Below are 56152 nucleotides of genomic sequence, written 5' to 3'. Positions count from 1 at the left end.
CGTCGGCAATGAAGGCCCGCACTTCGGTGCCGAGCCCGGTGGTGTTGAACGCCTGTTCCAGATCGGCGATCAGCGTGTCGATGTCGCGCGTGCCGTCACAGCGTTTGAGAATTTCCCCCGCACTTTGATTGAGCTTCACCATCCCCTCGGGGTAGAGCAGCACATGCGCGTTCTGCGCGGTTTCCCACTGCAGGCGAAATGGCCTCGCGATCGTCAACGGAGAGGCGGCTTGCGCGGCGCCGCCGGCGCGTGTCACGTCGTTCATTGAGGGAAGGCCTTTTCGATCGAGTCCAGCATGGTCCACAGAATGTCGAGCTTGAACTGCAGGATCTCCAGCGCCCGTTCCTGCTGGTCGCGTCGCGTGAAATGCGCGAGCGTGACTTCGAGCCCGTGCTGCACGTCGCGTTGGGCGAGCAAAATGCGCGAGCGGAAATACGCGAGGCCCGCGGGTTCGATCCACGGATAATGTTCCGGCCAGCTCGCGAGCCGGTCGCGATGAACCTGAGGCGCGAACATCTCCGTAAGCGACGAGCACACCGATTCCTGCCACGGCGCGCGACGCGCGAAATTCACATATGCATCCACGGCGAAACGCACGCCCGGCGTCACCTGTTCGAGCGACCAGAGCTCGTCGCGCGACAGTCCGACTGCGTCCGCGAGACGCGCCCATGTTTCGATGCCGCCTTCCGCGCCGTCGTAACCGTCATGATCCAGAATGCGCAGCACCCAGCGGCGGCGCGTCTCGCGGTCCGGACAGTTCGAGAGGATCGCCGCGTCCTTCAGCGGAATGTTGATCTGGTAATAGAAACGGTTCGCGACCCAGCCGCGAATCTGCTCGCGCGAGCAGCCGCCGCTATTCATCTTCACGTTGAACGGGTGATGAATGTGATAGGCGGTGCCTTTCGCGCGCAACTGTGCTTCGAATTCGTCGCGGCTCCAGGCGGGCTCATCGGCGCCTGTAGTCCGGTTCGCACTCGCGCCGCGCATCGGCGTCGTCTCATGGCTATCTTTCGCGTTCATGCCGTCTCCGTTTTGATGTCGTTCACTGCCGCGCCTCGTCACTGCTCCCATGCAGTTCTGCGCTTCAAAGTTCGATGGTCATGCCGTCGTACGCCACCTCGATCCCGTGTTCAGCGAGCACGCGCCGCTCGGGGCCGTCCTCGATCAGGATCGGGTTGGTGTTGTTGATATGAATGAGCACCTTGCGGATAGCGCCTGCTGTGCCGCTGCGATCCGCGTCGAGCGAATCCAACGTTTCGATCATGCCGCCCGAACCTGTTTGCGGCAGATGTCCCATGTCGGCAGCCGTCTTCTTCGACAGGCCGAGGCGGATCATTTCATCGCCGGTCCACAGCGTGCCGTCCACCAGCAGCAGGTCGGCCTCGCGCATGGCCGCCAGCACATGTTCTTCGATCGCGCCGAGTCCCGGTGCGTAGAACACACGCTTGCCCGATTGCTGGTTCGTGAAGACGAGTCCGATGTTATCGCCCCGCTCGGGCGCATTGCGGTGCGGCGAGTAGGGCGGCGCCTTGCTCGACAGCGGCAGCGCGTCGATTCGCACGCCGTTCAACGCAGCCACGGCGAGCGGCGCGCCGTCGAGCGCAATGCGGTGATGCTCGACGCCGCAGTAGTGAGAAAGAATCGGCGCTACCGGAAAACCGGAGCCGAGGTCTTGCCATACCGCATCGGTGGCGTAGAGCGGCAGGGGCGTGTCACGCTCGCGCAGCATCAGCAGGCCGGTGACATGGTCGATCTGCGCGTCGATCACGAGCACGGCGGCAATGCCGCTATCGCGTGCGCGGCGCGCGGGTTGAAGCTCGGGATTCGCCGCGATCTGCGTGAGCAGATCCGGCGACGCATTGACGAGCAGCCAGTCCTCGCCGTTCGCGCTCACCGCAATCGACGACTGCGTGCGGCGCGTCGCCTTCAGCGTGCCGCGGCGCACGCCGTCGCAATTGCGGCAGTTGCAGTTCCACTGCGGAAAGCCGCCGCCAGCCGATGAACCGAGTACCTTGATCTTCATGCCGCGCGGCGCATGCTGCGCCCCTCGTGAATGGTCGGGACGAACATCGCGGCGAGCACGTGCGCGACGCGTTCATGAAGCGCCGGGTCGCTCGGCAGATGACCCGCGCTTACTAGCTGGACCTGCGCAGCGGGAACCGCGCGGGCGAAGCGCCGCAGATTGCCGGACGGACAAACCGGGTCGCGTGAACCATGCACCGCGGCAAGCGGGACGCCGGCCGCCGCCGCGCGGCGCGCCAGCGACAGTAGACGGGTTTCGCCGAGCCAGCAGCGATGTGCGAGGTAGTGGGCCTGGATGCGGTATTTGCCGGTCAGCTTGCGGGCGAGCCGTTGCGACTGCCTTGCGCGAGGCGGCGCCGCGCGGCGCGTGGCGGCGCTCGCCAGCACCGCGTCCTCGTAGCCGCGCCATGCGAGCGCGAGCGCGCGTTGCCGCGTTTCGTTCGCGCCGTATTGCAGGCCGGCGGCGCAGCGAGCCGCCAATCCGGCAGACCGCTCGCACCGAGCAGCGGCGCGCAGCTTTGCCCACGCACGCGGCGCGCGTCGCCGGGACGTGACGAACAGGCCGCGAACTTCCCGCGCGGATGTGAGGAACAGCCCGCGCATCACGACGCCCGTGACCGACTGCGGGCACTGCCCGGCATACGCCAGCGCCAGCGCCGCGCCCCACGATCCGCCGAGCACGCCCCAGCGGGCGAAGCCGAGCCGCGCGCGGATCGCTTCGAGATCGGCGATCAGATAGTCGGTGCGGTTGTGGCGCACGCTGCCGTGCGGCGTCGATGCGCCGGTGCCGCGCTGATCGATCAGCACGACGCGGAAGCGGCTCAGATCGAAGAGCCGCAGCGCACCTGGCTGACTGCCGCTGCCGGGGCCACCGTGCAGGACCGCCACCGGCACTCCGTCGGCTGCGCCGGCCACCGCGAACGACACGCGATGACCATCGCGCGTGCGCAGCGTGCCGGCTTCGAGCGGCGGCGATGCGTGCCGCGAACCGCGCTCCCGATCGCGCATCGTCATGGCAGCATCCTCGCGAGCAGGTTGTCGCGATCGAGCCATTGATGCTTGAGCGCGCCGGCCACGTGCAGCACGATCAGTGCGATCACCACGAATGCCACGGCCTCGTGAATGCCGAAGAAAAGCTCGCGCAAATGCGCGTCGTCCCAACCCCACTGCGGCAGCGGGATGCCCCAGAAACGCGTGCCATAGCGGTTGAACGAAGAACCGAGATAACCGGCAAGCGGCATCACGACCATGCCGACATATAAAAGACCCTGCGTAGTGCGCGCGGCGGCGCGTTGCCACGGTGGCATCGGCGGCAGGGGTGGCCGATGAAGGGCCGCCCGCGCCACGATGCGCAGAAGCACCAGCAGGAAAACCGTCAGCCCGAGCGACTTGTGCAGGTTGATCAACGTCGCTTTGACAGGCAAGCCCTTCGGCAATCCGACCATATAGAACCCGACCGCGAGCAGGCCGATGATGCCAAGCGCGATCAGCCAATGCAGCGCGATCAATGAACCGGCATAACGTGGCGCGCGAGCGCCGAGAGCTCGCTTCGCGTTCGGAGAATGCGCTGTCGTCATGCCTGTCTCCTTTCGTGGCTGGTGTCTCTTGTCGAACACCCTTTCCATCAGATTTCATCTGACCGACGGGCCGCGCGCCTTTAGCCGGCGACCAGTATTTCGCCTCTCCCGTCCACCGCGAGATCGCCCGTGTAGCGGGCCGGCAAGCGGTCCGCGCGCCACTGCGAAAAGGGGGCGATTTCATCCGCGAGACTGCGCACGAGCAGCGACCAGAATACGTCGAATCCATGGCCGCCGCCGGTGAAGGTCACCGGCACATGGGCGGGCCGCCGCGCGAGCAGCAGCGTGCCGCGCCTCATCCCATACGCATAATGCGGGCCAAGCTGGCCCGCGACGCCCACGGTACCGGCCACCAGCCGCGAGGCCGCAAATTCGCCTGCGTCGCCGCCGACCAGCACCAGCCCGCGGCGCATCCGGTCGGCCAGCCGCGCGCCCGCGTTGCGATGGATCGTCAGGGTGCCGCCAGTCATGCCTTCCATGTCGCCAGTCAGCGCGCCGGCGGCGAAATCGCCGCTGTCGCCGGTCACCGTCAGCCGGCCACCGCGCATTTCGCAACCGGTGAAATGCCCGGCATTGCCGTCGACGTGCAGCACGCCGCCCGTCATCCTGAAGCCGCTGTAGTCGCCGACCGAACCCTGCACGGCGAGGTGGCCGCCGTCCATCCGCGCGCCGACGCGGTCGAGCCACGGCGCGGCGCCGTCGATGACCAGCGTCGCGGTATCCTCATCGGTGTACCGCTGTGACACAGCTGTTCCATTGTGCGACACCTGGAACACATCGCCGACAGCGCAACTTTCGTTGCCGGACGGCAGAACGATGCGCTCGATCTCAGCCACGCTCATGCTCGCGAGCGATGCCGGTCGCAGCACGGCGGCATCGACGCGAAAACCCGGTGGCGCTTTCACGCGCAAGGTCGTCGTGCTCATGCGCGGCTCCCGTCGAGACCCGCCGCAAGCGCATGCAGATGGAAGTGGTACGGCCCGAGCTTGCCGCCGTAGTTGCCCGCGGAAATCCGCAGCACGCCGGCCGCGCGGCCAAGCCCGGCGGCTGCGCCGATACCGGCCGTCATCGCCGCGCCGACATCGGCATCGGTGAGGCCGTCGATCACGATCTCCAGCACACAGCCGACTTCCGCGCTGAGCTCGCTGCGCGCGGCGAGGCCGATGAGGCTCGGACAGAATGCGTCGTTGGTGGAGGCGCTCGCGCCTTGGTATCTGGAGCCGATCTTCGAGCCCGAGCGCACGATGCCGCCGGGGAACGGCATGATCACGTTCGGCAGCCGGCGCATCGCCGCAACGGCGGCTTCGGCGGCGGCGAGCGCGGCACCGAGGTCATGCGCGAGAAGCAGCAGGTTGCCGCCGCCGACGGCCTTGACCGTCACCGCCGTGTCTTCGCAGACGAACTCGCCGTCCATCACCGGCACGCGCCAGTAGCGAGTACTACCGATCATCTTCGAGATCTGCCAGCCGTCGCCAAAAAAACGCAACCCGCTGCCGAGCGCTGCCTTATCCGAGAGCGGCGCGCGGCTGGTTGCGGGATCGATGCCGTTGAACACGGCGGTGCTGGGGCAGGTGAGCACGCATTGTCCGACGCGCCGCCCGATCTGCTTCGCCAGTTCCTTCGACGACACCGCGAACAGCAGCACCGCGACGCCCGGACGGCCGTCCGGCGTTTCCGCGGGCGCGAGCGTGCGCTCGACCCCGGCCTCGCAGCCGCAGCCGATCACCGAGGTGGCGAACCCCGTCAGCGAGTTGGCCGCGTTCATTGCCCAGGTGGGCGTATGCGCGGTGATGACGAGCCGCGTCGCCTTCATCGGGAAGGCTTCCGCGAAGGTGGCGTCGATCGCGGTGCCGTTGATCTCGAGCGTGGACGGGGCGTTCATCGTGGGCGGTTCACCTGGCATCGGTCAGCGGTGATCCGTTAGCCAGACATTCGACGGGCAACAGGCGCCCGCCGCGGCAGCAGTCGCAGACCTCGTCGTCGCTGATCGCGGCGTGCGCGAAGTTGCTCGCGAGCTTGGCGTCGCTGTAGGCCCGCAGCGTCTTCTCGATGCCGCGATCGAATTCCGGCGACACGAAATGGATGCCGCCCGTCGGCGTGGCGACGAGGGTGCCGTCGCGCGCGACCAGCTCGCCGTCCTTGAACACGTAGGCGGGCGACGTGAACATCCGCTCGCGGTCCGGCGCGTCGCGATAGACGGCGATGTCCGCCGCCGCGCCTGCGCCGAGATGGCCACGGTCGCGCAGACCGAGCAGCCGCGCGGGACCGGCGCGCGTGATGATGGCGATCTCATACAGCGAGAACTCGCGCGTCAAGCCCGGCAATGCGCTGGCGACCTGGGCCTCGGGATTGAGCCTGGCGAGCTGCTCGTCGCGGAACGGCTTGTCCATCAGCAGGCGGATCAGATGCGGATAGCTGGTGAACGGGCCGCCGTTCGGATGATCCGTGGTCATCGCGACGCGCCACGGATCGTCGACCAGCAGGAAGATTTCCAGGCCGATGATCCATTGCAGCGCGTTCACATAGCTTTGCTCGCGATAGCGGAACGGCACCACGCCGCAGCCCGCATCGCATTCGATGTCGCCGGCCACCCACTTGTGCGGCCGGGCGAGCGGCGTGTTGCGGAACTGCATCATCGTGTCACCCGAGGCCGTGACGGTCTGTCCAAAGATGATCTGGCCGACGTCGATCGAGACGTTCGGCCGCGCGTTCGTCGCGTCGGCGATATGCCGCGCGCCCGACGAAAACTTTTGCGGACCTTCGACCCCATAGCTGTGAAACTGGATGTGCGTCAGATGGATCGGCAGGCCGTCGGCGGCGTCCATGGTCGCGATCGTCGAATCGATGTTGCCGGGCACGCCGAGATTGCTAGCGTGCACATGCAACGGATGCGGCACGCGCAGTTCGGTCAACGCGCGCGACAATGTGTGCAGCACTTCGCGCGGCGTGATGCCGTAGTGCACGTGCGGTTCGTCGACATTGAGCGAACGCTGGTTGAACTTGAATGCGGAGATGCCGCCCGGGTTGACCACTTTCACGCCGAGCGCCTTGCTCGCATGAATCGTCCAGCCGACGTAATCGCGCAGGCGCGCGAAGTCGTCGCGCGCCGCCAGCATTTGCAGGAACAGTTCGTCGTTGCCGAGCATCACGTAGGCGCCGTGATCGATGATCGGCGTGTCGCCCATTTCGAGGTGCGTGTGGCGTGCGTTGGACGGCATCATGGCCGGTTCGAAAGCGGCGGTGTAGCCAATCTCGGCGTAGCGGTAGCCGGTCGCGAGCGTCCCCGGCGTGCAGACGCCGCATGACGGCAGACGCAGATAGCGGCCCGCGCCGTCCTGCGCCGATTCGTACGCAGGCTCGCGCAGCGGATCGGCGCGATGGTCTTCGGGCAGCAGCAGGCGCGACAGATTGGTCTTGCCGCCGCCGATATGCGAATGCATGTCGATGCCGCCCGCCATCACGATCATGCCGGTGGCGTCGTACTCGCGATCCACCGGTGTATCGGGCGCAACGTCGACGATGCGGCCGTCGCGGAAGCTCAGATCGCGGCGCTCGCCGTTCACGCCGTGGGTCGGGTCGAAGAGCGTGCCGCCTTTGAGTCGGACGAGGCTCATCGCTGCACCTCGCCGCGGCGCGGCTCATGCAGGCGCGCAGTCAATCGCGCGGTCAACTGTGTGGCGAGCGAGGCCACCGACGCAAGCGCGGCGCCGCGCGCGGCGGCAAGCGGCATCACGACCGAGCTGTCGACGCGAAACAGATGCCCGCCCGTGTCGATGCCGGGTGTCGCGACGGGAATGAACACGGTGTGCGCGCCGCGCGCTTTCGCCGCGTCCGCGAGCGCCGGATGGCCGAGCACGATCAAAGGCAGCGCGGGATCGAGCGCCTCGGGCCACGCATGCGGCGCGAAGCTCGCGATCCACAGCAGCGCGTCCACCTCGCCGCCGGCGAGCAGCCTGCCGGTGCGATAGCGGTACGGATCGTGATCGAGCGGCGCTGTGCCGGCGCTCCGTGCAGGCGTCGACAAGCGCGTACGCAGCGGCATGCCGGAGAGCCAGGTGACCGTCTGATTCACCGTCAATGCGCCGTCGTCGCCGCCGAGCGCGAGACACGCGGCTCGGGTGGTGCGGTTCGCCGCCTTGACGATCCGGTTCAGCGCTTCGATCAGCAGCGCCGCATGCGGGCTGGGCAGCGCGCCCGGCTCGTAGACGAGCACCGTGTAGCGCGCCGAGGCGATGCGCGCCTGCAATGATGCGAGCGTTGTCGCCACGCTGGCGTCAGTGTCGTTGCCGTTGCTGTCGTGGTGCCACGCGGCGGCTTCGCGCCCTTCGCCAAGCGCGGACCATAGCGCGAGCGTGTCGTAGGGATCGGCGTGCGGCAGCAGCGTTTCCGTTCGCGTCTGCGCGTAGCCGGATGCCGCCGGGTCCACTGCGCAGCCGACGAATATCAGCTCACGCGCGATATCGGTGCCCGCCAGCACGCGTGTGAAAAAGCGCGGATAACGCCGTGACGGCTGACAGCCGAAGAACACCAGCAAGTCAGCGCGGGATCGCACTTCGGAGAGCGTCGTGAAGAACGAACCGCGGTCCTGCAAGGCGAGGGTCGCCGGCGTCAGCGCGTCGCCGTGCAGATGATCGAGAATCGCGCCGCAACCGGCCGCGAGCACGTACAGCGCACGGGCGCCTGCGACGTCCGTGGCAAGCCCGCCAAACAATGGACGGCGCGAGTCCGTGAGGACTTGCGCGGCCCGCGCCAACGCCGCATCGAGTTCCACTTCGTTGCCATCGATGACGCTGCGGCATTGCGCGTCCGCCGCGCCGTACGGCGCGAGCGCCGCGGCAAGCCGCGAACATTCGGTGTCCGCAACGCTGAGTGTGCCGTCGCCGTGCGACTCGACGACGAGGTCGTCACACAGCAATGGGCAGAACGGGCAAGTCCAGTCGCGTGTGACCGCCGGCACGCGCGCGCCGGTTGCGCCCGATGCGTTCGTGCCGGGGTTCGATGGATCGGTAGGCGAAAGGTGCATGGCGCACTTTTAGCAAGCTCCATGCCGATTGACGTGATGACGTGATGGCGTTGCCACAACCAGCGTCACGTGCGCGGTCGTGCTGCTTCGCGTTCAGAGGAATCGGCACGGCGGATGCGCGTTGAGCACCGCCTTTCGATCGTGAGGCCGCGCATGGCTCACACGCGATTGCGCCGTACAGGTTGTGTTCCGCACTGGAGCAGAGTGTCACGCGCAGCCTGCCTGGCTTGCCGTTCGCTTACATTCGCAGGTTGCTTATGCCGTGGCATGGAAATTGTATGGCAAGCCTACAAGGATTCGGATTGCGCGAGGCCGATCTGTCGATCGTGCAGAGCCGAGGCGACCAGCCACGCGGTCGCGCCGGTGCTGGCCGCAGCCTTCATATCGGCACGATTGCGGATGCCGCCCGCGCCGATCACCGTGGTGTGCGCCGCCGCGCTGGCGCGGATGCGCTCGAAGGTGGGCAGGTCAGGTCCGGCGTAACTGCCTACCTGATCGAGGGTCATCGCAATCACACGTGAGGGCCACCATGTCGAGGAGCGTTCGAGTTCGGTGGCCGCCAGTAACTGGCCGGCCCGGTGATCGAGCGAGAGGATCGGCGAGAGGCCGGCAGTCTGTGCCGCGTGCAGTGCATGGATATCGCGCAACGACTCCGTGCCGAACACCGGTACGAGGGTCGCGAGGTTGTGGTGAGCGTCATGGCCAGCGTGTTGGCCGATGGTATCGATGTGGTCGAACAGCGCGCGCATCGATGCATAGTCCGCGTAGCCCGCATCGAGCCAGAGTTCGATGCCGGGCAGCGCGGCGCGCAACGCAGCGAGCATCGACGCATGCTCGCCGCGCTGCAGGATGGCGCCGAGGTCGGCGATATAGAGCGTGCGCGCGCCGCTGGCGGCGAGCAGCGCGCGGGCGATGGGAAGCGGCTCGCTGGCGGCGGCGAGGCGGGACTGGATGGGCCGATAGGCGGTCCGCTCGCCGCGCACTGCGCGTACGACGTGGCCGTCGAGCAGATCGAGAACCGGTATCACCTGCATGGGGGCGCGTTCCTTTGACCAAGATCTTTGTCTACGAGTATCTCACCGGCGGCGGCATCGATCCCGCGCTGGCCGGCGCAGGCAGTCTCGCCGACCTGAGCGCGCTGATCGTCGAAGGACGTGTGATGCGCGACGCGCTGGTCGCCGATCTGCGCGAACTCGACGGCGTGCACGTCACGTTCGCGACCTCGCGCTTCGAAACGGTCGACACGGCGCAATCGCATTGTATGGCCGCGCACGGCGAATCGATGACGGCCTTCGTCGCCCGCGCGGCGCGTGAACACGATTACGCGTGGGTCATCGCGCCGGAGTGCGACGGCCTGCTGCTGCACCTCTACGATGCCGTCGGCGCCGCCCGCTGGCTCGGCTGCGGCAAAGAGGCGATCCGCGTGGCGTCGAGCAAGAGCGCGACGGCGGCGTGTCTGACCGCGCACGGGATTGCCACGACGCCAGCCATCGAACCAGGGCAAGCGGGCGAACCTCGGGACGGCCGGTGGGTCGTGAAACCGGACGATGGCGCGGGTGGCCTCGATACCTTCGTGTTCGACCGTTTCGCCGATGCCTGCGCCGAATACGAGGTGCGCGCGGCCGCGGCGCGCAACCCGGTGCTGCAGGCATGGGTCGACGGCGAACCGTTGAGCCTGTCACTGATCTGCCGCGACGAGGGTGCCGAGCTGGTCAGCATCAACCGTCAGCAGATCGGTTTGAGCGGCGGCGACGCGCCGGGCGGGCAGGCGCGCATCGTCGAATTCGACGGCGTGCTGGTCGACCAGATCGATCGTCACAGCGACGCGGGCCACACGCTCGACACGCTCGCGCAACGCGTTGCGATGGCGATACCGGGCTTGCGCGGCTTTGTCGGCATCGACGTGGTGTGGCATCCGCAGTGCGGGCCGGTCGTGATCGAGGTGAATCCGCGTCTGACGGTTGCCTATGCGGGACTGTCCGCGGCACTCGGCAGCAATCTGGCGGCGGCCTTGCTGGCCGCGCATGGGGCGCGCGTCGAGCGGTCCGAGGCGGTGCGCACCAGCCCATCGCAGTCAACTGTCGGGGTGCAGCCTTGAGCGCGATGCATACGGAAGATACGGCAGCGGACGCGGTGGTGTTCGGCTGGGACGTCGGCGGCGCGCACGTGAAGGTGTCGATGGCCGATGGCAGCGCAGCCGTGCTCGATGTGGCGCAATGGCCCTGTCCGCTGTGGCAGGGACTCGATCATCTGGAGCGCACCATCGGCCTTGTTTTCGAGCGCTGGCCGCAGGCACGCACGGCCGGCGCGCGGCACGCGGTGACAATGACCGGCGAGATGGTCGATCTGTTCGGGGACCGCGCCGAAGGCGTACGGGTGATCGTCGCCACACTCGCGCAGCGGCTCGGCGCGCGGCTGCGCTTTTACGCGGGCGACGCCGGCTGGCTCGCCGCCGACGCCTGCGCGGCCGGCTGGCGCCACGTCGCGTCGGCGAACTGGCTCGCCACCGCGCGGTGGGTGTCCAGCCGCGTGGCGGACGCCGTGCTCATCGATATCGGCAGCACGACCACCGACATCATTCCGATCGTCGGCGGCCGCGTGGTCGCGCGCGCCGCGAGGGATGCCGGCCGGCTCGCCACCGGCGAGCTCGTGTATCAGGGTGCCGTGCGCACGCCGTTGTGCGGGGTCGCGCACCGTATCGAATTCGCCGGCGTCACGGTCAACGTGATGAACGAATGGTTTGCGACCACCGCCGACGTCTACCGGCTGACCGGCGAACTGGACCCGCTGCACGACGTGCATCCGAGCGCCGACCAGGGGCCGAAGACCGAAGCGGCGAGCCGTGCGCGGCTCGCGCGCATGATCGGGCGCGACGCGCACGAAGCGGGTCTGCTCGAATGGCGCGGCTTTGCGCAACGCTGGCGAGCGCTCCAGTTGCGCGAGATCGGTGTGAATCTGGCGCGGGTGGTCGCGGCGCATCCGGAGCTGGCCGCCGCGCCGCTGCTCGGTGCCGGGTGCGGCCGGTTCCTTGCCGCCGCATTGGCGCGTGAAGAAGCGCGTGGCTATATCGACTTCGGCGCGCTGGCGGGCGTGCCGGGCAGTTGCGCCGCGTGGGCGGCGACTTGCGCGCCGAGTGTGGCGGTCGCGTTGCTCGCGGTTGGCGATCACCATGCCCGCGAACAAGGCGTGAATCGTGAGGCGTCGCGCGCGGCGTGATGTGAAAACGGCGCCGCCGTCCGATGAAGCGGCGTGCCAGCCGGACAGTGCTGCGATGAATCTGATTTGAAACATGACGGAACCCGGACGGGCACTCAACTGGAAGCGAGGACAACAGTCATGTGGGTGGTCAAGATCGGAGGCAGTCTGAGTCACGACCCGACGCTGCGCCACTGGCTCACCGAGCTATGCGAAGTGGGCGGCGGACGCGTCGTCATCGTGCCCGGTGGCGGCGATTTCGCAGACAAGGTGCGGCAATACCAGAGCGAATGGAGTTTCGACGATCTCGCCGCGCACAACATGTGTCTGCTCGCGATGACGCAATACGCGCTTCTGATGCAAGGGGTGTTGCCCGAACTCGTGCTCGCGTCGAGCGAGGCCAAGATTCGCCGCACGTTGCGCGACGGTCATGTCGCTGTGTGGGTGCCGACTGCGCTGATGCGCGATACGCCCGATGCGATGAGCAACTGGGACACGACCTCGGACAGCCTGGCGGCCTGGCTGTCGACGATGCTCAACGCGGAGCGGCTCGTCGTGGTGAAATCCTGTCCGATCGCCGCCGACGACCAGCTCGATACGCTGGCCGCAGCGGGTGTGGTGGACCGCCGTTTCGTCGAATACGTGCATGACGCGAACTACGTGGTCGAACTGTTCGACAAGAACAACGTTGCGTTGATGCGCGACCGGTTGCTCAACATCCCGGTCACCCGATTCGCGTCGTGAACGGAGAAGGGGGACGCGCCGCTTGCGTCCCGCCGCGCTACAGGCGCGCCGCGTTCGCGGCGCCTGGCGCCGACGCGGCACTGTTCGCGCCCACGTCGCCAGCCGGCCGGTGCAACGCGCTGGCCCACTGCGCGACGCGTTGCGGATCGAGCCTCGAACGGCGTCCGTCGGCGCACAATGCGGTGCGAAAGCCCGCGACATCGGGTGCGAGCGCGCGGATCTGTTCCAGTTGCGCCCAGCCGAGCGCGCCGGCGATGCCGCCCATCGCGCCACGCTCGCGCGTCAGCCGCAGCCAGCGGGCGAGCGTACCGACATCCACATGATCGAACAGCGTGCTGCCGTCCTTGCCGGCGGTATCGAACATCACGCCGGCAAATCCGAGCGCGGCGGTGTGGGTGACCAGTTCGTCGTCCATGCCGCTATCGCATAGGAGCACGGGCACCACCGTCGCCGGCAGATCAGCCAGTTGTTCGAGACAGCGCCGCGCTGACGGTCCGCGCGCCACGCCCACCTTCACGTAGTCGATGCCCGCGTCGCTGACCTCGATGACACGCGCGGCGATCTCGTCGAACGCGTCGGCCGGCACGTCGCCGATCGTCGCACTGATCGGCTTGACCGGGTAGCGCGCGCGCAACTGGCGCGCGATGTTCGTAATCTCGCCGATCGACAGGCCGCCGAGCGCACCGGCGTTCGGCTCCTTCAGGTCGATCAGTTCGGCGCCGGCGCGAGCGGCGTCGAATGCTTCGTCATTCGAGCGGACGCTCGCGAGCAATGCGGTCATCGGTGTTCTCCGGGAAGACTACGGGTGTGCGGCAGCGGCGGTCCGACTACCGGATGATTCGGGGCTCGCGCGATGCCGCGCGACGGCGTCGAGGAGCCAAGCCCATGCCGTGCGCTCGTTGTCGCCGGCTGTCTTGTCGATTGCGATCTGCAGGTAAGCCATCTCGCGATCGACCTTGTCGGCCGGCAGCATGAAGAGCCGGCTCACGAGAATCGCGCCTTCGACCACAGCCGCCTGCGCGCGGTTGAAGCCCGCGAATGGTGCGTGGTTTTCGCGGTGCACGCATTTCATCACCAGCACGGGACGCTGCGCATCGTCACGCAATTCGTCGAGTTCGAGTTCGGTGTGCGCCAGCGATTCGGCGAGACGCACGCTGGCGACGCGGCTTGCGGCAACGGTCGGCCAATCGGTTGCGCAGTGCGTGACACAGCCCGCGAAGATGCGCACGTCGGTGGTGAAGTTCAGAACTGCCGCACGCGACGCAACGATATTGTCGAGCGTCGTGGACGGACGAAACGGGGAGAGGATGACACGGTCACCCTCGTACCGCGCGCCCATCGGGGCGACGTGAGGGCGGCCATCGCACGCTGCCGTGGTGACGATCGTTTCGTGGATCATGGATGAGAACGCGTGTCCTGACAGCGCCGAAAGGCCGTTAGCTGATGCCAAACATGGTTCGCAAAGGGGCCGCGGCGTGCGGCCCTATTGCGGGCTTAACGCGTAGCGACATACATCACGATTTCAAAACCGAGACGCACATCGGTGTAGCTCGGAGTGGTCCACTGCATACGTGCTTCCTCCATGGGTTGATCCAGCGTTGCCGTCGGCCCGGCGTCATGCCGGACTTCATGGGCATCCGGCATCACGCAAGCTTTATGCCCATGCGTGATGCCCAAGTGATGCGCCGGCGCGCGTCCGACCGGCTATACAGCGCCTGCCGAATTACGGCGGCATGACAGTCACACAGCGCAGCCGTACAGCCTGCATTCAGGGTCTCCGCGGTGTGGCGAAAACGAAGCAAAGTGTTCCATCGCACTCGCATGGATTGGCAGTGCGCTGTCACGCCATCCTCTGTTTCGTCACGACACATTCTGCACCGATTCTTCGCACCGATCCTGAAAAACGACACCGCGATATGGGTTCGATAACGGATCGGTTAAGTCTGCCAAATAAAATCGTGAATTCCCCTTGGCTGCGTCCGTACCTACAGTGCAACTCAAGCGCTTCGTTCTTCCGGCAGCGCGCTGGCCACATTCAAGGACACGTCATGAACGATTTCAGCCAACCGGTGATCGAACCGGAACGCAATCCGCGCAATCCGCGCGAGCGGTACGCAGCGGGCGTGATGAAATACCGCGAGATGGGTTACTGGCAACCGGATTACGAGCCGAAAGAAACCGACGTCATCGCGCTGTTTCGCATCACGCCGCAACCCGGCGTCGAGCCGGAGGAAGCGGCGGCGGCCGTGGCCGGCGAATCGTCGACGGCGACCTGGACGGTTGTGTGGACCGACCGGCTGACCGCCTGCGACATGTATCGCGCCAAAGCCTATCGCGTGCAGCCGGTGCCGGCTTCGCGCGCCGACGAGCCGCAGTTCTTCGCGTACATCGCGTATGAACTCGATCTGTTCGAAGAAGGCTCGGTGGCGAACCTGACCGCATCGATCATCGGCAACGTGTTCGGCTTCAAGCCGCTCAAGGCGTTGCGTCTCGAAGACATGCGCATACCGGTCGCCTATCTGAAGACTTTCCAGGGGCCGCCCACCGGGATCGTCGTCGAGCGCGAGCGGCTCGACAAGTATGGACGGCCGCTGCTCGGCGCAACGGTCAAGCCGAAGCTGGGCTTGTCGGGCAAGAACTATGGGCGGGTGGTGTACGAAGGCCTGCGCGGCGGACTGGATTTCCTGAAGGACGACGAGAACATCAACTCGCAGGCGTTCATGCATTGGCGCGACCGTTTTCTGTTTTCGATGGATGCGGTGAACCGCGCGCAAGCGGAAACCGGCGAGGTCAAGGGGCACTATCTGAACGTGACGGCCGGCACCATGGAGCACATGTACGAGCGCGCCGAATTCGCCAGGGAACTCGGCTCGTGCATCGTGATGATCGACCTCGTGATCGGCTGGACCGCGATTCAGTCGATGTCGCATTGGGCCCGCAAGAACGACATGATCCTGCATCTGCATCGTGCCGGACACAGCACTTACACGCGCCAGCGCAACCACGGCATCTCGTTTCGCGTAATCGCGAAGTGGCTGCGCATGGCGGGCGTCGATCATGCGCATGCGGGCACGGCAGTCGGCAAACTCGAAGGCGATCCGCTGTCGGTGCAGGGCTACTACAACGTCTGCCGCGACGCCCACAACGCGTTCGATCTGTCGCGCGGCCTCTTCTTCGATCAGCCGTGGGCCGGCTTGCGCAAGGTGATGCCGGTAGCGTCGGGCGGGATTCATGCGGGGCAGATGCATCAACTGCTCGACCTGTTCGGCGACGACGCGATTCTGCAGTTCGGCGGCGGCACGATCGGGCATCCGGCCGGCATTCAGGCCGGCGCGGTGGCGAACCGCGTGGCGCTCGAAGCGATGGTGAAGGCGCGCAACGAGGGCCGCGACATTCTCAACGAGGGTCCGGACATTCTCGAAGCCGCCGCTCGCTGGTGCACGCCGCTCAAGCAGGCGCTCGACACGTGGCGCGACGTGACCTTCAACTACGCGTCGACCGATACGCCCGATTTCGCGGCCACGCCGACCGCGGCATAGAGGGCGTAAGCGGCGCAAGCAGCGTGTCATCGCCGCTTGCCGATTTAGTCGATCAGCAACCCAATCCCGACGACGGTGCCATTGCACCGCGCGAGGGGGACAGCTGACGCCGTTCTGAACGAGACATCAATCAACGAGGTTCGTCATGCGCATTACACAGGGAACGTTCTCCTTCCTGCCTGAGCTGAGCGACGAGGAAATCAGCTTGCAGATCGACTACGCGCTGCGCCAGGGCTGGGCATGTTCGGTCGAATTCACCGATGACCCGCATCCGCGCAACACCTATTGGGAAATGTGGGGCTTGCCGATGTTCGACCTGCACGACGCGGCCGGCGTGTTGCAGGAGGTGAACGCGTGCCGCGCGGCGCGGCCGCAGCACTACATCAAGGTCAACGCGTTCGATTCGGTGCGCAGCTTCGAGACCATGCGGCTGTCGTTCATCGTCAACCGTCCGGACGAGGAACCGGGCTTCCGTCTGTCGCGTCAGGATGCGCAAGGGCGGGTGCAGCGCTACAGCATGGCGGGCTATGCGGGCGACCGGCCGTCGGGCGAGCGCTACGTCCCGGCACGCTGACGGCCGCGAACGACGCAACGTGCCGCGAGTCACGACGAATCGACCGACGCCTCGCCCGACGAATTGCCGCAAGGAGGAGCAATGAGAGATGACGCTGCCATAGCGGATACGATCCTGTCGTCCGTGGCGCGAACCGACGACGCGCGCAATCCGCGACACGCGCCACTACACGATTCGCAACACGAGCCGCCGCAAGTCGATCTCGCGGCGTTGTATCGCGACTCCGGCATCGGCGACGTGCTCGGCGAACTCGATCGCGATCTGGTCGGGCTCGCGCCGGTGAAGACCCGCATCCGCGAAGTGGCCGCTCATCTGCTGGTCGAGCGCGCGCGCGATTCGCTCGGTCTCGCGGGCGGTGCGCCGACCCTGCACATGTGCTTCTCCGGCAACCCCGGCACCGGCAAGACGACCGTCGCGCTGCGCATGGCCGAGGTGCTGCACCGGCTCGGCTACATTCGCCGCAATCATCTGGTCTCGGTGACACGCGACGATCTGGTCGGGCAATACATCGGCCATACCGCGCCGAAAACGCGCGATGTGCTCAAGCGCGCGATGGGTGGCGTGCTGTTCATCGACGAAGCGTACTACCTGTATCGCCCGGAAAACGAGCGCGATTATGGACAGGAGGCGATCGAGATCCTGCTGCAGACCATGGAGAATCAGCGCGGCGATCTGGTGGTGATTCTGGCCGGCTACGCGTCGCGGATGGAAGTCTTCTTCGAGAGCAATCCGGGTTTCCGTTCGCGCATCGCGCATCACATCACGTTTCCCGACTACGCCGAAACGGAACTGCTCGACATCGCCGAGCGGATGCTCGGGACGATGCATTACCGCTTCGACGCCGCCTCGCGGCACGCGTTCGCCGACTATCTGGCGCGGCGCATCCGTCAGCCGAATTTCGCCAATGCCCGCTCGGTGCGCAATGCGCTCGACCGCGCGCGGCTGCGCCAGGCCAACCGGCTGTTCGCGAGCGCGCTACAAGGCGGCGCGCCAATCGACGCCGCCGCGCTCACGCTGATCGAGGCCGCCGACGTCCGCGCGAGCCGCGTGTTCGACGAGCCGCTGCCCACCCCGACATCGCGCGCGCTCACGGCGCCGCCAGGCTGAGTCACGACATCCTCCAGGGAGAACGCCATGCAAGACGGACGTACGACACTTTCGAAGTTCCTGATCGACACCCTCGACCGCCAGCCGTCTTCCATGAGCACGGTGGAGACGGCGGGACTCCCGGCGCTGCTGATCGATGTGGCGGCCGCGATCAAATCGATCTCGGCGATGCTCACGAAAGGCTCGCTCGGCGGCCACTACGGGTCGGCGCAGACCGTCAACACGCACGGCGAGGAACAGAAGAAGCTCGACGTCGCAACCAACGAGATCTTCGTGCAGCAATGCGAGTGGGACGGCCTGCTGGCGGCGATGGTGTCCGAGGAAATGGAGGACGTGTACGCGATTCCGGCGGCCTATCCGCGTGGCGACTATCTGCTGGCGTTCGACCCGCTCGACGGCTCGTCGAATATCGATATCAACGGCGTGGTGGGCTCGATTTTCTCGGTGCTGCGCACGAGCGGCGACCAGCAGGGCGCAGTGGGTGAGGCCGCGTTCCTGCGGCCGGGCTGCGAGCAGGTCGCGGCGGGCTACGCGGTCTATGGACCGTCGACGATGCTCGTGCTGTCGATCGGCAACGGCACGCATGGCTTCACGCTCGAACGCGACATCGGCAATTTCGTGCTCACGCATTCGAATATCCGGATTCCCGAAGACACGGTCGAATTCGCGATCAATGCGTCCAACGAGCGCTTCTGGGAGCCGCCCGTGCGCCGCTACGTTCAGGAGTGCAAGGACGGGCGCAGCGGCTGCCGCGCGCGCGACTTCAATATGCGCTGGATCGCATCGATGGTCGCGGAGGTGCATCGCATCCTGATGCGCGGCGGCGTCTTCATGTATCCGCGCGACTCGAAAACGCCGGCGATGGAAGGGCGCCTGCGCCTGCTGTACGAAGCGAACCCGATGAGCTTTCTGGTCGAACAGGCGGGCGGTCTGTCGATCACCGGGCGCGAGCGAATTCTCGACGTGCGTCCGCGCGCGCTGCATGGACGCGTGCCGGTGATTCTCGGCTCGAAGAACGAAGTCGAACGCATCGCGCGCTATCACGGCGAATACGATCGCGGCGAGGACAAGCCTTTTACGTCGCCGCTGTTCAGCCCACGCTCGCTATTCCTGCCGGACTTCACGGCTTGACGCGCGGCTGACAGACCCGCCACACCGCCCGTCGGGAACGCGGCCAGAACATTGCCATCCGGAGACAAACGCATGTCAGTCAAACACCCGATCATCGCGGTGACCGGTTCGAGCGGCGCCGGCACCACCACCGTCATGAAGAGCTTCACCCATATCTTCCGACGCGAGCGCATCAACGCACAGATTGTCGAAGGCGATGCGTTTCATCGATACGACCGCAACGGCATGCGCGCGGCCATGAAGGAGCATGAACGCGACGGCGCGCCCAATTTCAGTCACTTCGGTCCGCAGGCGAACCTGCTCGAAGAGCTCGAGGCGCTCTTCACGCGCTACGGCGAAAGCGGCACCGGCCAGTTGCGTCACTACGTGCACGACGCAGCCGAAGCGCAGCTCTACAAACAGGATGGCGGCACCTTCACGCCGTGGGAGGACGTCGCGCCCGGCACCGATCTGATGTTCTACGAGGGCCTGCATGGCGCGGCCGTGACCGACAAGGTCGACATCGCGCGGCACGCAGACCTGCTGATCGGCGTGGTGCCGATCATCAACCTGGAGTGGATTCAGAAGCTGCACCGGGACCAGACGATGCGCGGCTACTCGCATGAAGCGGTGGTCGACACGATCTTGCGGCGCATGCCCGACTACGTGAACTACATCTGCCCACAGTTCTCGCGCACGCATGTGAACTTTCAGCGCGTGCCGACCGTGGACACCTCGAATCCGTTCACCGCCCGCGAGATTCCGCAGCCGGACGAGAGCTTCGTGGTGATCCGCTTCGCGCGGCCCAAGGGGATCGACTTCCAGTATCTGTTGACGATGCTGCACGACTCGTTCATGTCGCGCCCGAACGTGATCGTCGTGCCGGGCGGCAAGATGGGACTCGCGATGCAGCTGATCTTCACGCCGATGATTCTTCAACTGATCGACCGGCGCTCGCGCGCCTGATGCGCGCCGCGCACGCACAGGACGAAGCGCGTGTTCATATCGCAAGGAGAGATTCGATGAGTGCTGTCGCAGAATCGGTTGCCGTACCCGCCACCCGGCTGATGGCCGACGCGCTGCGCATGCTCGCGATCGATGCCGTGGAAGCAGCGAAGTCCGGGCATCCCGGCATGCCGCTCGGCATGGCCGAGATTGCCGTCGCGTTGTGGGACCGGCATCTGAAACACAACCCGCACAATCCGGCTTGGCCCGACCGCGACCGTTTCATCCTGTCCAACGGACACGGCTCGATGCTGCTCTACGGACTGCTGCATCTGAGCGGCTACGACCTGCCCATCGACGAGCTGAAGCGCTTTCGCCAGTTGCATGGCAAAACGCCGGGGCATCCCGAAGTGGGCGTCACGCCGGGCGTCGAAACGACCACCGGGCCGCTTGGACAAGGGCTCGCGAACGGCGTGGGCATGGCGCTCGCCGAGGCGCTGCTCGCGCGTGAATTCAACCGGCCCGGCCATCGGATCGTCGATCATCGCACGTACGTGTTCGTCGGCGACGGCTGTCTGATGGAAGGCATCTCGCACGAGGCGGCTTCGCTCGCGGGCACGCTGAAGCTCGACAAGCTGACGGTGCTCTACGACGACAACGGCATTTCGATCGACGGTCATGTCCAGCAATGGTTCGCCGATGACAGCCCGGCACGCTTCGCGGCGTATGGCTGGCACGTGGTGCGCGAGGTGGATGGACACAACGTCGACGCGGTCGATCACGCGTTGCAGGGCGCGCGCGCCGCGGGCCGGCCGACGCTGATCTGCTGCCGAACGGTGATCGGCCAGGGTTCGCCGTCGAAGGCCGGGACCCACGACGTGCACGGCGCACCGCTCGGCGCTGACGAGGTCGCACGGACCCGTCGCGCGCTCGGCTGGCCGCATCCGCCGTTCGAGATTCCGGACGAAATCCGCATGCTTTGGGATGCGAGCGCGCGTGGCCTTGCCGCCGAAGCTGACTGGGCTGGGCGTTTCGAAGCGTACCGCAAGCACTATCCGACTGAGGCCGCCGAGTTCGAACGGCGCGTGCAGGGCACGCTGCCCGCGCATTGGCGCGACGCGGTCCGCACGCTGCTGCGCGACGCCGATTGCGCGGCCGAATCGATTGCAACACGCAAAGCCTCGCAGCAGGCGATCACCGCGCTCGCGTGCAGCTTGCCGGAACTGCTCGGCGGCTCAGCCGATCTGACCGGCTCGAACCTAACGGACTGGCAGGGCGCGGTCGATGTCCACAGCGACGACGGCGGCTTGCAGGGCGGCAACTATCTGCACTACGGCGTGCGCGAATTCGGCATGAGCGCGGTGATGAACGGCATCGCGCTGCATCGCGGCTACCTGCCGTTCGGCGGCACGTTCCTGACGTTCTCCGACTATTCGCGCAACGCGCTGCGCATGGCCGCGCTGATGAGGACGCGCTCGATCTTCGTCTTCACGCACGATTCGATCGGGCTCGGCGAAGACGGGCCGACCCACCAGGCGGTGGAACATGCGGCGAGCCTCAGGCTGATTCCGCGACTGGACGTGTGGCGTCCGTGCGATACGGTCGAGACCGCCCAGGCGTGGGTCTGCGCGGTCGAACGGCAAGGGCCATCCTGTCTGCTGCTGAGCCGGCAGAACCTGCCGTTCGTCACGCGCTCGCCTGAGCAGATCGCCGCGATCGCGCGGGGCGCTTATGTGCTGCGCGACTGGCCGGCCGATTCGGCGCACGCGCAAGCTTCACGCGTCGTGCTCATCGCAACCGGCTCGGAAGTCGCACTCGCGCTCGAAGCCGTCGCGCCGCTCGTAGCCGCCGGGATCGCCGCGCGTGTCGTTTCGATGCCGTCCACCACGGCGTTCGATCGTCAATCTCCCGCGTGGCGCGAGGCGGTGCTGCCGCCGGGCGTCCCGCGCGTCGCGATCGAGGCGGGCGTCACGGCGTACTGGCGGCAATACGTGGGGCTCGACGGTGGCGTCGTGGGGATTGATTCGTTCGGTGAATCGGCCCCTGCCGCAGCGTTGTTCGCGCACTTCCACCTGACCGTGCAGGCGTTGCTGGACGAAGCACGCCGCGTCGCGCACGCCACGCATTGATCCGCTTCGATCCTGATCCGATTTCATCTCCTGGAGTGTGCAATGGCCTTCATAACCCTGCGGCAACTGCTGGATCACGCGGCCGAACACGACTACGGCGTGCCCGCGTTCAACGTCAACAACATGGAGCAGATCCACGCGATCATGCAGGCCGCCGAGGCCACCGACAGCCCGGTGATCCTGCAGGCGTCGGCGGGTGCGCGCAAATATGCGGGCGAGCCGTATCTGCGTCATCTGGTGCTCGCCGCACTGGAGGCGCACCCGGATATTCCGCTGGTGCTGCATCAGGATCACGGCGCGAGCCCCGCGGTGTGTCAGCAGGCGATCCGCTCGGGCTTCACGTCGGTGATGATGGACGGCTCGCTGCTGCCGGATCAGAAGACGCCCGCGGCCTACGACTACAACGTCGACGTGAGCCGCCGCGTCGTGGACGCCGCGCATGCGGTCGGCGTGTCGGTCGAAGGCGAACTGGGCTGCCTCGGTTCGCTCGAAACCGGCACGGCGGGCGAGGAGGACGGCGTCGGCGCGCAAGGCCAGCTCTCGCGCAAAGACCTGCTCACCGATCCTGACGAAGCGCGGCGTTTCGTCGAAGCGACCGGCGTCGACGCGCTCGCGATTGCGATCGGCACCTCACATGGCGCGTACAAGTTCAGCCGCCAGCCGAGCGGCGACATTCTTGCAATCGACCGGATCGCCGACATTCACGAACGGATTCCGAACGCGCATCTCGTCATGCATGGTTCGTCGTCGGTGCCGCAGGAATGGCTCGCGGTGATCCGCGAATATGGCGGCGAGATCCCGACGACGTACGGCGTGCCGGTCGAAGAGATCCGGCGCGGCATCGCGCATGGCGTGCGCAAGGTCAATATCGACACCGACATCCGCCTCGCGATGAGCGGTGCGATGCGCAGATCGCTGGCGAACGCGCGTTCCGAGTTCGATCCGCGCGCGGCCCTGAAGGCCGCGACGGCGGCGGCGAGCGCGATCTGCGTCGAGCGCTTCGAGGCGTTTGGCTGCGCGGGCCAGGCGGCACGTATCAAACCGCTCCCGCTCGACACGATGGCGCGCCGCTATCACTGAGCACCGAGCACCTGGCACTTGCAAGGAGAAGATGATGCGCGAATTCCTGATTGCTCCGTCGCTGCTGTCGGCGGATTTCGCCCGTCTTGCCGACGAGATTCGCGACGTCACGGCGGCCGGCGCGGACTGGATTCATCTCGATGTGATGGACCACCACTACGTGCCGAACCTCACCGTCGGGCCGCTGGTATGTTCCGCGATCCGGCCGTATACAACGGTGCCGTTCGACGTGCATCTGATGACCATGCCGGTCGATCCGCTCGTCGGCGCGTTTGCCGAGGCGGGTGCGAATCTGATCAGCTTTCATCCCGAGGCGTCGCTGCATGTGCATCGGACCATCGAACTGATCCGTTCTCACGGTGCGCGCGCGGGGCTTGCGCTCAATCCGGGTACGTCGCTCGCGGTGCTCGATCACGTGATGGAAATGCTCGATGTCGTGCTCGTGATGTCGGTCGATCCGGGGTTCGGCGGCCAGGCATTCATTCCGGAAACGCTCGACAAGCTGCATCTTCTGCGCGAGCGGGTCGACACGACGATGCAGCGTACCGGGCGGCCGTTGCTGATCGAAGTCGATGGCGGCGTAAAGGCGTCGAACATCGCGCGGATCGCGGAGGCGGGTGCCGATGTGCTGGTGGCCGGTTCGGCCGTTTTCGGTGCCGCCGATCGCGCTCAGGCGATCGGGCGGCTGCGCGACGAACTGGGTACCGTGAAAGAAGGCACCGGCGTGGCGGCAATCGAAGGGTGACGGGGCGGCTCCCGAGCGCCCGTCAGCCTTTCTTCATCGTCTCGCCGGGCGCGCGCCAGACGAGAAGGTCTTCTTCGGGCCGGTCGAGCGCGCAGCCCCAGTCGAGCGGCTGGTCCTGATCGAAACGCTTGCCGAGCCGCCAGGCGATCTCAGCGCGTGCGAGTTGCACGCCCATATAGAACGCGTGGCCGCCATCGCTGTCGAGATTCAGATGCGGATAGAGTGCGAACGGATCGTCGCCGCGCCGGTGTCCGTCACGGTTGTAGACATGCATGCCTTCCGCGCTGACCTGCACGCGGAAATTCGGATCGCGCACGCCACGGGCAAGCTCATCGATCTCGTCGGCACTGTACGGAAACGGACGTTTCGCGTGCACGGTCGCGAGATCGCTGCTGATCCCTTTCGGCAGCACCTGCGCGTCGCGCGCGGCATGCATCACGCGGCGCGCGACGTCGGCTTCGCGCAGCGCGCGCCGCGCATGCAGGCTCACCGACGTGGTGAGCACCGCGCCGATCCGCAGTTCGGCGGCCATGCCGAGCAGCACCGCGTTGATTCCGCTCGTATCGGCTTCGGTCAACTCCGTCACGTTGCCGATGCCCATCATGATCGCGATGTCCGGATAACGCTCGCGCAAGCGGACGTAGCGCGCAATCGACGCGGCGAGCCCGAACGGAATCGGGTCGAGAATCGGATCGGCAAGGAACGCGCGGCCGCTTGCGCTTAGCTGATCGATCGCCGCGTCGAGCGAGGCCGGGTCGCCTGGTTCGCGTGCGACGAGGATCGGTGTCGACGGCACCTCGTCGGCGATCCACAGCGTATCGACGTTCAGGCTCATCAGGTAGTCGGCGCCCGCGCGGCCGCCGCGCAACAGTTCGTCGGTGCGCATCGAATCGACGCTCACGCGATAGCCGTCGGCCTTGAGCCGCCGGACCGCGTCGTCGAGATGGGGAAACGGCGTTTCAGGCAGGCAGCCTATGTCGATGACGTCGGCGCCCTGGGCGGCATACTCGCGCGCCCGTGCGGCGATGCCGTCCAGGTCGAGGCGCGGTGCGTCGACGATCTCAGCGAAAATTTCCGTCTCGTAACGGCTCAGGTCGAACGGCTTCGCCTTGCGGCCGAAAAACTGCGGGAGATCCTTGACCTCTTCGGGACCGCGTTCGAACGGCACGCCGTAGTGACCGGCCAGCATGTCGAGATCGCCGCGGCAGCGCCCCGGCACGATCACCCGCTGCGCGTTCAGCGGTGCGGGCACGCGGCGCACGATCAGGTCGGCCGTCATCAACGCGGCGACTTGCAGACCGATTTCGCGGACCTCCCAACTGAACGGCGTCGGCGCCATGCTGTCGAGCACGCGCAGCAGGCTCGGTTCCGCCAGCCGGCCAGTCAGGAAGAGGATGTGGTCCATGCGAGATCGAGGGTCGACAGGCGTTCATCGAGCGCCGCTTTGAGTTCGTCGAGCGAGCGGACGAGCGTCGTGTATTCGAAGCGCGACAGGCGCTCAACATTGTCGAGTTCGATCGTCCGTGGACGCAGTTCGACCCATTCATCCGGGCTGTGCGTGACTACGGTCGGTTCGGTGTCGCATGCAAAGACAATGCCCGGGATGCATTGCTTGCCGGCCTGCGCGTACATATTGGTCGGCAGCGTATCCGAGATGCCGTACGCGCATTTGGCCACCGTGTTGCTGGTGGCGGGCGCGATCACCACCGTATGATAGATGCCGTGATAGAGCATTCCGACCGGCACGCCGCTCGCGCTGTTGTCGCGCAGCACGCGAAAGTTTTCGCGCAACTTGTCGAGCGACCAGCCATAAAGCGGCAGCACTTCCTCGGCGGCCGCGGACAGGAAGAGATCCACGCGCGGCAATTGCAGCGCGAGCGCGATGGATTCTTCGAGTAGATGGCCCGAACCGGTCACGCACCACGCGAAGCGCGCGTCCGGCTTGAAGTCGGCGAGATCGCGTGCGGGCGTGTGGGTCATGCGTCGAGATCGAGCGGCATTCCGTCGGACGCCGAGCCTTCATGCGACAGTCGGATGTGCAGCCGGCGCATCTTGCGGTACAGCGTGTTGCGGCTGATGCCGAGCGCCTTCGCGACGTTGCTGACGTTCCAGCGGTGCTCGTCGAGCAGCGACAGCACGGTTTCGCGCTCGTTCAACTGGATCGCGTTGAGTGCGGAGATGTCCGCGTCGTCGGCAAGATGCGCGTCCATGTCCGCAGTGGCGAGGTGCAGGGCGGTCGGCATATCCATCGCCGGGGTGCGTTGCGTGACCTCGGGCGGCAAGTGCTCACAGCAGATCGGCTGGCCGTCGGAAAGTGCGATCGCCATTTGCAACACGTGGCGCAGTTGACGGATGTTGCCGGGCCAGTCGTAAGTCAACAATGCGTGTTCGGCTTCCGGGCTCAGTTCGGGCGGATCGTCGGTCTCGTTCGCGAGCAAGTGGTGGATCAGCGGCAGCTTGTCGAGCCGGTCGCGAAGCGCCGGCAGATTCAACTCGACACCCTTGAGCCGGTAATACAGATCCTCGCGGAATAGCCCGCTACGCACGAGTTCGAGCAGGTTGCGGTGGCTCGCGCTGATCAGCTGGAAATTGACCTTGACGGTGGTTTCGGCGCCGAGCGGCGTGACCTCGTGTTCCTCGATGACTCGCAGCAAACGCGCCTGTAAGACGAGCGGCATGTCGCCGATTTCATCGAGAAACAGGGTGCCGCCGTTGGCCTGCACGATCTTGCCGCGCCGTCCCTCGCGCTGTGCGCCGGTGAACGCGCCGGCGCGATAACCGAACAGTTCACTTTCGATCAGGTTCTCGGGCAGCGACGCGCAGTTGACCGGGACAAAGGGACCATCGGCGTGCGGGCTGATGCTATGCAGCGCCTGCGCAAAGACTTCCTTGCCGCTGCCGGTTTGCCCTCGCAGCACGATCGGAATCTTGCGTTGGATCACGCGCGCGGCCAACTGGATTTGCGAAGCCATGCGCGGGTCGCCGAACTCCAGGTGCGCGATCTCGTCGAGCTTGGGCGACGGTGCGCGTTTGTCGGGCGCACTGCCGCGCGCGGCGGAATCGCTCACGAGCACCCGCGTGACGCGCCCGGCGCTGTTCTGCGGGGTCTGTGCGACGAGGAAGAAGCGGTTCGTCGCGTTCGCGCTATAGACAGTGACCGGATGGAACGAGCCGCGGATGCTGCGCGCGATCATGTCTTCGAGCGAAGCATTGAAGGCCTCCTCGATGCGCCGGCCCCGCAGTTCGCTGAGCGAGCGGAAGCCGAGCTGGAACAGCGCGCTGCGATTCGCGGCGAGCACCGTGCTGTCGTCCGCGACCGCGAGCTTGCCGCCGTGGAGGGTGCCGACGAATTCCGGGCGGCTGTGGAAATGAATCATGTTCGCGTGGCGGTAACGCGCATCCAGCAAACGGTTTTCGATCATCTGCCTGGACATGCCGACGAGTACCAGCGAGTGCTGTTGTAGCAGCTTCGAGCGGCTCGTGACGTCGAGCACGCCGGCAATCTCGCCGCTGTCGTCGAAGATCGGCGCGGCGGAGCAGGTGAGCGACGTGTAGCGCGGATAAAAATGCTCATGCTGGCAGACCGCGATGCAGTCGCGCTCGGCAAGACAGGTGCCCATGCCGTTGGTGCCGGCCTCGCGCTCGCTCCACAGCGCGCCGACCCGAAAGCCGTCGTCGGCGACCGCCTCGGCAAACGGCACGGACGACACCTGATGAACGATCACGCCGCCTGAGTCGACCAGCACGACCGCCAGTTCGGGGTCGGCCAGCTGCTGATAGAGCGTCGTCATCTCCAGCTTCGAACAGGCGATCAGATCGCCGAGCGCTTCGCGGCGTGCGCTTAGTTCGTACTGCGTGAGGACTGGCGGGGTGACGAAACGGGAGGGGTCAAGCTGGTATTCGTTGATGCAGCGCGCCCACGATTGGGCGACGGATTCGCTCGTCGGGCGCGTCGTCAATTGATGATTGACGACGTTCAATACCTCTCGGACGTGCGTATTGCTGTCAGCAAGCAACGACATGGGGTTTGTCTCCGATGCGTCATTTCGAACATGCTATTACGCACGCCTCGTATGCCGCTTTATCCATCCTGAATTCCCCTGGCGCCTCGATTCTTGCGTTCGCATGCGCCCACGCGACCGGCCGTGCTATCTGGCGGTTCCTTAAAACTCTACGCCCGATGTCGCTTTGGTTCAACAACTAGTCGCATTATCTCAACGCACCGCGCCCGATACTTGCTTTTACCGATTCGTTGCCTCGTTGACGGACGCGACGCCGCGGGCATGTTGCAGCATCGGCACACAGTGTGCCGCCCGCCGTTCCAGCCGTTCCTGATCTGTTGCTTTAACCAGGCCGCGTCGCGGCGGAGTACACCATGGATCGTCTCGATACCGTTCGCCTTGCCGCTTTCCCCGGCATCGGCTCCGATGCCAGCGCGTTGCCCGAGCGCATGGATATCGTGTTCATCGAAAACTTCGTCGGCCAGACGGTGATCGGCATCGACAGCAGCGAACAGCACGTCCCGCAACCCATACGTGTCAACCTCGCAATCGGCGTACCCGCGATCCGCGCATGCACCACGGACCGGATCGAAGATACGGTCAACTATGCGGCGGTACGCGGCGCGCTGCTTGCGCTGTTCGCGTCGCATCGCGTGCGCCTGCTCGAGGCGCTTGCGGAGCGCATCGCGCAATTGCTGATCGCCGATTTCGGCGCTCACTGGGTGCGCGTGTCCCTTGCGAAGCCGGCGAAATTCGACGACGTGGCGGCCGTCGGCGTGCAGATCGAACGACGCCGCAGCGAACTGCCGGCAGAAGGTGCTGGCCTTGTCAGTTACGCGTCCCTCGGAAAAGGGCTGGTGCCGAAATGAGCGACAAGCCTATGTGGCGTCGCATCGTGAGCGGCGCCGCTGCCGTATTCACGGAATCCGCACGTCGATCCGTGTGCACTGCATCATTTCGCGACCGTCGGTGTTTTCTGTGGACCTAGTCCACACGTCTGGTACGCAGTGGTCTGCAGCGCGCGGAATTTCTTTGTTTGCGCCTTCGCACGATCGACGCGGAACTCGTTGCCGCCTTCGCCGCCGAGCGTCGCGTACTTCGAGAAGGTCGATTGTTCGACGAACTCGTCGTACGGCAGCGCCGCCGCCATCTTGTCGATCACGCACGAGCATTTATAGACGTTCGCGAAATCATGACCGTTGTCGTCCATGCAAGTCAGCACGTATTCCACACGGCCTTCGGTCGGATAGCTGTAGCCTCCCGTCGCAGCGGTCGGCGTGGGCGCGTGGCCGGCCGCCCAGGCGAGCGGTCCTGCTAGCGCCAGGCTGAAGGCGAGCAGCGCGCGGCATCTGATGGTCATAGTGTGCCTCTGTCAGAGCATTGAGCCTGCTTCACGAACTGGTGTGCTGTCAGCAACGTGACGGGATGCGCGAGGAGGCGGGCCGTTGCGACGGCGCCGCGTCTCCTCACCTATCGTGCGTCGTCAGTTCGGCGCGAACGGATGCGCGACGGTGCCTTTTTTCGCCACCACTTCCGCTGCGCTCGGTTCGCCGTTGACCGCGCGCTTGATCGCCTCGCGCGTGGCCTGGTAGTTGAACTGCTGGATCTTCTTGTCGTCCTCCGCCTGCCAGTGGATGAAGACGCCGACGCACAGGAACAGGTCGTCGGCTTCTTCCTTGGGGATGGTGCCGTCTTCGACACTGTCGGCGACCGCAAGGGCTACCGCGTGCTGCGCAGGGCCGAACATCTGGACGGCCTGCTTCGCGCCCTTGATCGTCACCTTGTTGAACAGGATCGTGTTCGGCTTGGTGAGCAGATTCGGTGCGACGACGGCGAGCAAAGATGTGAAGCCATCCTTATTGTTGGTGAGTGCATTGCAGAATGCGGTTTCCGCAGCCGAACCTCGCGGTCCGATCAGCAAGTCGATATGCGCGACCTCGTTGCCGTCGCCGATGAGCGACTCTCCGATCATGACGCGGTTGATCTTGGCCATTCTGTTCCTCCGATAGGTGAGTACGGACCTGCTGACTGGCCGCCGCCTGCTGTCATTCCGAAACTGCATCGCAGGGCAGCGTGTTGATGCACGGTGGTACTAACTAACATTTTTCGTGCCAACACTCGGCGCGCAAGGTGTGGCGCGCGCCGCTCAGCGGGCTTTCAGGCAGCCGGCGACGAACAGTGTGGCCACCGCCAGATCCGCGCTGGTGCCGGGGTTGATTGCGCGAGCCTTCAGTTCGGCGTCCCACGCGTCGAGTCGCGCGGACGCCGGCACGCGTTGCGATGGAAGCGGCGTTTTCCGCCACTGCGCGCGCTGTTCGCGTGCCGCAAGCGTGACACTCTGCGCCAGCACCATGCCGTGCTTGCGCACAATGTGAGAGTCGGGCCAGCCGCCGAGGAAGGCGAGGAACACGTTGAGCATCGCCACCTCGGGCGCATCGGGCCGCGCTTCGCTAAATGCCGCGAGCCCGGTTTCGAAAATGTCATGAAACCCGTTTGCGTATTGACGGGCGATGCTGTCGCGTTCGCTGGCGAGTTGCATCGCGTCGCGCAAGCCGACCGTCGGCGCAGCGTGGACCGATTGCTCGGGCGCGTCGCCGAGGCCGCCCGGATTGGCGAGGGCGATGGCGCGGTAGGCGAGGCGCGCGTCGGCGACATCGAGACTCGCCAGCACGCGTGAGGCGGCTTCCCGCCAGCTTTGCGCCGACAGGGTTCGTCCGGTGTGTTCGAGGGCCGCGGCGAGCGGCGCGACGAGCAGCACGATGCCGAGGTTCGTGTTGCAGCCGACCGTCTCACGCGTGCGCGTGACCGCATCGAGAATGCGCTGGCCGACCGGTGCGCCGCGTGCCAGAAGCGCGTCGGCCGTGGCGTCCGCGCTGGCGAGGAACTGCGCCGCGTTCATCCCGTGCCCGGGACTTTGCACGCTAACGTTGCCGGGCTTGGGCGTGGCGACGTCGAGCGCGCAGGCTGTGAGGAACGCCGCGCGAACGTGTTCGGGCGGGATCGCGCCTGCCTCAGGCATGACGTCCGGGCAACACGGCGAAGGCCGGCTCCCCGGCCTGCTCGATCTGGCGCCGCCGCGCCGCCAGCTTGCGATCGAGCAGGTCGCCGGCGAGCGCCGCCGCGAGGTCGACCGGCGTGACCGACTGCAAGCCGCGCCATGCCGCCACGCCGTTGACTTCGAGCACGAGTGGGCGCGCGGTATCGTCGGGATTCGGGATCAGGTCGACGCCGGCATAGTCGAGTCCGAGCGCGGCGGCGGCACGCACAGCGGTTTGCGCGAGCGGCGCATCGAGTTCGGCCGGCTCGCAGAGCGCGCCTTGTGCGAAGTTGTGAATCCAACCCTTGCCGCCGATGCGCCGCATCGCCGCCACGGCCTGCCCGCCGATCACCAGCACGCGCCAGTCGAAGCCGGGCCGCGCCCCGGGGACGAAGCGCTGCAGGTAGGCGACCTGCTGGTAACGCGCCAGCGACGGCAATGGCGCGAGCAACCCGCGCCGCGCGCCGAGCCGTTTGAGTCCGTGGCCCTGCGAGCCGAATAGCGGCTTGAGCACGACCTGACGGCCCGCGGCCGCTTCGCGCATCAGTACGCGCTGTGCGAACGCCGCGGATTCGCCGGCCCACGTCGGCGGTGTCGGCACGCCGGCGCGGTGCAGCAGGAAGCTGGTCATCGATTTGTCGACGCTGCGCTCGATCGCGCGCGCGTCGTTGTACACCGGCACGCCCGATTCGCGCAGCGCATGCAGAATGCCGAGCCGCAACGTCACCTGCTCGAACGTGCCGCCCGCGATGCCGCGCACGAAGACCGCGTCGGGCAGCGCGTGACCGAAGCCCGGCACCACTAGTCCGTGAGGTCGCCACGTGGTGTCGATCCGGCAATCCGCGAGGTCGACGCAGCGGGCTTCTGCGCCGCGCGCGCGGAACGCTTTCTTCAGGCGTCCGGTGTGCCAGCCGGTTTCATCGGTCATGATCGCGATGCGCACGCCCGCGTGGGCGACGGTGGGGTTCGCGTCCGGATCTGCGCCAGTCTGCGTGATCGTCATGGCGCGACGGTCTTGCCGCCCCACTGATCCTGAAGCAACGCGCTCTCGATGCGCCCGCCATGATAGGTCGCGCCGCTTTCGAGGCTGCTCACCCAGACCTCGGCGGGCGCGAACAGCGCAGGGTCGATCTGGTAGAAGTCGAAGTTGAACGACGTGAAGATGTCCGCAAACGGCCGCCCGTAATCGCGCGAATTCGCGGCGGGCAAGGTGTCGGCGAGGCTTCGCGCGACTTCGTCGTGCTTCACGGTCAGATGCACGCGGCCGCCATAGAGGATCGCGTCGTTGGTGCGGCCCATCGCCTGAATCCCGTCCGGCGCGGGCGGCGGCAGCGGCGCAGAGCCCGCGCCTTCCACCACTTCGTCCAGCGGGACGCCGAGCACGTGCACTTTGTGCAATGCAACTTCGACGACGCGCGCCACGACCTGTACCGTTCCCGCGACAGACTGTGTCGGCGTGACGACCAGCGTGAGCCGGTCGGGCGCGAGGCCGCAATCGTGCAACACCTTGTCGATCACGATCTGGGGCGGCAGGCGGTCGACTTCGAGCACCAGCGCTGCGCGATCATGGTGGTCGCGATAGCCGAGTTCGGCGAATAGCGGCTCCTTGACGGCCAGCGCGCGCGCGGGACCGGAGCCGAGCGAAAAGAACTTCTTGCCGCCGGTCTGTTCTTTGGTCGCCGACAGGCTCCACCCGGCGTACTGGCTGCCGAGACAGGCGAGCACCGGTGACGACGTCTGCACGTCGATCATCGTGGGCCAGAGCGGCGCCGCGTCGAAGTTCGAGCGCACCGCGACGCGGCCGAGTCCGCCCATGCAGATGCGCGCGATCAGCACCCCGGCGTCGATGCTGCCGCGAGCGTCGACGCCGGCATCTACGACGACCGTCCCGTCGGCCGTGCGGGTAATCGCGACGGCGAGGCGCGCCGCCTCGTCGACCAGCCGGGCGACGAGCCGCTCGCTCAGCGCGTTGACGCCTGGCGCGGCGGACTGCCGGGAAGCCTCAGAAGTGGTAGGGGATGCAGGCATGGTCGGGTTCATCGCAGGTTTCGATTCGTTGCACGACGCGCGCATGCTGCGCAGCGAGCGCGCGCCGCACCGCGTCCGCCGACGCCGCGCGCATGAGCAGCGTACAGACGGGTTGGCCCGCCTCGATGCGCGTGCCGGGCATCGGCACGTCGTGGCAGTTGGGATCGCGCAGGCAGGCATCGGAGAAGCCGGCTGACACGGTGAACGGCCTGGGCGCGAATAGCACGAGCTGGCCCGCGCACCAGCGCGGCTGACGGGCGAGCGCTGTGCTCTCGGGCGACGGTGGCCGGCCGCAACGGCATGCGTCGAGATGGCAGGCGAGCAGTCCGTGCGGCCACGCATCGGGCGATGCGGCCTCGTAAAGCGCCATCGTGGACGAAGGGCGCGCGTTGATTTCGAGCACTTCGAACGCATCGCCGTCGAGCAGGAAGTCGCAACTGTTGATGCCGACGAGACCGGTGCGCGCACAGAGGGCGTCGAGGGCTTCCAGCATGCGCGCCACGACCTGCGGCGGCAGATCGATTGGACCGATCGAGCCGGCATGCACGAACGCCAGATCGCCCGCCGTGCAGGTCAGTTGCTCGGCGAAACCGATCAGATGCGCGCGGCCTCGCGCGCCGATGAATAGCGCCGACAGCGGGCGGCCGTTGCTCATTCGCTGAAAGTAGCCTTGTGCGGGCAAGGCGTTCGCATCGAGCGCCGAAGCCGGTTTGATGTGCGTGCCGCCGCAGCCATGCGCATCCTTGAACAGCCAGCCCTCGGTCGTCGCGGGCCGCGCGAACGAGACGGCAGGATGCGCAATGTGCAGCGCGTCGAGCAGCGTGAAAAAGCGCCGTGGCTCGCGTACGGCAGCGTTCGCCTCGGCATCGTTGCCGATGAATCTGGGCAAACCCGGCTCGCCGCACAATTGCTCGATCAATGGCTCGAGCCCGCTGCCGCCGATCCAGCCCAGGAAACGCGGCAGGTGCGCGACGCGCGTGAGCACGTCGGCGAGCCGTGCGCGATCGATCGCCAGCGCGCCGTCGCCGATGTCGAACCAGAGCTCCGCGGCCTCGCGCGTATCGCGGTCGCCGAAGACATCGAGCGCGGCGACGCGCAGGCCCGCGCGCACCGCAGACTGTGCGAGCAGACGCGCGGACAGTCCGGCTACCGCGACGAACGGCGCATGCGATAGCGGCTGGCGCGGCTTCATGACGGCAAGCTCAACCGAGCCCGGCGGCGACCGCGCGGGCCTCGTCAAACGCTTGCGGAAAGCCCAGGTAGACCGGCGTGCCGCCCGTGCGCATCCGCATGAACAGCCGGTGTTCGACCTGATACTTGACGTTGCCGATCGCCAGTGCGCCGATGCCGACCGCGCCCGCATTCGGCACGCCGTCGATGGGTTTGCCGTCGTTCATCACGTTGACGCCGGCGATGCCTTCCGGCGGTACCGCGTTGACGTCCGCGGCGATCAATAGACGTTTGGCATGCGCCAGATCATCGCTGCCGATCACCTGAACGCCCGCGATCGCGGTGGCGAGCACGATCTCCGCTTCGGCCAACGCGCTGCGCAATTCGTCCGGTGTCGCCGTGCCGATGCCGTTGGTCACGATCCCGAAGCGCTGGTTGATTTCGGCCGCGACGCCAAGTGCGCGAGCGGGGCTGTGGTGGCTCGCAATCGTCACATCGGCGCCGCGCGAGGCGGCCATCACCGCCGCGACGCGCCCGACCGCGCCAGTGCCGCCGAGAATCAGCACGCGCTTGCCGCCCAGTTCCATGCCGTGCTGTTTGCCCAGATGACGTTCGACCAGCGCGACGAGCGCGGCCGCTGTCGTGTACGAGCCGCTCGGATCGGCGAACACCGAGACTTCGAACGGCGGGACCATCGCTTTGCGCGCGGTGTCGAGCATGTCGGCGGCCTGCATCACGTCGCGTCCGCCGATGAAGATGCCGGTGCGCGACACGCCTTTGGGACCGCGGGAAAAAATCGCGTCCTGAGTCAGGTTCGCGACCATGCCGGCTTCGACGCCGCAATACGGCACGATGACCTGGTAGCCGGCGTCGGCCGCCATGTTGACGTCGAATGGACTCATTTGCGGCGTGGCCGTGAACATGTGCAGGATATAGGGCCTTTCAATGGTTTCGGACATGGCAGCAGGCTCGTTTTCAGTTGCAATCTCGGGGACGGCGCAAGGCATGGGCTCATGGGAGCCCGCGCCCGGCGATCTCCGTGCGGGTGCCGCGCGCGACGCAGTCAGTGATGGGGTAACGGCGCGGCATCATGCGGCGTCGATCCGCTGGGCCCGCGCCTCGGCGCTGCGGATGGTCGCGCCGCTATTTCGTCCCGCGACGATCGTGCATTCGATGTGAGGCATGGCGCGGGCAGCTTCTCGCGCCGTGGCGAGCGCGCTGGCGGCCGCGCGCGCACTCGCGACGATCGCAAAGCCCGTCGGCCCCCACGAAGTCTGGCCGATGCCCGCCGCTCGCTCTGCTGCGACCGCGCGCAACACGCGCTCGACATTGGGACTCGCGAACACGCCGCCTTGCGCGCTGGCGAAGTATTCGCCGATGGTCTGCTGCATTTCGGTGAGGCCATCCGCGAACGGCGCGAAGTCGCGCTCCGCGGCGCCCGGCAGGATCCGCATCAGCACCAGATGACACAAATGCGCGGCGAGCCGCTGCGGGAACGGCGCAAGTGAGGCGAGCGCGCGGCGCTCCTCGGCGCCGTGCAAACCCTCGCGGCTGTGGTCGCTCACGAGCAGCACCCGCCAGTCGTCCGGAAACGGCTGGCGCGCGAGCAGCGGCGGTGCACTCTGGCGCAGATCGCCGGTCGGTCCGCCGTCCAGCAGCAGGCCGCCAGATTCGAAACCCAGAATACCGATGCCGGAACGGGCGCCGCGCCCGAGCAGGCTGGCCAGTTCGGCGCTGCTCGCCGGGTGGCCGACGAGGCGCACGAACGCGGTGCCCACGGCCAGCGCCAGCTGCGTGCCGGAGCCGAGGCCGGTGTGCGCGCGCGGCGCATGAGCGACATGGATGGCGAGCGTCGCCGGTCCGTAGGCTGCCTGCAGCCGTGCCAGACAAAGCGCGATGCGCTCGCGTTCCGCTTCGGTCAACGCGCCGTCGATCTGTTCATGCTCCGCGAGGCGTGCTTCGAGCCGGGTGCCCTGCGCGTCGATGACCAGTCCCAGGCTGCCGAACGCGCGCCCGAGCGACGCGTTCGGGTCGAGAAAGCCCAGATGCAGGCGCGCGGGCGCATCGATCGTGACGGCCTTGTGAGGCGAGAGGCGGCGAAACTGAAGCGGCATCGCAAGTGTCCTTGTGGGTGCGCTGAACAGGGTTTGGCCGAAGGGCGCCCATGAATCCGGCGCAGGCCATAACGGCAGTGCGCCGGGCGACTTCAAGCAGAAGCCGTACCAGGCGCGGGCAATGGCTGCCGCCGCTGTCAGGCGCTGCCGCAGGACGCGCGTGGTGCCACCGTGTCTCGCGTGCGCATGGACGCTGTGTGACGTCGAAGGTGCACTGTGTCACCTGCTGTTGTGGGCAGCGACCGGCACGCCGCCGCTAGCCGCGAATGCGCGGCAGTGGCGGCGCCTCGGCTGCGTTGTCAGCTGCCTTGCGCGGGTTTCGGCGCGTCGTACTTGATATAGCGGAAGCGCTGGTCGTCGGACGGCGTGCCTTCGAGCGGGCCGTCTTCGAGGCCGGGTTGCCACTGAACCACGGATTCAATTTTCGTGGCGAGCGCGAAGTCCTTGTCCGTGATGCCCTTGGCGCTATGCGTCTTGAGCTTCACGGTGACGAATGCATAGGAAACCGTCAGATCCGGGTGGTGCCAGGCGGCTTCGGCGAGATGGCCCACCGTATTGACCACCATCAGCGTTCCCTTCCAGCCTTCGGTCCGGTACTTGCGCCGCAGCCAGCCGTCTTCGAGATACCAGTGCTGGAGCGGACCGACGAGGCGTTGCTGGACTTCGTCGTCGGAATAGACCTGCTCTGCGTTTGCCATGACCGCTGCTCCTCGGATGCGGGAACCGCCCGCCGAACTACATATTGCTGCAAATCACGGCGAGTGGCGCGGACGGACTCGCAAAGGACACGTTCCGTATCACGGAAGTGACACAGTATGTGTCGCGCCGCGTGGCGCAACCGGGTCAAGGTCGTCACACCGTGACGCCGATCGGGAAGGAGGCGAATGGCCGCGGTGCGAAGCGCGAGTGGAGCAGAGGGGCTTGCGTGCGGGACGGCGGCCATCGCCGCCACTTTCCGGCATGGAATATGCGTTGGCCCTTCATGCGCCGCGAAGCCTGACATCGATCGGGATAGGGCGTTGATCGTTACCTGCACTCGAGAAGGCGCGCACGATGCGACGAGGTAGCGTGGGTCATTCGTGAGTTGAACAGCAGGACAATTCTGGAGGAGACATGAACTTACGCACCGTAGTTCTTGGGCTCTCGATCCTCGCATCGGCAGCCTTTGGCTCTATCGCCGCACAAGCCGATTCGCAGCTCGACGGCCTGATGAAAAATCCATCCAACTGGGCGGCCCAGGCGGGCGACTATGCGAATCACCGCTACAGCCCGCTCAAGCAGATCAACGAGAACAATGTCGGCAAGCTGCAGGTCGCATGGACCATGTCGACCGGCGTGCTGCGCGGCCACGAAGGCGCGCCGCTCGTGATCGGCGACACGATGTACATCCACTCGCCGTTCCCCAACAAGGTCATCGCCATCAACCTGAAGGATCAAACGTTCGTCTGGCAGTATCAACCGAAACAGGACGAACAGGTCGTCTCCGTGATGTGTTGCGACACCGTCAACCGCGGTCTCGCCTACGGCGACGGCAAGATCTTCCTACAACAGGCCGACACCAAGCTCGTGGCGCTCAACGCAAAGACCGGCGATGTGGTCTGGACCGCGCAGAACGGCAATCCCAAAGCGGGTGAAACCAACACCAACGCGCCGCACGTTTTCGGCGACAAGGTGTTGACCGGTATCTCGGGCGGCGAATTCGGCGTGCGCGGGCGTCTCATTGCTTATGACATCAAGACCGGCAAGCCAGTCTGGACTGCCTATAGCACGGGCCCCGACAACGAGATGCTGCTCGACCCGCAGAAGACGATGACGTATACCGACGGCAAGATGGTGCCGGTGGGCGCGGACTCGTCGCTCAAGTCGTGGAAGGGCGATCAGTGGAAGCTGGGCGGCGGGACCACGTGGGGCTGGTATGCGTGGGATCCCAAGCTGAACCTCATCTATTACGGCACCGGCAATCCGGGCACATGGAACCCGACGCAACGTCCGGGCGACAACAAGTGGTCGATGTCGATCTTCGCGCGCGACCTGAATACCGGCCAGGCCAGATGGGTCTACCAGATGACGCCGCACGACGAATGGGATTATGACGGCGTCAACGAAATGATCCTGTCCGACCTGAACATCAACGGCAAGAAGGTGCCCTCGATCGTGCACTTCGATCGCAACGGTTTCGGCTACACGCTCAATCGCGAGACCGGACAGCTGCTCGTCGCGCAGAAGTACGACCCCGCAGTGAACTGGGCTGACCGCGTCGACATGAAGAGCGGCCTGCCGATCCGCAACGCGGCGTACTCGACCCAGGCAGCCGGCTCCGATCACAACGTGAAGGGCATCTGCCCGGCGGCGCTCGGCTCCAAAGACCAGCAACCGGCGGCGTTCGATCCGGGTTCGAGTCTCTTCCTCGTGCCGACCAACCATGTCTGCATGGACTACGAGCCGTTCGATGTCGACTACGTGTCGGGACAGCCGTACGTCGGCGCCACGCTGTCGATGTATCCGGGACCGAACGACAACAACGCGATGGGTAACTTCATCGCGTGGGATGCGAGCAAGGGCAAGATCGTCTGGTCGAAGCCGGAGAAGTTCTCGGTCTGGTCGGGCGTGCTCGCCACGGCGGGCGGCGTTGCGTTCTACGGCACGCTCGAAGGCTACATCAAGGCGGTTCGGATCAAGGACGGCAAGGAATTGTGGCGCTTCAAGACGCCGTCGGGGATCATCGGCAACGTCTTTACCTACGAGTACCAGGGCAAGCAGTTCATCGGCGTGTACTCGGGCATCGGCGGCTGGGCCGGCATCGGTATGGCGGCCGGGCTGGAAAAGTCGACCGAAGGTCTGGGTGCGGTCGGCGGCTATCGTGAACTGGCGAAGTACACCGCGCTCGGCGGCACGCTCTTCGTGTTCGCGATTCCGGGCGAGAAAAGCTGAATGACCGGGGCGCACTGATACGAACGGCCGACGCGTCTGTTGCAGCAGGGCGCAGCGGCCGTCCGTTCAGTGCGGCCGGATGAATCATCCCGCGCGGGCCCGTTTCGCCGATGCGTTCATGAAGCGCATCAGGGTGGCGGTCTTCTCGAGCAAACATTTTGCATGGGACTTTTGCATGGGACCGGAGTAAGCGCTGAAGCGCCAACTCCGGTCGACCGCAATAACTTGCATGGGACCGGAGTAAGCGCTGAAGCGCTAACTCCGGTCGACAAAGGAGACACGTGCATGAAAGGCCGATCAATCTTGTTGCTCGCGGCATTGCCCGCGGCACTCGTCCTGCTTCCTGTCGGATACGCGCAGAACAATCCCTCGGTTGCACAGGTCGCATACAAGGTGGTCGACGGTAGCAAGGTCGACAGTAATACGCTGCAAGGGTGGAGGACATGGCGCGCGCTCGCCTGTGAACGCTGCCACGGCGCGCAGCAACAAGGCATGGTCGGACCGTCGCTCATCGACGCGTTCAAGTCTCTCGACAAGGACGAGTTTCATCGAACGGTATTCGGCGGAAGGGTGGCCAAGGGCATGCCCGATTTCAGCACGAGCCAGATGATGCAGAAGAACTGGGAAAACCTCTATGCTTATCTGAAAGGGCGCTCCGATGGACAGATCAAGCCGGGCGACCTCCAGGCCATCGATGCCAAATAGGGTTGGCGCCGCTACTCTTTCGGAGGCTCATGATGCGTCATAAAAGAAGCATGTCGGTGCACGCCCCGCTGATCGCCGCCGCGCTGTGCTGCGCGGCGCTCGCGAGCGCCGCGGTCAAGGCGGACGGTCCGACGCTGCCGAACAACGACGGCGCGGATGGCGTGCTCAGAGTGTGCGCGGACCCGAACAACATGCCCCTGTCCAACAACAAGGGCGAGGGTTACGAGAACCGCATCGCCAGCCAGATGGCCAGCGATTTCGGCTACAAGCTCGAGTACACGTACTTCCCGCAGCGCATGGGCTTCGTGCGTCACACGCTGCGTGAGAAGGAAGAGGGCAGCGAGCGCTTCAGGTGCGACCTGATCATCGGGGTGCCGAAAGGATACGACATGACCTCGACGACGCAGCCGTATCTGCGTTCGACGTATGCGATGGTGTTTCCGACGCGCCCCGAGTTCGCCAACATCAACACGCCTGACGACCTGCTCAAACTGCCGCCCGAACAGTTGCACAAACTGCGCTTCGGCATCTTTTCGCAAACCCCGGCCGTCGACTGGCTGCTCAGCCACAATCTGATCGAGCAGGCGGTCTCGTATAGGGTGCAAAGCGGCGACCCACAGGAATATCCAGGCCAGATGATCGAGCAGGACCTGCGTGCGGGCAACGTCGACGTGGTGTTCCTGTGGGGGCCGATCGCGGGTTACTTCGCCAAGCGTGCCGGCGATACGGTCAAACTCGTGCCGTTTCCCGCCGGGCCCGGCATCCGCTTCGACTATACGATTTCGATGGGCGTCCGGTATGGCGAGAAGGCCTGGAAAGACAAGGTGGATCAATGGATCGGCGCGAACCAGGACAAGATCGACAGTATTCTGACCAGCTACCAGGTGCCGCTGCTCAAACCCGTCGACGTGCCGGCGCCGAAGTCCGGCGACGCGTCGCCATGAGGGGTGCACGAAGCGGTTGGCTTCGCGCGCTGGCGGCATGGATGATGTGGGCGATGTGCGTCGTGCCGCTCGCCGCCCGCGCAGCGGCAACGCCGGGAAGCGACGACATCACGCCGGCCGAACGCCTGATCTTCACGACGGATCACCTGCACGGTGTCGAGGCGCAGACGGAACTCGACTACGCAGTGGTCAACTCCGAACAGCCGTCGCACGGTGCCGACCTCGTCAAGGTGCTGGTGCTCAGCGCAGACAACGCGAAAGGCGACGCCCAGGTGTCGGACCGTAGCGGCAACGTGCCGCTGCCGAATGGCGGCCTGCAGTGCAATCCGGTGATCATCTATTTTCTCGAACGCGACATCTCCGAGATGCAGAGCCTGACAGGCGGCCAGCGGCGTTATTTTCAGCACCGCCTGCGCCTCGCGCTCGCTGCCGGGCCGCGCATCGAAACGGTGACGAGCGAGGCCGGCGGCAAGTCCGTCAGCGCGCGGCGCATCGTCGTGCAGCCCTACCTGAACGATCCAAATTCGGAGCGCTTCGCGCAATACACGGCCAAGCGCTACACCTTTCTGCTCGCCGATGACGTGCCGGGCCAGGTGGTGCTGATTCGCACCGACGTGCCCGGCCCGAACAACGACTTCGCGCATCCGGCGCACACGCAGACGCTGATCTTCCAGGCCGCCCTGCGCAAATTGCCGGCGCCGGGCAAAGCGCCGCAGAAGCCGTCCAACGCGCCGAGGGCGAGCCGTTAGCGCACGCTGCCGCACCGGCACCTTCAGACCGCGGCGCGGCTGCTCGACCAGCACCGTCGCGCGACTATCCGACTTCATGACGGAGCTCATGCATGCTGATCGACTCACAAGATTACGCACCGAAACTGCGGGAGGCCATCGGCGAACTCGGCGCTGCCGCGCCGGCCACGCTGGCGGGTTTCCACGCGCTCGACGGCGCCGCGGCCCGTGCCGGCAAGCTTGACACGAGGACTCGCGAGCTGATCGCACTCGCGGTCGCCGTCACCACCCGCTGCGACGGCTGCATCGCGCTACACAGCGCTGCCGCCGCGCGGGCAGGGGCGAGCCGGGAGGAGGTGGCGGAGGCGTTGTCGGTGGCGATCGCGTTGAACGCCGGTGCCGCGCTGGTCTATTCCGCGCGCGCGCTCGATGCATTCGGTCAGCAAAGCGGCTAGTTCACATGCAGACCGCGCGCTCCGCGACGAATCGGCTCAACCTGAATTTCATCCGCACGCTGACCCTGCGGCAGTTGCAGATCTTCGTGGTGGCGAGCCGCTATACGAGTTTCGCGCGCGCGGCGGAGGAACTGCATCTGACCCAGCCGGCGGTTTCGATGCAGATCCATCAACTCGAAGATGCGGTCGGCCTGCGCCTGTTCGAGCGCGCCGCACGCAAGCTCGCGCTGACTGAAGCGGGCGAGATGCTGACGCATCACGCGAGCCGCATCCTCGGCGAGATCAAGGATGCCGAAGATGCAATGATGTCGCTCAAGCAGGCCGACAGCGGCTCCATCAACATGGGCATCGTCAGTTCCGCGACCTACTTCGCGCCGAAACTGCTAGCGCTCTATTCGCATCTGTACCCGAAGGTCGACGTGCACTTTTCGGTCGGCAATCGCGATGCGCTGCTGCGGCTGCTGCAGGACAACGCCATCGATCTCGCGATCATGGGACGGCCGCCGCCGGAACTCGACACGACGACCGAGGCGTTAGCCAGCCATCCTCAAGTGGTGATCGCGCCGTTGGATCATCCGCTCTGCGGCGCGCGCCGCTTCGATCTGCAGGAGCTGCGCGGCGATACGTTCCTGTTGCGCGAACCCGGCTCGGGCACGCGCATGGCCGCCGAAGTGATGTTCCGGCAGCATCTGTTCACCCCCGCGAGGATCGTCACGCTCGGCAGCAACGAGACCATCAAGCAGGCGGTGATGGCGGGCATCGGCGTGAGTCTGATCTCGCTGCATACGCTGCTGCTGGAGTTGCGCACGGGTGAGATCGCGTTGCTCGACGTGAACGGCACGCCGATCGAGCGCACATGGCAAATCGTGCATCTGCGCTCAAAGCAGCTATCGCCCACTAGCGTGGTATTCCGGCAGTTTCTGCTCGACCATGCGGCGACTCATCTGGAGCGCGACTACGCGGCGTTTGCGAGCTTTCCGGCCGGCGGCAAGGGAACGTGCCAATGAAGCCGCCGTTTGCGTGGCGCGCGGCATTCGTGCGTGGTGCGAGCGTGGTGTGCGCCGTCGTCGTCAGCGTCGCCGGGGTCGGGTTTGCCGCTGCGCCGGTGCGCGCCGGGGCGGCCTCGATCGCGGTGATGAACTGCGGTCTGATCGACGATAACGCCGCCTACAACGATGCGGATACCAATCGCCTCCAGCAGGCGCGCATCGACATGATCAGCAACGCGCTGCGTGCGCAACTGGATGCCAGCCAGCGCTACCGTGTCGCAGACAACGGCGGCGCTGCCGATCTGATCGCCCGGCTCGACGCGACGCAAGACCTGAGCACATGCGACAACTGCGCCCGGCAGGTCGGGCGCGAGCTGGGCGTCGAGCAGGTGGGGATCTGCTGGGTGCAGAAAGTCAGCAACCTGATCCTCAATCTGAACTTGCGTGTGGAAGAGGTAGCCAGCGGCAAGACCTTGTTCCAGCGTTCGGTCGACATTCGCGGCAATACGGACCTGTCGTGGCGCCGCGGTGCGTCGGCGCTCGCCGGACTATTGATTGAGCAGGCCGCGGCGGGCTCGCCGGCGGACCACGCAGCACCGCGGCGATGAGCCGGAATTGCCACGCCGCGGCAGGCGACGTGGGCCGATGCGTGTCGCGACCGATGGCACAGTGTGTACCCGGATCTCGTGACAGGCTGACAACCAGCTGGACGCGGCGCTGCGCGCTCCGGACGTCCGCGTGATCGGCACAAACCGTGCTTGGACAGATGCTGGCGAGTGCAGGACCCGCCGACGCCGAATACCGCACGGGCACAACCAGAAAAGCATGCGCGTGTCGCCAGCTCGGGACAAAGCGTTCGCGGCACCACAGGCAGGCCGGCTACAGGAAGGGGATCGCATCGATGAGTTCTGGCGAACAGCTTCAGGACTGGCGTTTTCACGCACAGCAAATCGAAAACGAAGTCGCCAAGGTCGTCATAGGCCAGCAGCAAATCCTACGGCTCATCAACGTCGCATTGTTCGCGAGGGGCCATGTGCTGCTCGAAGGCGGCGTCGGCGTTGGCAAGACGACCGTGTTGCGCGCGTTCGCACGCGTGGTCGGCGGAGAGTTCGAGCGCGTCGAAGGCACCATCGATCTGATGCCGGGCGACCTCGTCTATCACACGTACGTCGATGCCGACGGCAAGCCGCGTATCGAGCCGGGGCCGCTGCTGCGCCACGGCGAGCAGTTGACCACTTTCTTCTTCAACGAAATCAATCGGGCTCGTCCGCAGGTCCAGTCGCTGTTGCTGCGCGCGATGGCCGAGCGCTCTGTGTGGGCTTTCGACCGCGAACACCGTTTCCCGCATATGACCGTGTTCGCCGATCGCAACAAGGTCGAGAAAGAGGAAACCTTCGAGCTGGCATCGGCTGCGCGCGACCGCTTCCTGTTCGAGTTGAACATGCCCACGCCCGCCGTGCCGGACGTACGGCGCGCGCTGGTGTTCGACACGATGTTTCATGACGTCGACATGCTGCTCGCACAACTCACACCCGCGATCGTGCCCTGGCAAGAGTTGAACAGGGTGGGTGCGGCGATTCAGCAAGGCGTGCAGGCGAGTGAAACGATCGAGCGCTACGCGCTCGATATCTGGCAGGCGACGGAAACGCCACTGCGTTTCGGCATCACGCTCGACGGCGTCGACATGCAGCAACTGATTCTTGCCGGCGCGAGCCCGCGCGGGATGAGCGCGCTGTTGCGGGCCGCCCGCGTGGTCGCATGGCTCGCGGGGCGTTCGCATCTGATCCCAGAGGACATCCATGAAGTGCTGATGCCGGCGCTCGGTCATCGTGTGTTCTTCACGCCGATCTATGAACTGCGCCGCCAGGAACTGGCCGAAGCCCTGATCGCGCAGATCATGGCCAAGGTGGCCGTGCCTTGAGGCGCGCTCAACGATGAACGGCATAGCAGAATTTCACTACCGTTTGCCGACGCGCGCCGGCGGGGCTCGGCCGGGTTCGCATCCCGGTTCGAGTTTCGGCTCCGGCCAGCAATTCGCGATGCACGGCCGCCTGTTCGACTACCCGGATCCACGCCGTCTGGATCTGCGTGCGAGCATGCGCGCGGCGCGCTCGGAATGGCTCGTGCGGGTTCACCTGCAGCGCGTGGCGGTGCCGGTGGTGGTGATCGTGGATGTGTCGGCGTCGATGCAATTCGGCACGCGTCAAACGAAGCTGCAGGTTGCCGCCGACTTCGTCGAGGCGCTGGGCTACAGCGCGTTCCGTGTCGGCGACCGGCTCGGCCTGCTGGCATTCGATGCCGGCGAACGCGACGATCTGTTCATGCCGGCGCGATACGGCCGGGGCACCGGCAATCTGCTGGCGACCATGTTGCGCGAGTGCCCGAGCAGCGCGGCCGCGAGCGGCGGTGTCGAAGGACTGCGGCGCTGCGCGACGCGCCTCGCCGGCCGGCAGGCGCTCGTTTTCGTCGTGTCCGACTTCCACTGGCCGCTGATCCAGATGCCGCGCGTGCTCGACATGCTGGTCCATGCGTGCGTCGTGCCGATAGTCGTTTGGGACGAGGCTGAAATTTCGCCGCCTCGCCGCGGTCCGTTGCTGGCGGTTCATGACACCGAGTCGGGCGAAGAGCGCATGGTGTGGCTACGCGACGGCATCCGCAAGCGCTGGCGCGAAGGCGTCGAGCACCGTCGCGCGGAACTCGGCGGGATCTTCGGCTCGCGTGGCATGCGGCCGTTTTATGTCGAAGGCGCCTTCGATCCGGAAGCCATGTCGCGTTATTTTCTGGAGACGACGGTATGAAGCCGTGCGTCCTCAGCGTCGGCAGCGCGCGTAGTTTGTCGCGACACGTGCTGATCGCGGCGCTGATTGCCGCTGCACATGCGGCCAGCAGCGACGCTGCCACGGCGGTGCCCGCGATCGTGCAACAGCCGCGCGCATTCGGCTACGTGCTCGGCGATGTGCTTACGCAACGCGTGCTTCTGCAAGCCGGTGGCGACGACATGGGTGCGGTCACGCCGCCATCGGTCGGCCGCACCGGCGTCTGGCTCGAACGCCGGCCAGTGTCGTTCGAAATCGATGCGGATGGCCGCCGCTGGATGGTGGTCGGCTATCAGATTGTCAATGCGCCGCAGACGCTCACGCAAATCGCGTTGCCCCCGCTGACATTGACATCGGCAAGCGGCGCGCAATTGCAGGTGGCCGAATGGCCGGCGAGCGTCGGACCGCTGACCCCGCCTGCCACGTTCGCTGCCGGCGACCTGCAGCCGCTGCGGCCCGATCGACAGGCTCCATGGCTGGCCACCGCCGGGTTGCGTCGCCAGATCGCGTGGGCGCTCGGTCTGTTGCTCGCGACCTTGCTCGCGTGGGCGGCGTGGTGGTGGTGGCGTAACCAGCGCGAGTCGGCCCGATTGCCGTTTGCACGTGCATGGCGGCAGATGCAACGGCTTCAAGGTGCGCAAGCCCCTTCGTCCAAAGACGCGTGGTTCTGCATACATGAGGCGCTGAACGAAACCGCGGGGCAGGTCGTGCACGGGGGATCGCTGTCCGCACTGTTGACCCGCGCACCGTATCTGCAACCGCTGCGCGCGCAACTCGAACACTTCTATCAGGTGTCGGCCGAGCGCTTCTTCAAACCTGCGCCGGGCGCTGCCGAGTTTCCATTGCAGGCGCTGAGCCGTGCGCTGTATCGCGCTGAACGGCGCCAGCAGCGATGACCATGGCTCTCGATTTCGCCGCTCCGTGGATGCTGGCCTTGCTGCCGCTCGCCGCGCTGCCATTGCTGCCGCGTCGTAGCGATACGTTGGTGTTTTCCAGCGTCGCGTGGCTGCCGGTCGATCGCGTCGGCCGATGGGCCGGCTTGCTCGCGCGCTGCAGCGGCGTGCTGGCGATGGCGGGTATCGTCGTCGGACTCGCGGGGCCGGGACGCTCGCAACTGCAGGTGGTGCGCACGGGGAGCGGCGCGCAGATCCTGATCCTGATGGATCGCAGCGCGAGCATGGACGAGCCGATGGCCAGCGCGGGCGTCGAATCGCCGGGTGGTGGCGACACGAAGAACAAGGTCGCGCGCGCTTCGTTGACGAGCTTCGTGAACCAGCGCCCCAACGACCGGCTCGCGTTCATGATGTTCGGCACCAGCCCCGTGCTGGCGATGCCGTTCACGTACAACCATCGCGTGATCGAGGCCGCGATCGCCGCCACGGCCATTGGCCGAGGCATGCCGGACACGCAACTCGACCGGGGAATGCTGGCCGCGATCGCGCAGTTCGATGGTCGCCTCTCGTCGGGACGCCGCGCGATCGTGCTCGTCTCCGATGGCGGGGCGAGGCTCGACGAGGCGGTGCGCCGACGCATTCAGGAAGGGCTGCAGCGCAACCAGATCGCGCTGTACTTCATTTACTTGCGCAGCAGTGTCTACAGCCCCGATCTGAACGCCGCGGTACCCGTCGGCGGGTCTTCGGCCGAAGCCGAATTGCATCGATATTTTCTGACGCTAAAGACGCCTTACCGGCTTTTCCAGGCGGGTGACGCGAAGGCCATGATGGCGGCGGTCGCCGAGATCAATCGGCAGCAAAACGCGCGGACGTCGTTTGTCGAGCATTTGCCCCGGCAGGATTTGAGTCCATATTGCTTTGCTACCGCTTTGTTTTTTTCCGCCGTGTTGATGGTGTTGCGCTTTTTTCAGGTAAGGAGCTGGGCATGACGCGCACGCTTGTTCACGCCGTGTTCGAGACCATTGCGATCTGCTGCGCCGGCGTGGCCGCGTATGACTGGACGCGTCTTCAACATGCCGAGCGGATGAATCAGGCCATTGTGGCGGCGAGCGTCGACCCGCGTGAGCACCGCGCCAACGACGACGCGCCGCAGGTTCGGCTGGCACGCGCGACGGCGCTGTCGAAAGCGGGCGCCTACGATGCGGCAGCGCGGCTCTACGATGGCCTGATTCACGAGGACCGTCTTGACGACCTCGGCCGCACGGCGCTGTTCGATATCGGCAACATGTACCTGCGCGAGGGAGGGGGAGAGGGTGCCACCGGCACCATCAGGTCGCTCGCGATGATCGGCGAAGCCAAAGCGCGCTACCGGATGTTGCTACGCGCGGCGCCGGACGATTGGGACGCGCGCTATAACCTCGAGCGCGCGCTTTGGCTTGCGCCTGAAACACACTCCGCGTCCGATGAGCCCGATGTGAAAGAGCAGCACAACGTGAAACTGCGCGACCCGCAAAGCAAGGATTTGCCGTGAATACCGGGATCCGCGAGCGCGGCTTCGTCAGGGGGCGTCATGGGTTGATGGCCGCCGCGCTCGTCGCGTTGATCGCCGCGGTCGTCATGCCGGATGTGACCTTGCCGCGCAATACATTCGACTACATCGTGACGTTCGATATCACGCAAAGCATGGACGTCGAAGACGTCACTCTGAACGGCGTGCCGGTGAGCCGGCTGAAGTTCGCGCAGGCCGCGATGCGCGGTGCGCTGGGGCAATTGCCTTGTGGCTCGAAGGTGGGTTGGAGCGTGTTTACCGGGCAACGGACCTTGCTGTTGCTGCCGCCCATCGAGGTGTGCAACAACTACGACGCGTTGCTGGTGTCGCTCGACGGTATCGACGCGCGCATGCGGTGGACTAACTGGAGCCGGATTGCCGAGGGCGGCGTTTATTCGGCTACGCGTGTGGCGCAGGGGGGCGGCCACGGCGCGGCCGTCGTGTTCGTCACCGATGGACAGGAGGCGCCGCCTGTCCTGCCATCGCGAGCGCTGATGCGGGATATCAATCCCGCGGGCATCAAGGGCTGGCTGATCGGCGTGGGGGGCGATCAACCCGCGGCCATTCCGAAGAGCGACGCCGACGGTAACCGGATCGGATACTGGCAGGCCGACGACGTGATACAGGTGCCGACTACGCCGGGGTCCGATGCGCCGGTCGAGACACATGAGGAGCTTTCCGAGTTGCGAGGCCAGTATCTCGGGTTTGTGGCTGGGCAAACCGGTCTCGGCTATCGCCGCCTTTGGACCACGACATCGCTAGGCGATGCGATGCTTGACGCGCGCTTCGCTCACCGCGAGCCGGTGCCGACCGATTTGCGCTGGTGTCCCGCGCTGCTTGCGCTGTTGCTGTTCGTGGGGCGGTTTGCGCCCGACACGATTTGGGAGTGGCGGGACTTTTGTCGAAGACAGGTGCGAAGGGCCGTTCGGTGGCTTGTTCCAGCAGGTGGTATCTCGGTGAGAAAAGTGGGACGAGTGAATGCCAATCTGCAGAGGAAAACTAACATGACAGGCGAATAGCGTTGCCCGGCCGCGGTTATGGCGACGCCGTCGTCCTGCATCTGCCGTTTGCGGAACAAATGCATGCCTTCGATGTTTGCCACGATGATCCGTGCGCCGCGTGCGGCCTGAGCGCGACAGAGCCCGTGAACGCATCTTGCGCGGTGCGGCAACGCATGGCCAGGAAACCGATCCGCCAAGTTGTTTGGACTACAAAAATAACAGCGCTGGGCCGCCGCCATGGGGGCGCACTTATGCCGCGCCAGACAACCCGCTGATAGTCCCTGGGGAAAACGTTAGGTACATAGGTCGTTTCTCCCTCAAACTGCCGCCCCGCATGCCACTCAGGCATCCGCCGGACCACCGCTTGGGCCCCCTTCCCGACATTGTCATTGACAGGCCAATTTCGCTCCGCTACAAATGTCGTCAGCTGACATATCAGGTGACGACAAAATGAGACAGATGAAAAATGTTGGAGTCGATGTCCGGTCCGTTGACGGCCTTCAATGCGACGTTCTCGTGACAGGTGGAGGCGCCGCTGGCGTTGCCACCGCCGTAACCGCCAGTCGGCAGGGGCTGAAGGTGATCCTGCTGGAGCGTTATGGTTTTTGCGGAGGCGGGGCGGTGGCGGGGCTCTCCGGCACCGTATGTGGGATGTATCTCGCGACCGAGCGCGCAGGCGCGAAGCCCGAGGCGATTATTTCCGGCTTTGCGCAGGAGTTCTGCGACGTACTGGAGCAGCGCGGCGGTCTCGCTGCACCCGTGCGCTATGGAAAAACCTGGACACGCGTTCACGATCCGCTGGTGTGGCGCGATGCGGCCGACAGTCTGTTGGAGGCAACCGGCGTCAAGGTTATTTATCACGCGATTGCAACCGGTGTGCTGCTGGACGGAAACGAGCGCGTCGAGGGTGTGACGGCATGGACCAAGCAGGGGCCGTTGACGATTCGCGCGCGCGTCACCGTCGACGCCAGCGGCGATGCCGACCTCGTCGCGATGGCTGGTCTGGATAGCTTTGTGGGCGATGGTTCTCGCGTGCAGAACCCGACGATGATCTTCCGCCTGCAAGGCGTGGATGTCGAACGTTTTACCGCCGCTTACGGCGACGACACGATCATGGGCGAAGCGATTTCGTCACTGCTGCGCGAACGGCAACTCGCTGGCGACAACCTGCCGCGCTCGAAAATCTGGCTCTTCCCGACGACCCGTCCCGGTGAGTTGCTATGCAACTGCACGCGCATCACCGGCTCCGACGGACGCGAACTCAACCCGCTTTTCTACGATGATTTCACCGAAGGCGAGCTGAACGGCAGGAAGCAGGTTCATGCGTATGCACGCTTCCTTAGAGACTACGTAGCGGGCTGCGAAAAATCATTCGTCAACGATACCGGTGTTCAGGTGGGTGTGCGCCAGACGCGTCAGGTCGAAGGCGTGACGAAACTCATGAATGCCGATGTCGTCGGCGCGCGGAAATTCTCGGACGGTATTGCGCGCTCGCCGTGGCCGATCGAGCTGCACGCCGGCGCGAAGCCGAAGGTGGAATGGGTGCTCGACGACTACTACGAAGTGCCCTACGGCTGCTTCGTGCCGTCGCGTGGCGAAGGGTTGCTGGTGGCAGGGCGGTGTCTGTCTGCGGAACACGAAGCGGTCGCCTCGGCGCGCGTCACGGCTCAATGCTTTTCATACGGTCATGCGATCGGACATGCCGCCAGCCTCGCGGTCCGCCAGGGCATCGAGCCGCGCAACGTCGATCCGCAGGCGATACGGAATGCGCTCGGTCGGGATGGTGCCGCGCTGTAGCAGGGATTGCTGTTGAGAAAGCAAACATGGAGGGTAGGGAAGTGATTATTGTGAACATGGGGGATGTCCGTCAGTTGACGTTGAACCGGCCTGAGCGGCGCAACGCGCTCGACGGCGGTTCGATAGCGGAACTGGAGCAGGCATTGCAGCAGGCCGACCGCGATCCGGGTGTGCGGGCGATCGTTCTCTCCGGTGCGCCGCCTGCGTTCTGTTCGGGCAGCGACCTGAAAGAACTCGCGACGATGTCCATTCAGCAGATGTGCGATTCCGAGTCGCAGACCGCGCGCGTTGCGCGCTCGATCGCCGGGTTGTCGAAGCCGGTGATCGCCGCAGTCGAAGGTTTCGCGCTGGGCGGCGGCTTCGTTCTGGCGATTTCGTGCGACATCGTCGTCAGCGCGTCAAACGTGCGCTGGCATCTTCCCGAAGTGCCGAACGGTTGGCTGCCGCCATGGGGGCTGCAGGCACTGCTCGCGCGCGTGGGTCCGGTGCGCGCGCGGCTGCTGACGTGGGCTGCGGATGCGATGAACGGCATCGAGGCGCATCGTCTCGGCATCGCGGACTATCTGACCGAACCGGGCTACGCCGACCAGACGGCGCTCTCTCTCGCACAGCGGCTTGCTGCGCTGCCGCCCGATGCGGTGGCGTCGACCAAGCGCTTCTTCGAGCCTTTCGTTTCGCTTGACGGCGAGCAGCTCGACAATCTGGCGTCCCGACATTTCGCGAGCAACTGCGAAGCAGGAGCCGCTCAGGCAATTTTTTCGAAATTCAAGGTAAAGTCATGACGAAAATCATGTCCGCGGCACAGGCTGTCGCGTCGATTCAGGACGGGCAGACGGTGGCATCCGTTGGCGTTATCGGATGGGTGGTGCCCGATGCCACGCTCGGGGCGCTCGGCAAGCGTTTTCGCGAAACTGGCGCGCCGCGCAACCTCACGTTTTATTTTCCGTGCGGCACCGGGGACGCGGTCGACATTCGCGGGATGGATCACGTCGCGCAAGAAGGACTGATGAAGCGTATCGTCTCCGGCTCCTATATCAACCCGGTCAATCCGCGCACCGGCGAGCGTCCCGCGCTGATGCGGCTCATTCAGGAGAACCGGATCGAAGCGTATTCGTGGCCGATCGGCGCGTCGATGCACTGGTTGCGCGAGGTCGCGCGCAAGAGCCCTGGTTATATGACGCGCGTCGGCGTGGGCACGTATGCCGATCCGCAACACGGTGGCGGCAAGTTCACCAGCCGCTGCGAGGACGATCTGATCCAGAAGATCCGCCTGAACAATGAAGATCTGCTGTTCTATCCGAGTTGGCCGATCGACGTGGCGATCATCCGTGCGAGCAGTGCGGACGAGTTCGGCAATCTTTCGTTCGAAGACGAGCCGCTGGTTTCCGCAAGTCTCGCGCTCGCGCTGGCGGCGAAGGCGAGCGGCGGGCGCGTGATCGTCCAGGTCCGCCGCATCGTGCCACGCGGTGCGCGCGCGGCGACATCGGTGCGACTGCCGGGCATGTTCGTCGATGCGCTCGTGGTAGAGCCGCAGATGATGATGAGCACCGATACGCCTTACGACGAGGCCTATCTGCGTGCCGCCGGCGTGAACGCACGTTTGCCCGCGATTCCGTTTGGACCCGACAAGGTGATCGCGCGGCGCGCGGCGCTGGAAGTGCGCAAGCACGAACTGTCGATTTTCGGCTTTGGCGCAGCGGCCGACGTGCCGCTCGTGATGGCGGAGCAGGGTCTTATTGATCTGGACAATGCTTCGGATGACTACTGGTTCACGACGGAGCATGGTTCCTATGGCGGAATCGTGATGAACGGCTGGCAGTTTTCGGCGAACCTCCGGCCGCAGGCGTTGCTCGACGGCGTCACGCAGTTTGACGTGATAGACGGGGGGTTGTGCCGATTCGCGGCACTCGCATTCGCAGAGTACGATTCGCATGGAACGGTCAACGTCAGCAAGTTCGGCAAGGTTAATCCGGGGGCGGGCGGCTTCATCGACATCGCGATGAATGCCAAACGGCTGGTGTTCACCGGCTCGTTCACGACCGGCGGACTCGACATCGCGTACGAAGCGGGCCGCACGAGGATCGTGAAGGAGGGCAAGGTCAGCAAGTTCGTCGATACCGTGCAGAGCCGGACTTATCCGGTGGCGAACGGCGTTGCGGCGGGGCAGAGTGCGCTAATCGTGACGGAGCGCGCCGTGTTCGAGCAGACCGCGAGCGGCCTCGTGCTGACCGAGGTTGCGCCGGGCGTCGATGTACGCCGCGACGTGCTCGATCTAATGGCGTTCGCGCCGGCTCATATCCTCGACCCGTTGCCGCTGATGAACGCATCGCTGTTCGTCGAGAACGCCGATCATTGCGCGGAGGTCGCGGTAGAAAGCTAGCAGTCCACAACAATGGCGCGGCTGCTCCTGCAACGTACGGCGATTGCCGTCGACGGTGCGCCGCGTCGGTTCCAACAACACGGTTGCGCAACGCCGCGTCTGAGCACACGGCGTCGAGGACAACCCACCATCCCGATCGCTCAGGCGAATCTGGAGGAGACGATCATGAAATACCGCTGGTTTGTCGTTTTCATGCTGTTTCTCGCTTGCGCGATCAGCTACCTCGACCGCGCCGCTCTGTCGGTTGCCGCGCCGCTCATCGCCAAGGATCTGCAGCTCGATGCCGCGCATCTCGGCATTGTCTTCAGTGCGTTTTTTGTCGGCTATTCGCTGTTCTGCTTTATTGGCGGCTACGCGGCGGATCGCTTCGGCGCGAAGCGGGTACTCGTGGTCGCGATCGGTCTCTGGTCCATCTTCTGCGGGCTGACCGCTACGGCGACGAGTCTCGCGGGCCTGCTGGTGATCCGCGTGGTGTTCGGCGCCGGGGAAGGGCCATTGGCCACGTGCACGAACAAGATCGTCAGCAACTGGTTCGAGCGCAAGGAGCAGACCACGGCGGTAGGTTTCGCGAATTCCGGCCTGCAACTGGGTGCGGCGCTAGCCGGTCCGATTGTCGGGCTGATGGCCTTGCATTGGGGCTGGCGAATTCCGTTCATCGTAATCGGCGTGGTGGGTTTGCTGTGGGTGATAATGTGGTCGATTTTCTCGACGGACCGGCCCGAGCACAACCGCTGGGCGCGCGGCGCAGGTTCGGCGGCGATGCTTGCTCGCGCGGAGAATACCGGTTCCGAAGCGAAACCGCGGATGTCGCTGGGCTTCTATCTCAAGAGTCCGACTATCTGGGCGACTTCGCTCGCGTACTTCGGTTATGCGTACATCCTGTACTTCTTCCTGTCGTGGTTCCCGAGCTACCTGATGATGGAGCGGCATCTGAGCCTGTCGTCGATGAGCATCGTCAACGTGATTCCGTGGGTGCTCGGATTTGCCGGGATCGCGCTGGGCGGCCTGACGTCCGATATGATCTTCCGCTGGACCGGCAATGCGCTGAAGTCACGCAAGATCGTGATCGTGGGGGGGCTACTGGTTGCCGCAGCCTGTGTCGCGTGCGCCGGCACCGCGACCAGCGTAGGCGCGGCGGTTGCGCTGATGGGCATTACGGTGTTCTTCATGAATCTCACGCTGAGCGTGTACTGGGCGATCATTCTGGATACGGTCGAGCCCGCCCGGATGGGTGGCGTGGGTGGATTCATGCATCTGCTCGCAAACACGGCAGGGATTCTCGCGCCGATTCTCACAGGCTTCCTCGTGCAATGGACACATGTATTCACGAGCGCGTTCATGTTGAGCGGGGGCGTGGCCCTTGCAGGCGCGATCGCGGTGGCGGTGTTCGTGAACGCGCCTCGTGCGGATGTCGAGGTGCGCGGCCATGGGGCGGAGATTCCGCAGCCGCAGGCAGAGTAGCGGCGCGACGCCGATCGCGTCGGGTGGCGGCGGCCGAACGCCGGTACGTGGCAGTCTCCCGGCCGCTGCCCACGCTATGCAGGGCTTCAGAAAGTATCGAGCGCGGAGCGGGTGAAGCGCTCGATGAACTGCATCAAACCATGCGCCGCTGCCGCAGCCCGGTCGCCGTCGCCCTCAGCGATGGCCGTCAGCACCTTGGCGTGCAACTGAGCGCCTTCAACGTAAGCGCGATTCTGCTCGATATGCTGATACCAGAAACGTCGAGATTGCGCGTGAATCGGCAGCATGCTGGTAATCAGCATGCTGTTGTGGGTGGCCTGAACTTCAGCGTCGTGAATCGCTCCTCCGGCCTTGATCCAGGCTTCCATGTCACCGCGTTCGGCGGCGTCGATCATTTGCTTCGCGAGCTGGCGCAGATGGGCGCGCTCTTCCGGTGTGGCGCGTAGCGCGGCCACGCGTACGACGAGTTCCTCGAGCGGGCGCCTAACCTCCAGTAGTTCCAGTTGCTGACGGATGTCCACACCGGCGACGAGCGTACCTCGGCGCGGAAGCATTTCGACGAAGCCGATCTGCCGCAACCGCTGAAGCGCTTCGCGCACGGGGGTGCGTCCCATTTCCATCTCGGCTGCAAGCTGGCTTTCAGAAATCATCGAACCCGGCGGCAGCTTGCGCGTGATGATCATTTCCTCGATCTGCGCAAACGCGACGTCGACCAGCAACTGATCCGGCGGATTGACCGGTTCGCGTCGGGATACTTTCTTGGCGGAGCTGTTTTTCTTCATGTGGACAAACGCAACGATGGACTGACGGATTATGCCCCGGTGAGAAGGGAAGTGGCGTGCTGTTGTCAGGATAAACGTTGGCGGTAACGGGCCTTGATGTCTGCCTGGTACTCCGTTGGCCGCGCTCTCGGTTCCCTCGAAACCGTCGTGTGCAAATGCTGATTCAGTTTCTTGGCGCGCGAAACGTGGGCAAGCTGTCCTTGGGTGAAGATCGGTCGCGATGGGCGGCCATTTGCGTCCACGGCCAGATGCAGTCTCGTGTCCGTGTGCGAAATAACAAGAAGCTCTGCATAGGTTGGTCTGCAGATGAGATGTTGGTTGCCGTGAACAGGGTTATGGCTTTCGGGTGGAACGACCTCGACAGAGAAGCTCGATGTTTTGGGGGCGCGCTCGTGAAAGAAACCCGCCAAGGGTGACGGTCGGTTTTTGGAAGTTTGAATTCAATTTGACATAAGATAAATTATCAACTTCAGTGGTACGTGGAAGAGCGTTGCGGATTTCCCGTTTCTTTCACGAATTCGACGCAACGGCTTCGTACCATTTGGTACCTGATCACTGTTGCGTGAATCAATGGCATTTCT

At 65.4% G+C, this 56152-nt stretch carries 55 protein-coding genes (1 of these 55 cut by a window edge); 29 read left to right on the top strand and 26 right to left on the bottom strand.

The features are described 5' to 3' along the window. From pqqD to FVF58_RS22540, 10 genes are all read right to left on the bottom strand, one after another. On the bottom strand, positions 1-265 hold the 5' portion of the coding sequence (pqqD, locus tag FVF58_RS22585) for a pyrroloquinoline quinone biosynthesis peptide chaperone PqqD (RefSeq protein ID WP_149672068.1). 26 nt of this gene lie to the left of the window's left edge; 265 of the gene's 291 nt are visible here — the first part of the coding sequence; it begins with the start codon at positions 263-265; its stop codon lies beyond the left edge, outside the window. Continuing rightward, positions 262-1020 (bottom strand): pyrroloquinoline-quinone synthase PqqC, encoded by a 759-nt coding sequence (pqqC, locus tag FVF58_RS22580; protein ID WP_188130898.1) that lies wholly within the window; start codon positions 1018-1020, stop codon positions 262-264. The genes pqqD and pqqC overlap by 4 nt, the downstream gene beginning before the upstream one ends. 64 nt (positions 1021-1084) lie before the next feature. Then, positions 1085-2023: a pyrroloquinoline quinone biosynthesis protein PqqB gene (gene pqqB / locus FVF58_RS22575; protein WP_149672067.1), complete on the bottom strand. Its 939-nt coding sequence runs from the start codon at positions 2021-2023 to the stop codon at positions 1085-1087. Then, complete coding sequence (locus tag FVF58_RS22570; protein WP_425468961.1) at positions 2020-3030, bottom strand: alpha/beta fold hydrolase; 1011 nt, start codon at positions 3028-3030, stop codon at positions 2020-2022. Before FVF58_RS22570 ends, pqqB begins: the two co-directional genes overlap by 4 nt. Before the next feature lie 2 nt (positions 3031-3032). After that, a complete protein-coding gene (locus FVF58_RS22565) occupies positions 3033-3599 on the bottom strand; it encodes a cytochrome b (RefSeq protein ID WP_149672065.1) in 567 nt (188 codons plus the stop codon). A gap of 80 nt (positions 3600-3679) precedes the next feature. Then, positions 3680-4525 carry a formylmethanofuran dehydrogenase subunit C gene (locus tag FVF58_RS22560; protein WP_149672064.1) on the bottom strand — a complete coding sequence of 282 codons (846 nt, stop codon included), beginning with the start codon at positions 4523-4525 and terminating at the stop codon, positions 3680-3682. After that, positions 4522-5481: a formylmethanofuran--tetrahydromethanopterin N-formyltransferase gene (fhcD, locus tag FVF58_RS22555; RefSeq protein WP_149672063.1), complete on the bottom strand. Its 960-nt coding sequence runs from the start codon at positions 5479-5481 to the stop codon at positions 4522-4524. The genes FVF58_RS22560 and fhcD overlap by 4 nt, the downstream gene beginning before the upstream one ends. 10 nt (positions 5482-5491) lie before the next feature. Then, positions 5492-7213, bottom strand: coding sequence for a formylmethanofuran dehydrogenase subunit A (locus tag FVF58_RS22550; protein WP_149672062.1), 1722 nt, complete (start codon positions 7211-7213; stop codon positions 5492-5494). After that, positions 7210-8622, bottom strand: coding sequence for a molybdopterin-binding domain-containing protein (locus FVF58_RS22545; RefSeq protein WP_149672061.1), 1413 nt, complete (start codon positions 8620-8622; stop codon positions 7210-7212). Before FVF58_RS22545 ends, FVF58_RS22550 begins: the two co-directional genes overlap by 4 nt. A 287-nt stretch (positions 8623-8909) precedes the next feature. Continuing rightward, positions 8910-9656 (bottom strand): HisA/HisF-related TIM barrel protein, encoded by a 747-nt coding sequence (locus tag FVF58_RS22540; protein ID WP_149672060.1) that lies wholly within the window; start codon positions 9654-9656, stop codon positions 8910-8912. A gap of 14 nt (positions 9657-9670) precedes the next feature. On the opposite strand from FVF58_RS22540, the gene FVF58_RS22535 reads away from it, so the two are divergent. From FVF58_RS22535 to FVF58_RS22525, 3 genes are all read left to right on the top strand, one after another. After that, positions 9671-10720 (top strand): ATP-grasp domain-containing protein, encoded by a 1050-nt coding sequence (locus tag FVF58_RS22535; RefSeq protein WP_149672059.1) that lies wholly within the window; start codon positions 9671-9673, stop codon positions 10718-10720. A gap of 5 nt (positions 10721-10725) precedes the next feature. Continuing rightward, positions 10726-11838 carry a hydantoinase/oxoprolinase family protein gene (locus FVF58_RS22530; protein WP_149672172.1) on the top strand — a complete coding sequence of 371 codons (1113 nt, stop codon included), beginning with the start codon at positions 10726-10728 and terminating at the stop codon, positions 11836-11838. A 120-nt stretch (positions 11839-11958) separates the two neighbouring features. Continuing rightward, entirely contained in the window at positions 11959-12561 is a 603-nt protein-coding gene (locus FVF58_RS22525; protein ID WP_149672058.1) for an amino acid kinase family protein, read from the top strand. A 37-nt stretch (positions 12562-12598) separates the two neighbouring features. Here FVF58_RS22525 and FVF58_RS22520 read toward each other — a convergent pair whose 3' ends face one another. The 3 genes from FVF58_RS22520 to pqqA all read right to left on the bottom strand — a co-directional run bounded on the left by FVF58_RS22520 (position 12599) and on the right by pqqA (position 14238). Beyond that, entirely contained in the window at positions 12599-13342 is a 744-nt protein-coding gene (locus tag FVF58_RS22520; RefSeq protein WP_149672057.1) for a (5-formylfuran-3-yl)methyl phosphate synthase, read from the bottom strand. Positions 13343-13360: 18 nt separating this feature from the next. Continuing rightward, a complete protein-coding gene (locus FVF58_RS22515) occupies positions 13361-13960 on the bottom strand; it encodes a DUF447 domain-containing protein (protein ID WP_149672056.1) in 600 nt (199 codons plus the stop codon). 95 nt (positions 13961-14055) lie between these two features. Continuing rightward, a complete protein-coding gene (gene pqqA, locus FVF58_RS52905) occupies positions 14056-14238 on the bottom strand; it encodes a pyrroloquinoline quinone precursor peptide PqqA (RefSeq protein WP_246217152.1) in 183 nt (60 codons plus the stop codon). Positions 14239-14609: 371 nt separating this feature from the next. Here pqqA and FVF58_RS22505 point away from each other — a divergent pair, with 371 nt between their 5' ends. The 8 genes from FVF58_RS22505 (at position 14610) to rpe (ending at position 23790) form a co-directional block, all read left to right on the top strand. Continuing rightward, positions 14610-16100 (top strand): form I ribulose bisphosphate carboxylase large subunit, encoded by a 1491-nt coding sequence (locus FVF58_RS22505; protein WP_149672055.1) that lies wholly within the window; start codon positions 14610-14612, stop codon positions 16098-16100. A 145-nt stretch (positions 16101-16245) separates the two neighbouring features. Beyond that, positions 16246-16674 carry a ribulose bisphosphate carboxylase small subunit gene (locus FVF58_RS22500; protein WP_149672054.1) on the top strand — a complete coding sequence of 143 codons (429 nt, stop codon included), beginning with the start codon at positions 16246-16248 and terminating at the stop codon, positions 16672-16674. An 81-nt stretch (positions 16675-16755) separates the two neighbouring features. Beyond that, complete coding sequence (gene cbbX, locus FVF58_RS22495; protein WP_149672053.1) at positions 16756-17781, top strand: CbbX protein; 1026 nt, start codon at positions 16756-16758, stop codon at positions 17779-17781. Positions 17782-17808: 27 nt separating this feature from the next. Beyond that, positions 17809-18912: a class 1 fructose-bisphosphatase gene (locus tag FVF58_RS22490; RefSeq protein ID WP_149672052.1), complete on the top strand. Its 1104-nt coding sequence runs from the start codon at positions 17809-17811 to the stop codon at positions 18910-18912. A 72-nt stretch (positions 18913-18984) separates the two neighbouring features. After that, complete coding sequence (locus tag FVF58_RS22485) at positions 18985-19857, top strand: phosphoribulokinase (protein WP_149672051.1); 873 nt, start codon at positions 18985-18987, stop codon at positions 19855-19857. Between the two features lie 56 nt (positions 19858-19913). Next, complete coding sequence (tkt, locus tag FVF58_RS22480; RefSeq protein ID WP_149672050.1) at positions 19914-21965, top strand: transketolase; 2052 nt, start codon at positions 19914-19916, stop codon at positions 21963-21965. 42 nt (positions 21966-22007) lie between these two features. Further along, on the top strand, positions 22008-23045 hold the full coding sequence (fba, locus tag FVF58_RS22475) for a class II fructose-bisphosphate aldolase (protein WP_149672049.1): 1038 nt from the start codon (positions 22008-22010) through the stop codon (positions 23043-23045). 34 nt (positions 23046-23079) lie between these two features. Beyond that, a complete protein-coding gene (rpe, locus tag FVF58_RS22470) occupies positions 23080-23790 on the top strand; it encodes a ribulose-phosphate 3-epimerase (protein WP_149672048.1) in 711 nt (236 codons plus the stop codon). 22 nt (positions 23791-23812) lie between these two features. Here the strand turns inward: rpe and FVF58_RS22465 are convergent, their stop codons facing one another. From FVF58_RS22465 to FVF58_RS22455, 3 genes are read right to left on the bottom strand one after another with little or no spacing between them, the layout of a single operon-like run. Further along, the gene (locus FVF58_RS22465) at positions 23813-25195 is read right to left on the bottom strand and encodes a DUF6513 domain-containing protein (RefSeq protein ID WP_149672047.1); all 1383 of its coding nucleotides are present in this window, start codon (positions 25193-25195) and stop codon (positions 23813-23815) included. After that, entirely contained in the window at positions 25174-25770 is a 597-nt protein-coding gene (locus tag FVF58_RS22460; RefSeq protein ID WP_149672046.1) for a flavoprotein, read from the bottom strand. Before FVF58_RS22460 ends, FVF58_RS22465 begins: the two co-directional genes overlap by 22 nt. Further along, positions 25767-27812, bottom strand: coding sequence for a sigma-54-dependent Fis family transcriptional regulator (locus FVF58_RS22455; protein WP_149672045.1), 2046 nt, complete (start codon positions 27810-27812; stop codon positions 25767-25769). The genes FVF58_RS22460 and FVF58_RS22455 overlap by 4 nt, the downstream gene beginning before the upstream one ends. Before the next feature lie 353 nt (positions 27813-28165). On the opposite strand from FVF58_RS22455, the gene FVF58_RS22450 reads away from it, so the two are divergent. Next, a complete protein-coding gene (locus tag FVF58_RS22450; protein ID WP_149672044.1) occupies positions 28166-28660 on the top strand; it encodes a dihydroneopterin aldolase in 495 nt (164 codons plus the stop codon). Positions 28661-28743: 83 nt separating this feature from the next. Here the strand turns inward: FVF58_RS22450 and FVF58_RS22445 are convergent, their stop codons facing one another. The 9 genes from FVF58_RS22445 to FVF58_RS22405 all read right to left on the bottom strand — a co-directional run bounded on the left by FVF58_RS22445 (position 28744) and on the right by FVF58_RS22405 (position 36838). Continuing rightward, complete coding sequence (locus FVF58_RS22445; RefSeq protein WP_149672043.1) at positions 28744-29151, bottom strand: hypothetical protein; 408 nt, start codon at positions 29149-29151, stop codon at positions 28744-28746. Positions 29152-29274: 123 nt separating this feature from the next. After that, the gene (gene fae / locus FVF58_RS22440; protein ID WP_149672042.1) at positions 29275-29784 is read right to left on the bottom strand and encodes a formaldehyde-activating enzyme; all 510 of its coding nucleotides are present in this window, start codon (positions 29782-29784) and stop codon (positions 29275-29277) included. Positions 29785-29937: 153 nt separating this feature from the next. Next, the gene (locus tag FVF58_RS22435; protein ID WP_149672041.1) at positions 29938-30810 is read right to left on the bottom strand and encodes a triphosphoribosyl-dephospho-CoA synthase; all 873 of its coding nucleotides are present in this window, start codon (positions 30808-30810) and stop codon (positions 29938-29940) included. Beyond that, complete coding sequence (locus FVF58_RS22430; protein WP_149672040.1) at positions 30803-31831, bottom strand: ATP-grasp domain-containing protein; 1029 nt, start codon at positions 31829-31831, stop codon at positions 30803-30805. The genes FVF58_RS22435 and FVF58_RS22430 overlap by 8 nt, the downstream gene beginning before the upstream one ends. Further along, complete coding sequence (gene mch / locus FVF58_RS22425) at positions 31828-32868, bottom strand: methenyltetrahydromethanopterin cyclohydrolase (protein ID WP_425468959.1); 1041 nt, start codon at positions 32866-32868, stop codon at positions 31828-31830. The genes FVF58_RS22430 and mch overlap by 4 nt, the downstream gene beginning before the upstream one ends. Next, positions 32831-34048 carry an ATP-grasp domain-containing protein gene (locus FVF58_RS22420; RefSeq protein ID WP_149672038.1) on the bottom strand — a complete coding sequence of 406 codons (1218 nt, stop codon included), beginning with the start codon at positions 34046-34048 and terminating at the stop codon, positions 32831-32833. Before FVF58_RS22420 ends, mch begins: the two co-directional genes overlap by 38 nt. A gap of 10 nt (positions 34049-34058) precedes the next feature. Continuing rightward, entirely contained in the window at positions 34059-34985 is a 927-nt protein-coding gene (locus tag FVF58_RS22415) for an NAD(P)-dependent methylenetetrahydromethanopterin dehydrogenase (RefSeq protein ID WP_149672037.1), read from the bottom strand. 129 nt (positions 34986-35114) lie between these two features. Next, on the bottom strand, positions 35115-36140 hold the full coding sequence (locus FVF58_RS22410; protein WP_149672036.1) for a beta-ribofuranosylaminobenzene 5'-phosphate synthase family protein: 1026 nt from the start codon (positions 36138-36140) through the stop codon (positions 35115-35117). Between the two features lie 299 nt (positions 36141-36439). Continuing rightward, positions 36440-36838 carry a 4a-hydroxytetrahydrobiopterin dehydratase gene (locus tag FVF58_RS22405; RefSeq protein WP_149672035.1) on the bottom strand — a complete coding sequence of 133 codons (399 nt, stop codon included), beginning with the start codon at positions 36836-36838 and terminating at the stop codon, positions 36440-36442. A gap of 415 nt (positions 36839-37253) precedes the next feature. On the opposite strand from FVF58_RS22405, the gene FVF58_RS22400 reads away from it, so the two are divergent. The 17 genes from FVF58_RS22400 (at position 37254) to FVF58_RS22320 (ending at position 54789) form a co-directional block, all read left to right on the top strand. Then, complete coding sequence (locus FVF58_RS22400) at positions 37254-39071, top strand: methanol/ethanol family PQQ-dependent dehydrogenase (RefSeq protein ID WP_149672034.1); 1818 nt, start codon at positions 37254-37256, stop codon at positions 39069-39071. A gap of 285 nt (positions 39072-39356) precedes the next feature. Next, on the top strand, positions 39357-39776 hold the full coding sequence (locus FVF58_RS22395; protein ID WP_149672033.1) for a c-type cytochrome: 420 nt from the start codon (positions 39357-39359) through the stop codon (positions 39774-39776). 32 nt (positions 39777-39808) lie between these two features. Next, positions 39809-40720: a substrate-binding domain-containing protein gene (locus tag FVF58_RS22390; RefSeq protein ID WP_149672032.1), complete on the top strand. Its 912-nt coding sequence runs from the start codon at positions 39809-39811 to the stop codon at positions 40718-40720. Then, positions 40717-41469 (top strand): hypothetical protein, encoded by a 753-nt coding sequence (locus tag FVF58_RS22385; protein ID WP_149672031.1) that lies wholly within the window; start codon positions 40717-40719, stop codon positions 41467-41469. Before FVF58_RS22390 ends, FVF58_RS22385 begins: the two co-directional genes overlap by 4 nt. A gap of 95 nt (positions 41470-41564) precedes the next feature. Beyond that, positions 41565-41903: a carboxymuconolactone decarboxylase family protein gene (locus FVF58_RS22380; RefSeq protein ID WP_188130904.1), complete on the top strand. Its 339-nt coding sequence runs from the start codon at positions 41565-41567 to the stop codon at positions 41901-41903. Between the two features lie 5 nt (positions 41904-41908). After that, the gene (locus FVF58_RS22375; protein WP_149672029.1) at positions 41909-42910 is read left to right on the top strand and encodes a LysR family transcriptional regulator; all 1002 of its coding nucleotides are present in this window, start codon (positions 41909-41911) and stop codon (positions 42908-42910) included. 44 nt (positions 42911-42954) lie between these two features. After that, a complete protein-coding gene (locus FVF58_RS22370; protein ID WP_246217151.1) occupies positions 42955-43500 on the top strand; it encodes a DUF3280 domain-containing protein in 546 nt (181 codons plus the stop codon). A 293-nt stretch (positions 43501-43793) separates the two neighbouring features. Next, positions 43794-44813 (top strand): AAA family ATPase, encoded by a 1020-nt coding sequence (locus tag FVF58_RS22365; protein WP_149672027.1) that lies wholly within the window; start codon positions 43794-43796, stop codon positions 44811-44813. A 13-nt stretch (positions 44814-44826) separates the two neighbouring features. Continuing rightward, positions 44827-45690: a DUF58 domain-containing protein gene (locus FVF58_RS22360; protein WP_149672026.1), complete on the top strand. Its 864-nt coding sequence runs from the start codon at positions 44827-44829 to the stop codon at positions 45688-45690. Beyond that, positions 45687-46604, top strand: a complete 918-nt coding sequence (locus FVF58_RS22355) for a calcium incorporation protein MxaA (RefSeq protein ID WP_149672025.1) — start codon at positions 45687-45689, stop codon at positions 46602-46604. The genes FVF58_RS22360 and FVF58_RS22355 overlap by 4 nt, the downstream gene beginning before the upstream one ends. Continuing rightward, entirely contained in the window at positions 46601-47590 is a 990-nt protein-coding gene (locus tag FVF58_RS22350; protein ID WP_149672024.1) for a vWA domain-containing protein, read from the top strand. Before FVF58_RS22355 ends, FVF58_RS22350 begins: the two co-directional genes overlap by 4 nt. Beyond that, positions 47587-48132 (top strand): tetratricopeptide repeat protein, encoded by a 546-nt coding sequence (locus FVF58_RS22345; protein WP_149672023.1) that lies wholly within the window; start codon positions 47587-47589, stop codon positions 48130-48132. The genes FVF58_RS22350 and FVF58_RS22345 overlap by 4 nt, the downstream gene beginning before the upstream one ends. Positions 48133-48179: 47 nt before the next feature. Next, the gene (locus FVF58_RS22340; protein ID WP_246217164.1) at positions 48180-49169 is read left to right on the top strand and encodes a vWA domain-containing protein; all 990 of its coding nucleotides are present in this window, start codon (positions 48180-48182) and stop codon (positions 49167-49169) included. Positions 49170-49610: 441 nt separating this feature from the next. Further along, positions 49611-50948: an FAD-dependent oxidoreductase gene (locus FVF58_RS22335; RefSeq protein ID WP_223191168.1), complete on the top strand. Its 1338-nt coding sequence runs from the start codon at positions 49611-49613 to the stop codon at positions 50946-50948. A 41-nt stretch (positions 50949-50989) separates the two neighbouring features. Further along, complete coding sequence (locus FVF58_RS22330) at positions 50990-51730, top strand: enoyl-CoA hydratase/isomerase family protein (protein WP_223191167.1); 741 nt, start codon at positions 50990-50992, stop codon at positions 51728-51730. After that, entirely contained in the window at positions 51727-53328 is a 1602-nt protein-coding gene (locus FVF58_RS22325) for a CoA-transferase (protein ID WP_149672020.1), read from the top strand. Before FVF58_RS22330 ends, FVF58_RS22325 begins: the two co-directional genes overlap by 4 nt. 165 nt (positions 53329-53493) lie before the next feature. Further along, positions 53494-54789: an MFS transporter gene (locus tag FVF58_RS22320; protein WP_149672019.1), complete on the top strand. Its 1296-nt coding sequence runs from the start codon at positions 53494-53496 to the stop codon at positions 54787-54789. An 86-nt stretch (positions 54790-54875) separates the two neighbouring features. Here FVF58_RS22320 and FVF58_RS22315 read toward each other — a convergent pair whose 3' ends face one another. Next, on the bottom strand, positions 54876-55571 hold the full coding sequence (locus FVF58_RS22315) for a GntR family transcriptional regulator (RefSeq protein ID WP_149672018.1): 696 nt from the start codon (positions 55569-55571) through the stop codon (positions 54876-54878). Positions 55572-56152: the final 581 nt, after the last annotated feature.

Origin of the sequence: Paraburkholderia panacisoli (assembly GCF_008369935.1) — a bacterium.
GTDB classification, from domain to species: domain Bacteria; phylum Pseudomonadota; class Gammaproteobacteria; order Burkholderiales; family Burkholderiaceae; genus Paraburkholderia; species Paraburkholderia panacisoli.
This window is presented reverse-complemented; position numbering and strand designations above follow the sequence as displayed.

Bases quoted from the DNA above. Each gene is read 5' to 3' on its own strand.
- FVF58_RS22375 (WP_149672029.1), top strand. From the start codon at position 41,909: ATGCAGACCGCGCGCTCCGCGACGAATCGGCTCAACCTGAATTTCATC.
- FVF58_RS22320 (WP_149672019.1), top strand. From the start codon at position 53,494: ATGAAATACCGCTGGTTTGTCGTTTTCATGCTGTTTCTCGCTTGCGCG.
- FVF58_RS22325 (WP_149672020.1), top strand. From the start codon at position 51,727: ATGACGAAAATCATGTCCGCGGCACAGGCTGTCGCGTCGATTCAGGAC.
- FVF58_RS22550 (WP_149672062.1), bottom strand. From the start codon at position 7,213: ATGAGCCTCGTCCGACTCAAAGGCGGCACGCTCTTCGACCCGACCCAC.
- FVF58_RS22455 (WP_149672045.1), bottom strand. From the start codon at position 27,812: ATGTCGTTGCTTGCTGACAGCAATACGCACGTCCGAGAGGTATTGAAC.
- cbbX (WP_149672053.1), top strand. From the start codon at position 16,756: ATGAGAGATGACGCTGCCATAGCGGATACGATCCTGTCGTCCGTGGCG.
- FVF58_RS22360 (WP_149672026.1), top strand. From the start codon at position 44,827: ATGAACGGCATAGCAGAATTTCACTACCGTTTGCCGACGCGCGCCGGC.
- fhcD (WP_149672063.1), bottom strand. From the start codon at position 5,481: ATGAACGCCCCGTCCACGCTCGAGATCAACGGCACCGCGATCGACGCC.
- FVF58_RS22335 (WP_223191168.1), top strand. From the start codon at position 49,611: ATGAAAAATGTTGGAGTCGATGTCCGGTCCGTTGACGGCCTTCAATGC.
- FVF58_RS22410 (WP_149672036.1), bottom strand. From the start codon at position 36,140: ATGCCGCTTCAGTTTCGCCGCCTCTCGCCTCACAAGGCCGTCACGATC.
- fae (WP_149672042.1), bottom strand. From the start codon at position 29,784: ATGGCCAAGATCAACCGCGTCATGATCGGAGAGTCGCTCATCGGCGAC.
- FVF58_RS22505 (WP_149672055.1), top strand. From the start codon at position 14,610: ATGAACGATTTCAGCCAACCGGTGATCGAACCGGAACGCAATCCGCGC.
- FVF58_RS22390 (WP_149672032.1), top strand. From the start codon at position 39,809: ATGCGTCATAAAAGAAGCATGTCGGTGCACGCCCCGCTGATCGCCGCC.
- FVF58_RS22545 (WP_149672061.1), bottom strand. From the start codon at position 8,622: ATGCACCTTTCGCCTACCGATCCATCGAACCCCGGCACGAACGCATCG.
- FVF58_RS22315 (WP_149672018.1), bottom strand. From the start codon at position 55,571: ATGAAGAAAAACAGCTCCGCCAAGAAAGTATCCCGACGCGAACCGGTC.
- FVF58_RS22430 (WP_149672040.1), bottom strand. From the start codon at position 31,831: ATGACGATCACGCAGACTGGCGCAGATCCGGACGCGAACCCCACCGTC.
- FVF58_RS22405 (WP_149672035.1), bottom strand. From the start codon at position 36,838: ATGGCAAACGCAGAGCAGGTCTATTCCGACGACGAAGTCCAGCAACGC.
- FVF58_RS22385 (WP_149672031.1), top strand. From the start codon at position 40,717: ATGAGGGGTGCACGAAGCGGTTGGCTTCGCGCGCTGGCGGCATGGATG.
- FVF58_RS22355 (WP_149672025.1), top strand. From the start codon at position 45,687: ATGAAGCCGTGCGTCCTCAGCGTCGGCAGCGCGCGTAGTTTGTCGCGA.
- FVF58_RS22490 (WP_149672052.1), top strand. From the start codon at position 17,809: ATGCAAGACGGACGTACGACACTTTCGAAGTTCCTGATCGACACCCTC.
- FVF58_RS22500 (WP_149672054.1), top strand. From the start codon at position 16,246: ATGCGCATTACACAGGGAACGTTCTCCTTCCTGCCTGAGCTGAGCGAC.
- FVF58_RS22435 (WP_149672041.1), bottom strand. From the start codon at position 30,810: ATGCCTGAGGCAGGCGCGATCCCGCCCGAACACGTTCGCGCGGCGTTC.
- FVF58_RS22350 (WP_149672024.1), top strand. From the start codon at position 46,601: ATGACCATGGCTCTCGATTTCGCCGCTCCGTGGATGCTGGCCTTGCTG.
- FVF58_RS22565 (WP_149672065.1), bottom strand. From the start codon at position 3,599: ATGACGACAGCGCATTCTCCGAACGCGAAGCGAGCTCTCGGCGCTCGC.
- FVF58_RS22520 (WP_149672057.1), bottom strand. From the start codon at position 13,342: ATGACCGCATTGCTCGCGAGCGTCCGCTCGAATGACGAAGCATTCGAC.
- FVF58_RS22445 (WP_149672043.1), bottom strand. From the start codon at position 29,151: ATGACCATCAGATGCCGCGCGCTGCTCGCCTTCAGCCTGGCGCTAGCA.
- FVF58_RS22395 (WP_149672033.1), top strand. From the start codon at position 39,357: ATGAAAGGCCGATCAATCTTGTTGCTCGCGGCATTGCCCGCGGCACTC.
- FVF58_RS22560 (WP_149672064.1), bottom strand. From the start codon at position 4,525: ATGAGCACGACGACCTTGCGCGTGAAAGCGCCACCGGGTTTTCGCGTC.
- FVF58_RS22345 (WP_149672023.1), top strand. From the start codon at position 47,587: ATGACGCGCACGCTTGTTCACGCCGTGTTCGAGACCATTGCGATCTGC.
- pqqC (WP_188130898.1), bottom strand. From the start codon at position 1,020: ATGAACGCGAAAGATAGCCATGAGACGACGCCGATGCGCGGCGCGAGT.
- FVF58_RS22465 (WP_149672047.1), bottom strand. From the start codon at position 25,195: ATGGACCACATCCTCTTCCTGACTGGCCGGCTGGCGGAACCGAGCCTG.
- mch (WP_425468959.1), bottom strand. From the start codon at position 32,868: ATGAACCCGACCATGCCTGCATCCCCTACCACTTCTGAGGCTTCCCGG.
- pqqB (WP_149672067.1), bottom strand. From the start codon at position 2,023: ATGAAGATCAAGGTACTCGGTTCATCGGCTGGCGGCGGCTTTCCGCAG.
- FVF58_RS22530 (WP_149672172.1), top strand. From the start codon at position 10,726: ATGCATACGGAAGATACGGCAGCGGACGCGGTGGTGTTCGGCTGGGAC.
- FVF58_RS22515 (WP_149672056.1), bottom strand. From the start codon at position 13,960: ATGATCCACGAAACGATCGTCACCACGGCAGCGTGCGATGGCCGCCCT.
- FVF58_RS22525 (WP_149672058.1), top strand. From the start codon at position 11,959: ATGTGGGTGGTCAAGATCGGAGGCAGTCTGAGTCACGACCCGACGCTG.
- FVF58_RS22420 (WP_149672038.1), bottom strand. From the start codon at position 34,048: ATGAAGCCGCGCCAGCCGCTATCGCATGCGCCGTTCGTCGCGGTAGCC.
- FVF58_RS22415 (WP_149672037.1), bottom strand. From the start codon at position 34,985: ATGTCCGAAACCATTGAAAGGCCCTATATCCTGCACATGTTCACGGCC.
- FVF58_RS22540 (WP_149672060.1), bottom strand. From the start codon at position 9,656: ATGCAGGTGATACCGGTTCTCGATCTGCTCGACGGCCACGTCGTACGC.
- FVF58_RS22340 (WP_246217164.1), top strand. From the start codon at position 48,180: ATGGCCGCCGCGCTCGTCGCGTTGATCGCCGCGGTCGTCATGCCGGAT.
- FVF58_RS22485 (WP_149672051.1), top strand. From the start codon at position 18,985: ATGTCAGTCAAACACCCGATCATCGCGGTGACCGGTTCGAGCGGCGCC.
- FVF58_RS22570 (WP_425468961.1), bottom strand. From the start codon at position 3,030: ATGCGCGATCGGGAGCGCGGTTCGCGGCACGCATCGCCGCCGCTCGAA.
- tkt (WP_149672050.1), top strand. From the start codon at position 19,914: ATGAGTGCTGTCGCAGAATCGGTTGCCGTACCCGCCACCCGGCTGATG.
- fba (WP_149672049.1), top strand. From the start codon at position 22,008: ATGGCCTTCATAACCCTGCGGCAACTGCTGGATCACGCGGCCGAACAC.
- FVF58_RS22400 (WP_149672034.1), top strand. From the start codon at position 37,254: ATGAACTTACGCACCGTAGTTCTTGGGCTCTCGATCCTCGCATCGGCA.
- FVF58_RS22460 (WP_149672046.1), bottom strand. From the start codon at position 25,770: ATGACCCACACGCCCGCACGCGATCTCGCCGACTTCAAGCCGGACGCG.
- rpe (WP_149672048.1), top strand. From the start codon at position 23,080: ATGCGCGAATTCCTGATTGCTCCGTCGCTGCTGTCGGCGGATTTCGCC.
- FVF58_RS22450 (WP_149672044.1), top strand. From the start codon at position 28,166: ATGGATCGTCTCGATACCGTTCGCCTTGCCGCTTTCCCCGGCATCGGC.
- FVF58_RS22365 (WP_149672027.1), top strand. From the start codon at position 43,794: ATGAGTTCTGGCGAACAGCTTCAGGACTGGCGTTTTCACGCACAGCAA.